Annotated in this window: 50 protein-coding genes and 1 pseudogene; 29 read left to right on the plus strand and 22 right to left on the minus strand. The window is 63.1% G+C overall.

Annotation, left to right across the window (positions count from 1 at the left end; all coding sequences use genetic code 11):
• Positions 1-246: 246 nt before the first annotated feature.
• A complete protein-coding gene (locus NKH91_RS20900) occupies positions 247-2,526 on the minus strand; it encodes an NADP-dependent malic enzyme (RefSeq protein ID WP_023717919.1) in 2,280 nt (759 codons plus the stop codon).
• 203 nt (positions 2,527-2,729) lie between these two features.
• On the opposite strand from NKH91_RS20900, the gene mutS reads away from it, so the two are divergent.
• Positions 2,730-5,378: a DNA mismatch repair protein MutS gene (mutS, locus tag NKH91_RS20905; protein ID WP_352950998.1), complete on the plus strand. Its 2,649-nt coding sequence runs from the start codon at positions 2,730-2,732 to the stop codon at positions 5,376-5,378.
• A gap of 222 nt (positions 5,379-5,600) precedes the next feature.
• Here the strand turns inward: mutS and NKH91_RS20910 are convergent, their stop codons facing one another.
• From NKH91_RS20910 to NKH91_RS20920, 3 genes are all read right to left on the minus strand, one after another.
• Positions 5,601-6,446 carry an aldo/keto reductase gene (locus tag NKH91_RS20910; protein WP_352483314.1) on the minus strand — a complete coding sequence of 282 codons (846 nt, stop codon included), beginning with the start codon at positions 6,444-6,446 and terminating at the stop codon, positions 5,601-5,603.
• A gap of 109 nt (positions 6,447-6,555) precedes the next feature.
• The gene (copM, locus tag NKH91_RS20915) at positions 6,556-6,942 is read right to left on the minus strand and encodes a CopM family metallochaperone (protein ID WP_023676379.1); all 387 of its coding nucleotides are present in this window, start codon (positions 6,940-6,942) and stop codon (positions 6,556-6,558) included.
• 43 nt (positions 6,943-6,985) lie between these two features.
• Positions 6,986-9,490 (minus strand): heavy metal translocating P-type ATPase, encoded by a 2,505-nt coding sequence (locus NKH91_RS20920; RefSeq protein WP_352847111.1) that lies wholly within the window; start codon positions 9,488-9,490, stop codon positions 6,986-6,988.
• A gap of 228 nt (positions 9,491-9,718) precedes the next feature.
• Between NKH91_RS20920 and NKH91_RS20925 the strand changes: the two genes are divergently transcribed.
• The 5 genes from NKH91_RS20925 (at position 9,719) to NKH91_RS20945 (ending at position 17,135) form a co-directional block, all read left to right on the plus strand.
• Positions 9,719-12,517 carry a [protein-PII] uridylyltransferase gene (locus NKH91_RS20925; protein ID WP_352847109.1) on the plus strand — a complete coding sequence of 933 codons (2,799 nt, stop codon included), beginning with the start codon at positions 9,719-9,721 and terminating at the stop codon, positions 12,515-12,517.
• A gap of 46 nt (positions 12,518-12,563) precedes the next feature.
• On the plus strand, positions 12,564-14,162 hold the full coding sequence (gene murJ, locus NKH91_RS20930) for a murein biosynthesis integral membrane protein MurJ (protein WP_352847107.1): 1,599 nt from the start codon (positions 12,564-12,566) through the stop codon (positions 14,160-14,162).
• A 293-nt stretch (positions 14,163-14,455) separates the two neighbouring features.
• A complete protein-coding gene (gene trpS, locus NKH91_RS20935) occupies positions 14,456-15,538 on the plus strand; it encodes a tryptophan--tRNA ligase (RefSeq protein WP_352847105.1) in 1,083 nt (360 codons plus the stop codon).
• Positions 15,539-15,730: 192 nt separating this feature from the next.
• Entirely contained in the window at positions 15,731-16,222 is a 492-nt protein-coding gene (locus tag NKH91_RS20940; protein WP_023717912.1) for a universal stress protein, read from the plus strand.
• Between the two features lie 343 nt (positions 16,223-16,565).
• Positions 16,566-17,135: a NifU family protein gene (locus NKH91_RS20945; protein WP_023676386.1), complete on the plus strand. Its 570-nt coding sequence runs from the start codon at positions 16,566-16,568 to the stop codon at positions 17,133-17,135.
• Positions 17,136-17,303: 168 nt separating this feature from the next.
• On the opposite strand, the gene NKH91_RS20950 is transcribed toward NKH91_RS20945, so the two are convergent.
• Complete coding sequence (locus tag NKH91_RS20950) at positions 17,304-17,921, minus strand: L,D-transpeptidase (RefSeq protein ID WP_023717909.1); 618 nt, start codon at positions 17,919-17,921, stop codon at positions 17,304-17,306.
• 222 nt (positions 17,922-18,143) lie between these two features.
• Here NKH91_RS20950 and NKH91_RS20955 point away from each other — a divergent pair.
• Positions 18,144-18,227 (plus strand): annotated as a pseudogene (locus NKH91_RS20955) (MerR family DNA-binding transcriptional regulator); the annotation flags it as partial.
• Positions 18,228-18,282: 55 nt separating this feature from the next.
• Here NKH91_RS20955 and NKH91_RS20960 read toward each other — a convergent pair.
• The 3 genes from NKH91_RS20960 to NKH91_RS20970 all read right to left on the minus strand — a co-directional run bounded on the left by NKH91_RS20960 (position 18,283) and on the right by NKH91_RS20970 (position 19,026).
• On the minus strand, positions 18,283-18,408 hold the full coding sequence (locus NKH91_RS20960; RefSeq protein ID WP_352467528.1) for a hypothetical protein: 126 nt from the start codon (positions 18,406-18,408) through the stop codon (positions 18,283-18,285).
• Positions 18,409-18,537 carry a hypothetical protein gene (locus NKH91_RS20965; RefSeq protein WP_352483307.1) on the minus strand — a complete coding sequence of 43 codons (129 nt, stop codon included), beginning with the start codon at positions 18,535-18,537 and terminating at the stop codon, positions 18,409-18,411. It abuts the gene before it with no gap.
• 162 nt (positions 18,538-18,699) lie between these two features.
• Positions 18,700-19,026, minus strand: coding sequence for a GYD domain-containing protein (locus NKH91_RS20970; RefSeq protein WP_352483306.1), 327 nt, complete (start codon positions 19,024-19,026; stop codon positions 18,700-18,702).
• Between the two features lie 152 nt (positions 19,027-19,178).
• On the opposite strand from NKH91_RS20970, the gene NKH91_RS20975 reads away from it, so the two are divergent.
• The 8 genes from NKH91_RS20975 to NKH91_RS21010 all read left to right on the plus strand — a co-directional run bounded on the left by NKH91_RS20975 (position 19,179) and on the right by NKH91_RS21010 (position 23,529).
• Positions 19,179-19,478 carry a DUF1330 domain-containing protein gene (locus NKH91_RS20975; RefSeq protein ID WP_023717905.1) on the plus strand — a complete coding sequence of 100 codons (300 nt, stop codon included), beginning with the start codon at positions 19,179-19,181 and terminating at the stop codon, positions 19,476-19,478.
• Between the two features lie 106 nt (positions 19,479-19,584).
• Positions 19,585-20,523 carry an IS1595 family transposase gene (locus tag NKH91_RS20980; protein ID WP_352847102.1) on the plus strand — a complete coding sequence of 313 codons (939 nt, stop codon included), beginning with the start codon at positions 19,585-19,587 and terminating at the stop codon, positions 20,521-20,523.
• Positions 20,524-20,610: 87 nt separating this feature from the next.
• Positions 20,611-21,117: a Panacea domain-containing protein gene (locus NKH91_RS20985; protein ID WP_352847099.1), complete on the plus strand. Its 507-nt coding sequence runs from the start codon at positions 20,611-20,613 to the stop codon at positions 21,115-21,117.
• Between the two features lie 240 nt (positions 21,118-21,357).
• Positions 21,358-21,564 (plus strand): hypothetical protein, encoded by a 207-nt coding sequence (locus NKH91_RS20990; protein ID WP_352847096.1) that lies wholly within the window; start codon positions 21,358-21,360, stop codon positions 21,562-21,564.
• An 85-nt stretch (positions 21,565-21,649) separates the two neighbouring features.
• Entirely contained in the window at positions 21,650-22,090 is a 441-nt protein-coding gene (locus NKH91_RS20995; RefSeq protein ID WP_352847093.1) for a hypothetical protein, read from the plus strand.
• Positions 22,083-22,583 (plus strand): ImmA/IrrE family metallo-endopeptidase, encoded by a 501-nt coding sequence (locus NKH91_RS21000; protein ID WP_352847091.1) that lies wholly within the window; start codon positions 22,083-22,085, stop codon positions 22,581-22,583. Before NKH91_RS20995 ends, NKH91_RS21000 begins: the two co-directional genes overlap by 8 nt.
• 112 nt (positions 22,584-22,695) lie before the next feature.
• A complete protein-coding gene (locus NKH91_RS21005; RefSeq protein WP_352847089.1) occupies positions 22,696-23,196 on the plus strand; it encodes an MmcB family DNA repair protein in 501 nt (166 codons plus the stop codon).
• A gap of 72 nt (positions 23,197-23,268) precedes the next feature.
• Positions 23,269-23,529, plus strand: coding sequence for a hypothetical protein (locus NKH91_RS21010; protein WP_198030469.1), 261 nt, complete (start codon positions 23,269-23,271; stop codon positions 23,527-23,529).
• Between the two features lie 26 nt (positions 23,530-23,555).
• Here NKH91_RS21010 and NKH91_RS21015 read toward each other — a convergent pair whose 3' ends face one another.
• From NKH91_RS21015 to NKH91_RS21040, 6 genes are all read right to left on the minus strand, one after another.
• The gene (locus NKH91_RS21015) at positions 23,556-23,864 is read right to left on the minus strand and encodes a formate dehydrogenase subunit delta (RefSeq protein WP_352483304.1); all 309 of its coding nucleotides are present in this window, start codon (positions 23,862-23,864) and stop codon (positions 23,556-23,558) included.
• Positions 23,854-24,681: a formate dehydrogenase accessory sulfurtransferase FdhD gene (gene fdhD, locus NKH91_RS21020; RefSeq protein WP_023717901.1), complete on the minus strand. Its 828-nt coding sequence runs from the start codon at positions 24,679-24,681 to the stop codon at positions 23,854-23,856. Before fdhD ends, NKH91_RS21015 begins: the two co-directional genes overlap by 11 nt.
• 183 nt (positions 24,682-24,864) lie before the next feature.
• Positions 24,865-27,777: a formate dehydrogenase subunit alpha gene (gene fdhF, locus NKH91_RS21025; RefSeq protein ID WP_352847086.1), complete on the minus strand. Its 2,913-nt coding sequence runs from the start codon at positions 27,775-27,777 to the stop codon at positions 24,865-24,867.
• Between the two features lie 12 nt (positions 27,778-27,789).
• Positions 27,790-29,346, minus strand: coding sequence for a formate dehydrogenase beta subunit (locus tag NKH91_RS21030; protein ID WP_352847083.1), 1,557 nt, complete (start codon positions 29,344-29,346; stop codon positions 27,790-27,792).
• Entirely contained in the window at positions 29,343-29,822 is a 480-nt protein-coding gene (locus NKH91_RS21035; protein ID WP_352640522.1) for a formate dehydrogenase subunit gamma, read from the minus strand. Before NKH91_RS21035 ends, NKH91_RS21030 begins: the two co-directional genes overlap by 4 nt.
• A gap of 133 nt (positions 29,823-29,955) precedes the next feature.
• Positions 29,956-30,855, minus strand: coding sequence for a LysR family transcriptional regulator (locus tag NKH91_RS21040; protein ID WP_023717897.1), 900 nt, complete (start codon positions 30,853-30,855; stop codon positions 29,956-29,958).
• Between the two features lie 194 nt (positions 30,856-31,049).
• On the opposite strand from NKH91_RS21040, the gene NKH91_RS21045 reads away from it, so the two are divergent.
• Both NKH91_RS21045 and NKH91_RS21050 read left to right on the plus strand, forming a co-directional pair.
• Complete coding sequence (locus tag NKH91_RS21045) at positions 31,050-31,691, plus strand: DUF47 domain-containing protein (protein ID WP_023717896.1); 642 nt, start codon at positions 31,050-31,052, stop codon at positions 31,689-31,691.
• Complete coding sequence (locus NKH91_RS21050) at positions 31,691-32,695, plus strand: inorganic phosphate transporter (RefSeq protein WP_352847080.1); 1,005 nt, start codon at positions 31,691-31,693, stop codon at positions 32,693-32,695. The genes NKH91_RS21045 and NKH91_RS21050 overlap by 1 nt, the downstream gene beginning before the upstream one ends.
• 40 nt (positions 32,696-32,735) lie before the next feature.
• Here the strand turns inward: NKH91_RS21050 and NKH91_RS21055 are convergent, their stop codons facing one another.
• A complete protein-coding gene (locus NKH91_RS21055; RefSeq protein ID WP_352847077.1) occupies positions 32,736-33,113 on the minus strand; it encodes a VOC family protein in 378 nt (125 codons plus the stop codon).
• Positions 33,114-33,308: 195 nt separating this feature from the next.
• Between NKH91_RS21055 and NKH91_RS21060 the strand changes: the two genes are divergently transcribed.
• The 4 genes from NKH91_RS21060 to chrA all read left to right on the plus strand — a co-directional run bounded on the left by NKH91_RS21060 (position 33,309) and on the right by chrA (position 39,003).
• On the plus strand, positions 33,309-34,481 hold the full coding sequence (locus NKH91_RS21060) for an Mrp/NBP35 family ATP-binding protein (protein ID WP_352483316.1): 1,173 nt from the start codon (positions 33,309-33,311) through the stop codon (positions 34,479-34,481).
• 227 nt (positions 34,482-34,708) lie between these two features.
• Positions 34,709-36,514: an IlvD/Edd family dehydratase gene (locus NKH91_RS21065; RefSeq protein WP_352483298.1), complete on the plus strand. Its 1,806-nt coding sequence runs from the start codon at positions 34,709-34,711 to the stop codon at positions 36,512-36,514.
• A 264-nt stretch (positions 36,515-36,778) separates the two neighbouring features.
• Entirely contained in the window at positions 36,779-37,618 is an 840-nt protein-coding gene (locus tag NKH91_RS21070; protein WP_352847074.1) for a chromate resistance protein ChrB domain-containing protein, read from the plus strand.
• Positions 37,615-39,003: a chromate efflux transporter gene (chrA, locus tag NKH91_RS21075; protein WP_352847071.1), complete on the plus strand. Its 1,389-nt coding sequence runs from the start codon at positions 37,615-37,617 to the stop codon at positions 39,001-39,003. The genes NKH91_RS21070 and chrA overlap by 4 nt, the downstream gene beginning before the upstream one ends.
• Before the next feature lie 3 nt (positions 39,004-39,006).
• On the opposite strand, the gene NKH91_RS21080 is transcribed toward chrA, so the two are convergent.
• Positions 39,007-40,596 carry a trimethylamine methyltransferase family protein gene (locus NKH91_RS21080; protein ID WP_352847068.1) on the minus strand — a complete coding sequence of 530 codons (1,590 nt, stop codon included), beginning with the start codon at positions 40,594-40,596 and terminating at the stop codon, positions 39,007-39,009.
• 193 nt (positions 40,597-40,789) lie between these two features.
• Positions 40,790-42,283 (minus strand): MocR-like pyridoxine biosynthesis transcription factor PdxR, encoded by a 1,494-nt coding sequence (pdxR, locus tag NKH91_RS21085; protein ID WP_352847065.1) that lies wholly within the window; start codon positions 42,281-42,283, stop codon positions 40,790-40,792.
• A 254-nt stretch (positions 42,284-42,537) separates the two neighbouring features.
• Between pdxR and pgi the strand changes: the two genes are divergently transcribed.
• Positions 42,538-44,181 carry a glucose-6-phosphate isomerase gene (pgi, locus tag NKH91_RS21090; protein WP_352847062.1) on the plus strand — a complete coding sequence of 548 codons (1,644 nt, stop codon included), beginning with the start codon at positions 42,538-42,540 and terminating at the stop codon, positions 44,179-44,181.
• Between the two features lie 5 nt (positions 44,182-44,186).
• Positions 44,187-44,909, plus strand: a complete 723-nt coding sequence (locus NKH91_RS21095) for an HAD family hydrolase (RefSeq protein WP_023717885.1) — start codon at positions 44,187-44,189, stop codon at positions 44,907-44,909.
• Here NKH91_RS21095 and NKH91_RS21100 read toward each other — a convergent pair.
• On the minus strand, positions 44,893-45,549 hold the full coding sequence (locus tag NKH91_RS21100; RefSeq protein WP_084642516.1) for a class I SAM-dependent methyltransferase: 657 nt from the start codon (positions 45,547-45,549) through the stop codon (positions 44,893-44,895). The two genes, NKH91_RS21095 and NKH91_RS21100, sit on opposite strands and share 17 nt — an antisense overlap.
• An 85-nt stretch (positions 45,550-45,634) precedes the next feature.
• Entirely contained in the window at positions 45,635-47,596 is a 1,962-nt protein-coding gene (locus NKH91_RS21105; RefSeq protein ID WP_023717883.1) for a long-chain fatty acid--CoA ligase, read from the minus strand.
• Positions 47,597-48,074: 478 nt separating this feature from the next.
• Between NKH91_RS21105 and NKH91_RS21110 the strand changes: the two genes are divergently transcribed.
• Genes NKH91_RS21110 through NKH91_RS21130 form a run of 5 tightly spaced genes read left to right on the plus strand, consistent with a single transcriptional unit; the run spans position 48,075 to position 53,359 of the window.
• Complete coding sequence (locus tag NKH91_RS21110; RefSeq protein WP_023717882.1) at positions 48,075-49,667, plus strand: ABC transporter substrate-binding protein; 1,593 nt, start codon at positions 48,075-48,077, stop codon at positions 49,665-49,667.
• Positions 49,668-49,725: 58 nt separating this feature from the next.
• Positions 49,726-50,733 (plus strand): ABC transporter permease subunit, encoded by a 1,008-nt coding sequence (locus NKH91_RS21115; RefSeq protein ID WP_023676822.1) that lies wholly within the window; start codon positions 49,726-49,728, stop codon positions 50,731-50,733.
• 1 nt (position 50,734) lies between these two features.
• Positions 50,735-51,652 (plus strand): ABC transporter permease subunit, encoded by a 918-nt coding sequence (locus NKH91_RS21120; protein ID WP_023717881.1) that lies wholly within the window; start codon positions 50,735-50,737, stop codon positions 51,650-51,652.
• Positions 51,653-51,656: 4 nt separating this feature from the next.
• A complete protein-coding gene (locus NKH91_RS21125; protein ID WP_352493740.1) occupies positions 51,657-52,532 on the plus strand; it encodes an ABC transporter ATP-binding protein in 876 nt (291 codons plus the stop codon).
• Positions 52,529-53,359 (plus strand): dipeptide ABC transporter ATP-binding protein, encoded by an 831-nt coding sequence (locus NKH91_RS21130; RefSeq protein WP_352483289.1) that lies wholly within the window; start codon positions 52,529-52,531, stop codon positions 53,357-53,359. Before NKH91_RS21125 ends, NKH91_RS21130 begins: the two co-directional genes overlap by 4 nt.
• Before the next feature lie 22 nt (positions 53,360-53,381).
• Here NKH91_RS21130 and NKH91_RS21135 read toward each other — a convergent pair whose 3' ends face one another.
• Positions 53,382-54,302 (minus strand): LysR family transcriptional regulator, encoded by a 921-nt coding sequence (locus NKH91_RS21135; RefSeq protein WP_023717878.1) that lies wholly within the window; start codon positions 54,300-54,302, stop codon positions 53,382-53,384.
• A gap of 93 nt (positions 54,303-54,395) precedes the next feature.
• Between NKH91_RS21135 and NKH91_RS21140 the strand changes: the two genes are divergently transcribed.
• Entirely contained in the window at positions 54,396-55,268 is an 873-nt protein-coding gene (locus tag NKH91_RS21140) for an NAD(P)H-dependent oxidoreductase (protein WP_352847059.1), read from the plus strand.
• Here the strand turns inward: NKH91_RS21140 and NKH91_RS21145 are convergent.
• The gene (locus NKH91_RS21145) at positions 55,199-56,491 is read right to left on the minus strand and encodes a cysteine desulfurase-like protein (RefSeq protein ID WP_352847056.1); all 1,293 of its coding nucleotides are present in this window, start codon (positions 56,489-56,491) and stop codon (positions 55,199-55,201) included. The genes NKH91_RS21140 and NKH91_RS21145 overlap by 70 nt on opposite strands.
• 30 nt (positions 56,492-56,521) lie before the next feature.
• Positions 56,522-57,196 carry an amino acid ABC transporter permease gene (locus tag NKH91_RS21150; RefSeq protein WP_352847053.1) on the minus strand — a complete coding sequence of 225 codons (675 nt, stop codon included), beginning with the start codon at positions 57,194-57,196 and terminating at the stop codon, positions 56,522-56,524.
• Positions 57,197-57,303 lie beyond the last annotated feature (107 nt).

A 57,303-nucleotide genomic window follows, 5' to 3' on the forward strand; every position in this document is an offset into this window, starting at 1 on the left:
GAACGGCCAAGCAGCGCTCTCCGACGCTCAAAAAAGCATATATGCCTCAAATCGCATATCTATGCGCCTTCTCTGCAAAGGCCTCCTTGCGGGAGAAGGTGGATCGGCGCGCAGTGCCGAGACGGTTGAGGGTGTTGGACGGAGTGCTGCCGGCGCCAAGCTGGAACACCCCTCATCCGACCTCGCTTCGCTCGGCCACCTGCTCCCACAAGGGGCGAAGGGAGAGGCGCTGCTGCTGCCCGCTCCTCAAGCCCCCGCGCTATACGCCGCGATCGCCGCCATATTCACGATATCTGAGTCCTTGGCGTTGAGCGAAACAATCTGGACCGGCTTGTTCAGGCCGACCAGCAGCGGGCCGATGACGGTCGAGCCGCCGAGCTCCTGCAGCATCTTGGTCGAGATCGAGGCCGAGTGGAAAGCCGGCATGATCAGCACATTGGCGGGGCCGGTCAGCCTGATGAACGGATACTGCGCCATGGCGCGGGCGTTGAGCGCCACGTCGGCGGCCATTTCGCCGTCATACTCGAAATCGACGCGGCGCTTGTCGAGGATGCGCACCGCTTCCTGGACGCGCTCGGAGCGCTCGCCCTGCGGATGGCCGAAGGTCGAATAGGCGAGCATAGCGAGCCTCGGCTCGTAGCCCATGCGGCGGGCGAAGCCGGCGGCCTCCTCGGCGATGTCGGCGATCTGTTCAGCGTTCGGCATGTCGTGCACGGCGGTGTCGGCGACAAGCACGGTGCGACCCCGCGCCAGCACGATCGACACGCCGATGACGCAATGGCCGGGCCTTGCGTCGATGACGCGGCGGATGTCGTCGAGCGCCGTCGAATAGTTGCGGGTAACGCCGGTGACGATGCCGTCGGCATCGCCCAGCGCCACCATGCAGGCGGCGAAATGGTTGCGGTCGTTGTTGATCAGCCGCTGGCAGTCGCGGAACAGGAAGCCTTTGCGCTGCATGCGCTCGTAGAGATAATCGGTGTAGACGGAGTTGCGCCGCGACAGCCGCGCATTGATGATCTCGATGCCTTGCTTGCCGAGGTCGATGCCGGCATTCCGGGCGTTTTCCTTGATGATGTCGTCGCGGCCGAGCAGGATGGCGGTGCCGAGCCGCTGGTTCACATAAGAGACGGCGGCGCGCATCACCTGCTCCTCCTCGCCCTCGGCAAAGACGATGCGCTTGGGCTGGCGGCGCACGCGGTCGTAGATGCGCTGCAGCGTCGAGGCGATCGGGTCGCGGCGGGCGGAAAGCTCCTGCGCGTAGCGGTCGAGATCGAGGATCGGCTTGCGCGCGACGCCGGAGTCCATCGCCGCCTTGGCGACCGCGATCGGGATCGCCGAGATCAGCCGCGGGTCGAACGGCACCGGGATGATGTAGTTGGGGCCGAATTTCGGCCGGTTGCCCTGATAGGCGGCGGCGACGTCGTCGGGCACGTCCTGGCGCGCCAGCTCCGCCAGCGCCCGGGCGGCGGCGATCTTCATGTCGTCATTGATGGTGGTCGCCCGCACATCCAGTGCGCCGCGAAAGATGTAGGGGAAGCCAAGCACGTTGTTGACCTGGTTGGGATAGTCGGACCGCCCCGTCGCCATGATGGCGTCGGTGCGGATCTCGGCGACCTCCTCCGGTGTGATCTCGGGGTCGGGATTGGCCATGGCGAAGATGATCGGGTTCTTGGCCATCGACTGCACCATCCTGGTGGTCAGCGTGCCCTTGGCCGAGAGGCCGAGGAACACGTCGGCGCCGTCCAGCGCCTCGGCCAGCGAGCGCGCGCCGGTTTTGACGGCATGCGCCGATTTCCACTGGTTCATGCCTTCGGTGCGGCCCTGGAAGACGACGCCTTTGGTGTCGCAAAGGATGATATTCTCAGGCGCAAAGCCCATCGCCTTCATCAATTCGATGCAGGCGATGCCGGCAGCACCGGCGCCATTGCAGACCATTTTCGTGGTCTTCATGTCGCGGCCGGTGATTTCCAGCGCGTTAATCAGCCCGGCGGCCGAGATGATGGCGGTGCCGTGCTGGTCGTCATGGAACACCGGTATGTCCATCAATTCGCGCAGCCGCTGCTCGATGATGAAGCATTCCGGTGCCTTGATGTCCTCGAGGTTGATGCCGCCGAAGGAGGGGCCGAGAAAGCGCACGCAGTTGATGAATTCGTCGGCATCCTCGGTGTCGACCTCGAGGTCGATGGAATCGACATCGGCGAAGCGCTTGAACAGCACCGCCTTGCCTTCCATCACCGGCTTCGAGGCCAGCGCGCCGAGATTGCCGAGGCCGAGGATAGCGGTGCCGTTGGAGATGACGGCGACCATGTTGCCGCGAACCGTGTAGTCGAAGGCGCGGCTCGGGTCCTCGGCGATGGCGAGAACCGGCACCGCGACGCCCGGCGAATAGGCGAGGCTGAGATCGCGCTGCGTCGCCATCGGTTTTGTGGCGACGATCTCCAGCTTGCCCGGACGGCCCATGGCGTGGAATTCCAGCGCCTCCTGGGCGCTGACTGAGGGCCCGTTGCTTTCGGTTTTCTTGGCCATGGTACTTTTGGTTTCCTCGCCCGTACGGCACCGCTTGAGATGGGTGCGCATGCTTTCTTTTGTGGACGGTTCGGGATTAAGGCTACACTTCGCCGCTGTAAACCGCCAAGCATGGCTTGGAAAATTTTGGAAGCAGCTTTTTGAACGACGAGACGCCCATTCGAAGCGACAACGCCACGCCGGCCTTCGCGCCGGCGACGCCGATGATGGAGCAGTACATCGAGATCAAGGCGGCGAACCCGGATTCGCTGCTGTTCTACCGCATGGGCGATTTCTACGAGCTGTTCTTCGACGATGCCGAGAAGGCAAGCCGGGCGCTCGGCATCGTGCTGACCAAGCGCGGCAAGCACCAGGGGCTCGACATCCCGATGTGCGGCGGGCCGGTTCACGCCGCCGACGATTATTTGCAGAAGCTGATCGGCCAGGGGTTCCGCGTCGCCGTCTGCGAGCAGATCGAGGATCCAGCCGAGGCCAGGAAGCGCGGCGGCAAATCGGTGGTGCGCCGCGATGTTGTGCGGCTGGTGACGCCAGGCACCATCACCGAGGACAAACTGCTGGCGCCGTCGGAATCGAGTTTTCTGATGGCGCTGGGACGGGTCAAGGGCGGCGCCGAGCATTCCTTCGCGTTGGCCTGGATCGAGATCTCGACCGGTGTCTTCCGCGTCGCTGAAACCACCGCCGACCGGCTGCTCGCCGACGTCTTCCGTGTCGATCCGCGCGAGCTGATCGTCGCCGAACCGGTGTTTTACGACCCGGAGCTGAAACCGGTGTTCGACGTGCTCGGCCGCGTCGCCAGCCCGCAGCCGCCGTCGCTGTTCGATTCGGCTTCGGCCGCCGGCCGCATCGCCCGCTTCTTCGAGGTGGCGACGCCTGACAGTTTCGGCTCGTTTTCGCGCGCCGAGCTGTCGGCGATCTCAGGCGTCATCGCGTATGTCGAGAAGACGCAGAAAGCGGAGCGGCCGCCGCTGTCGCGGCCAGAGCGCGAGGAGCAGGGATCGACACTGTTCATCGACCCGGCGACGCGCGCCAATCTGGAGCTGCTGCGCACGCTGTCCGGCAGCCGCGAGGGGTCGCTGTTCAAGGCGATCGACCGCACGGTGACCGGTGGCGGCGCAAGGCTGCTCGCTGACCGGCTGATGGCGCCGCTGACCGACCCGGCGGCAATCGCTGCAAGGCTGGATTCGGTGTCGTTCTTCCGCTCCGAGACGCGCCTCTGCCAGGCGGTGCGGGCCAGCCTGAAGAGCGTCGCCGACATGCCGCGCGCGCTGTCCAGGCTGGCGCTCAACCGCGGGGGTCCGCGCGATCTCGGCGCGCTGCGCGCCGGTTTCGAAGCGGCCGGCGCCATCGCCGGACTGTTCGGGCAAACCGCCTTGCCCGCCGAACTGGCGGCGGCGCTAGCGGCCATCAAGGCACTGCCCGGCGCGCTGGCGACGCATCTGGCACAGGCGCTCAGCGACGAGCTGCCGCTGCTCAAGCGCGACGGCGGCTTCGTCCGTTCCGGTTACCACGCCGAACTCGATGAGATGCGGGCACTGCGCGACGAGTCGCGAAAAGTGATCGCCGGGCTGGAGCGCTCGCTGATCGACGAGACCGGCATCCGCTCGCTGAAGATCAGGCACAACAATGTGCTGGGATACTACATCGAAGTCACCGCCAACCACCATGCGCTGATGACCGGCAGCGACGGCGCCAAGGCGCGCTTCATCCACCGCCAGACCATGGCCAACGCCATGCGCTTCACCACCACGGAACTCGCCGAGCTGGAATCGAAGATCGCCAATGCCGCCGACCGGGCGCTGGCGATCGAGCTTGCCGCTTTCGAGGCGCTGACGGCGGAAGTCGTCGGCCAGGCCGACAGGATCCGCGCCGGCGCCGAAGCGCTCGCCGCGCTCGACGTTTCGGCAGCCCTTGCCTTGCTTTCCGAAAGCGAGGCCTGGTGCCGGCCGCTGGTCGATGCGAGCCTTGCCTTCGAGATTTCGGGCGGACGCCATCCGGTGGTCGAACAGGCACTGCGGCGTTCCGGCGAAGGCCCGTTCGTCGCCAATGATTGCGATCTGTCGCCGCAAGGCGATGCCAAGGCCGGCGCGATCTGGCTGCTGACCGGCCCCAATATGGGCGGCAAGTCGACCTTTCTCAGGCAAAACGCGCTGATCGCCATCCTTGCCCAGACCGGCTCCTTCGTGCCGGCGGCATCAGCCCATATCGGCGTCGTCGACCGGCTGTTTTCGCGGGTCGGCGCCTCCGACGATCTGGCGCGCGGCCGCTCGACCTTCATGGTCGAGATGGTCGAGACAGCGGCGATCCTCAACCAGGCCGGCGAACGCGCACTGGTCATCCTCGACGAGATCGGCCGCGGCACCGCCACTTTCGACGGCCTCTCGATCGCCTGGGCGGCGGTCGAATATTTGCACGAGAAGAACCGCTGCCGGGCGATCTTCGCCACGCATTTCCACGAGATGACGGCGCTCGCCGGAAAACTGCCGCGGCTCTCCAACGTCACCATGCGGGTCAAGGAATGGGAGGGCGACGTGGTCTTCCTGCACGAGGTCGGCAAGGGTGCCGCCGACCGTTCCTACGGCGTCCAGGTAGCGCGGCTTGCCGGCTTGCCGGAAGCCGTCGTCGGCCGGGCCAAAGAAGTGCTGCACCAGCTTGAAGCCGGCGAGGTCTCGGGCAAGGCCAACCGTCTGGTCGACGACCTGCCGCTGTTTTCCGTGGCGGCGAAGCGGGAAGCGTCGAAGCCGGCCAGGAGTGATGGGCTGGGTGAAGCGCTAGCGGAGATCAATCCCGACGAGATGACGCCACGCGAGGCGCTGGAAGCGCTGTACCGGCTGAAGGGGCTTGTGGGGAAGTAGTGCTCGTCCGATAGCGCTCTACGGCGCCCCCCTCTGTCCTGCCGGACATCTCCCCCTCAAGGGGGGAGATTGGCAGTTTCGCTGACAGCGCTTTTTCCTTCGACGTTCGAAGTTGGCGAAAGCCGATGCGAGATCCAATCTCCCCCTCAGTGGGGGAGATGTCCGGCAGGACAGAGGGGGGTGTGACGGAACGCTGCTTTGGCTTGCCTTCCGCCCCACCCCTCAAATCATCGCCAGGCCCGACTTCCGCCTCGGCGGTGGGAAGGCGCGGTCAATTTCGGCGAAATCTTCGCTCGTGAGCTCGATGTCCAACGCCGCGACATTCTGCCGGACATGCTCCGGGCGGCTAGCTTTGGGAATGGCGATCACCCCGTCCTGCGCCATCACCCAGGCAAGCGCGATCTGCGCCGGCGTCGCACCGTGGCGAGCGGCGATGGCATCTAACCTGGCATTGCGCGCCAATACCCCCTGATCGACCGGCGAATAGGCCATCAGCGGCATACCGCGTTGCCGGCTCCACGGGGCGAGGTCGAACTCGACGCCGCGCTGCGACAGATTGTAGAGCACCTGATTGGTCTGGACGTTGCCGCCGGCCGGCAATCGGACCAGCTCTTCCATCTCGCCGGTATCGAAATTGCTGACGCCCCAATGGCGGATCTTGCCGGCTGCCTTCAACGCTTCGAATGCCTCGACCGTTTCCGTCAAGGGCACGCTGCCCGGCCAATGCAGCAGATAAAGATCGATGCGGTCGGTGGCGAGATGCCTCAGGCTGTTCTCGCAGGCCCGTTTCACGCCGGCGCGCGAGGCATTGGACGGCAGCACCTTGGAGACCAGGAAAACCTCGTCGCGGCGACCAGCGATGGCCTCCGCCACCACCTCCTCGGCACCGCCGCTGGCATACATTTCGGCGGTGTCGATCAGCGTCATGCCGAGATCCAGCCCGAGCTTCAGGGCATTGGCCTCGTCGGTACGGCGGCGGCCGTCTTCGCCCATCTTCCAGGTGCCCTGGCCGAGCACCGGCACGGCTTCGCCGCAGGGCAGGGTGGTCGTTCGTATCGTCGATGGCATGGCATGCTCCAGTCCGAGGCCCGGATAGCACCATAGCCGCCAAGGGAAATCCAGGTGAAGCAGAAATCCAGGTGAAGCCTCTCGCCTGGATTCCCCGACAGCGTGACGCCTACTTCACCGGATGGGCGGCGAGCCAGTCCTGCATCTGCTTGATCTCGGCTTGCTGCGCGGCGATCACCGCTTCGGCCAGCTTGCGGATTTCCGGATCCTTGCCATTGGCGAGCTCGACCTTGGCCATGTCGATGGCAGCCTGGTGATGCGGGATCATGCCGCGGGCGAAATCGACATCGGCATTGCCGGAATATTCGATCGCCATCATGTCGGTATGCATCTTGTCCATCGCCGCCTTGTAGCCCTCGGTCGAGGGGCTCTGCGCGCCCATGGCGCCCATGTCGTGCTTCATCTCCTCGGCTTGTGCAGGAACGCTTTCGAGGAAAACAGCAAGCAGCATTCCCGCCGCCATCATCAGCAGCACGATCTTCTTGGCCAAGGTCATTCATCGTCTCCTTTTTTGAACAGGGTGTATCTGGAAGTTTTACTCAGAGTTTCAATGTCCTGAGCCGCAATGCGTTGGCGATGACCGAAACCGAAGACAGGCTCATCGCCGCCGCCGCAATCATCGGCGACAACAGCGTGCCGGTGAGCGGATAAAGCACGCCGGCAGCCACCGGCACGCCAAGCACATTGTAGAGAAAAGCGAAAAACAGGTTCTGGCGGATGTTGCGGATCGTCGCGCGGGCCAGCGTCCTGGCCCTGACGATACCGTTGAGATCGCCCTTGACCAGCGTAATCCCCGCACTTTCGACCGCAACATCGGCGCCGGTGCCCATGGCGATGCCGACATCGGCGGCGGCAAGTGCCGGCGCATCGTTGACGCCATCGCCGGCCATGGCGACGCCGGCACCGCCGGCGCGCAACTCCTCGACCAGCGCGTTCTTCTGTTCGGGCAAAAGCCCGGCATGCACCGCGTCGATGCCGAGCTTGGCGGCGATGGCCTTGGCGGTGCGCTCATTGTCGCCGGTCGCCATGACGATCTTCAGCCCGCTGTCATGCAGCGCCTTGATCGCCTCGGCGGTGGTCGCCTTGATCGGGTCGGCGACGGCGACGAGGCCGGCGAGCTTGCTTGTGACAGCGACGAACATCGCGGTCTTGCCGTCGGACTGCAGCGCCTCGGCACTGGCCAGGACCGAAGCCGTATCGATGCCGAGATCGGCCATCATCGCGGCATTGCCAAGCGCCACCTTCTGTCCCGAAACCGTGCCGGAAACACCCTTGCCGGTGACAGCCTCGAAACCGCTCGCGTCGGGGACCTTCACCCCGCGTCCGCGGGCGCCGTCAACGATCGCCTCGGCCAGCGGATGCTCCGAGCCTTTTTCCAGCCCGGCGGCGAGTGCCAGCAACTCGTCTTGCGCCATGCCTTCGACGGCAACGACGTCGGTCAGTCGCGGCCGGCCTTCGGTCAGCGTTCCCGTCTTGTCGACGATCAGCGTATCGACCGAGGCAAAGCGCTCGAGCGCCGCCGCTTCCTTGATCAGCACGCCGGCATGCGCGCCGCGCCCGGTGGCGGTCATGATCGACATTGGCGTCGCAAGGCCGAGTGCACACGGACAGGCGATGATCAGAACCGAGACCGCCGAGACGATGGCAAACACCAGGCTGGGTTCCGGTCCGACGATCGCCCAGGCTACAAACGCAATGATCGCAACGAGAACAACGGCCGGGACGAAGTAGAACGAGACGCGGTCGGCCAACCCCTGGATCGGCGCGCGCGACCGCTGCGCCTTGGCGACCAGTTCGACGATGCGCGCCAGTGTCGTCTCGGCGCCGATCTTTTCGGCGCGCATGATCAGTGAGCCATTCTTGTTGAGCGTGCCGCCGGTAAGGTTGTCGCCTTCGGTCTTTTCGACCGGCAGCGGCTCGCCCGTGATCATCGATTCGTCGACGGAAGAGCGCCCTTCAAGCACAATGCCGTCGACCGGTACAGCGTCACCTGGGCGGATGCGCAGGCGGTCGCCGGCCTTGACAATATCGAGCGGCACGTCGTTTTCGGAACCGTCCGCGCCGATCAGCCGCGCCGTCTTCGGCGCCAGGTCGAGCAGCGCACGGATCGCCGAGCCGGTTTTCTCGCGGGCACGCAATTCCAGCACCTGGCCGAGGAACACCAGCGCGACGATTACCGCCGCCGCCTCGAAATAGACCGGCACGGTGCCGTCATGGCCGCGGAACTGGTGCGGAAAGAGGCCTGGAAACAGTGTGGCGACGACGCTGTAGAGATAGGCGGCACCGACGCCGAGCGAAATCAGCGTCCACATATTGGGGCTGCGGTTGAGCATCGAATCCCAGCCGCGGTGGAAGAACGGGAATGCCGCCCACAGCACCACGGGGCTGGCCAGCGCCAGTTCCAGCCAGACCTTCGCGCGGTCGTCGATGAAGGCCTGAAACGTCAGGCCGAGCATCGGCGCCATGGCGATGACCAGCAACGGCACGGACAGCACCGCGCTCACCCAGAAGCGCCTGGTGAAATCGACCAGTTCGGGGTTAGGCCCCTCGTCGCCGGTCGGCACGCCCATCGGCTCCAGCGCCATGCCGCAGATCGGGCAGGAGCCGGGCTTGTCGCGGATGATTTCGGGATGCATCGGGCAGGTGTATTGCGTGCCCTTGGGCATCGCCTGCGGCGCCGGCTTGTCGCCGAGATATTTTGCCGGCTCGGCCTCGAACTTCGCCTTGCAGCCGGCGGAGCAGAAATAGAAGCCTTGGCCCTCGTGGCGCAAAAAGTGCTTGGCCGTGGCGCGATCGACGCTCATGCCGCAGACGGGATCGGTTGCGGTCAGATATTTTTCAGGTTCGGCGACGAATTTCGAACGGCAGCTTTCGCTGCAGAAATGATAGCGATGGCCGTCATGCCCGGCGGTCGGCTTGCCGGCGGCCGGATCGACGGTCATGCCGCAGACCGGATCCCGGACGACGGCGTCCGCGGCAGGCGAGGCGCTCTTTGCCGAGCAGCAGCTGCCCTGGCTGTGATGATCGTGGTCGGAATGCGTCATGCCGAAAGCCCCTGTATTTCGATGTTGCAGCGGAGGTAGTGCTTCCAGTAACTGGAAGGTCAAGGGCCGATTTTCGATTTTTTGCGGCCAAGCCCAAACCGAACCGGCTGCGGGCGCGAGACGATCGTCCCGTTCCACCGCTGGGGAGAACGCGTCCGTCCGCCCCATACCCAGCGCCGCGAAAACGCGCTATAGACGCCGCCGAAACGGCGAGGCCGAACGGCATTTATGGCAAGAATATCCCTGAAGCTCGAGGAACTGATCGACGGCGAAGCCTTGCGCCGCGAGATGACCGAACTGACCGCGGCCACGGCAGGCGACGGTTCGGGCAAGGCCGCGCGCGGCGGCGTCCTCAAGCTGCTCAAAAGCCGGCTCGCCGACGGGCGCACTGTCGCCGAACGCATGCTGATGGACGACGGCAGCGGCACCGCCTGCGCCGCCCGGCTGTCGCATCTGATGGATGAGATCATCCGTGCGCTCTACGATTTCGCTGCCACCCATGTCTACCGCGTGAAAAACCCATCGTCGGCCGAGCGCATGGCGGTCGTCGCCGTCGGCGGCTATGGCCGCGGCACGCTGGCGCCGGGGTCCGACATCGATCTCCTGTTCCTGCTCCCCTACAAGCAGACGCCGTGGGGCGAGCAGATCGTCGAATATATGCTCTACATGCTGTGGGACCTCGGGCTGAAGGTCGGCCACGCGACGCGCAACATCGACGAGTGCCTCAGGCTGTCGCGCACCGACATCACCATCCGCACCTCGATCCTGGAGGCGCGCTTCCTGTGGGGCGAGCAAAAGCTCTATGACGAGCTTCTGCAGCGCTTCGACCACGAGGTGGTGCGCACCACCGGCCCCGAATATGTCCAGGCCAAGCTCGCCGAACGCGACGAGCGCCACGCCAAGGCCGGCGAGAGCCGCTACCTGGTCGAACCTAACGTCAAGGACGGCAAGGGCGGCCTGCGCGACCTGCAGACGCTGTTCTGGATCGCCAAATATTTCTACCGGGTGCGCACCGGCGAGGAACTGGTCGACAAGGGCGTCTTTACCGACGCCGAATACAGGGAATTCCAGAAGGCCGAGGACTTCCTGTGGGCGGTGCGCTGCCACATGCATTTCCTCACCGGCAAGGCGGAGGAGCGGCTGCATTTCGACATCCAGCGCGACATCGCTGAGCGGCTCGGCTACACCACCCATCCCGGCCTGTCGGCGGTCGAGCGCTTCATGAAGCACTACTTCCTCGTCGCCAAGGATGTCGGCGACCTGACCCGCATTTTCTGCGCCGCGCTCGAGGAGGAGCAGGCCAAGCATGTGCCGGGCTTCAACCGCATCTTCCTCACCTTCTCGCGGCGCAAGCGCAAGCTCGCCGGCACGGCCGATTTCATCGTTGACAACCACCGCATCAACATCGCCGACGACGAGGTGTTCGAGCGCGATCCGGTCAATCTGCTCAGGCTGTTCTGGTTTGCCGACAAGCACGGCCTGGAATTCCACCCGGATGCGCTGAAGCTTTTGACCCGCTCTCTCGGCCTCGTCGGCAAGGCGCTCAGGCGCGACGAGGAGGCCAACCGGCTGTTCCTCGACATCTTGACCTCGGACCGCAATGCCGAGCTCAATCTGCGGCGCATGAACGAGGCCGGACTGCTTGCCAAGCTGATCCCGGACTTCGGCAAGATCGTCGCCATGATGCAGTTCTCGATGTATCACCACTACACGGTGGACGAGCACCTGATCCGCTGCATCGGCGTGCTGGCCGAGATCGAACGCGGCGACGGCGAAAAGGTGCATCCGCTTTCCCACGCGCTGATGCCGGGGCTGAAGAAGAGCCGCGAGGCGCTCTATGTCGCCGTGCTGCTGCACGACATCGCCAAGGGCAGGCCGGAGGACCATTCGCAAGCCGGCGCCAGGATCGCCCGGCGCATCTGCCCTCATATGGGACTCTCGCCGGCCGACACCGAAACGGTCGCCTGGCTGGTCGAGAACCACCTCGTCATGTCGATGACCGCGCAGACCCGCGATCTCAACGACCGCAAGACGATCGAGGATTTTGCCGCCATCGTGCAGTCGGTCGAACGGCTGAAAATGCTTTTAGTGCTTACCGTCTGCGATATCAGAGGCGTCGGGCCTGGTGTCTGGAACGGCTGGAAAGGCCAGTTGCTGCGCACGCTCTACTACGAGACCGAGCTTTTGTTGACCGGCGGGTTTTCGGAGGTGTCGCGCGCCAAGCGGACGGCGGCGGCGCGCGAGCAACTGGCCGAGGCGCTTGCCGACTGGCCGGAAAAGGCCCGCAAGCGTTATGTCGGCCAGCACTACGAGAACTATCTGCTGGCGGTCGATCTTCCCGACCAGCTGCGTCATGCCGAATTCATCCGCGAGGCCGATCACGCCGGCAAGAAGCTCGCCACCATGGTCAAGACTCACCAGTTCGAGGCGGTGACCGAGATCACGGTGCTGGCGCAGGACCATCCGCGCCTGCTTTCGGTGATTGCCGGCGCCTGCGCGGCGGCCGGCGGCAACATCGTCGACGCGCAGATCTTCACCACTTCGGATGGCCGCGCGCTCGACACCATCCTGATCTCGAGGGAGTTCGACCGCGACGAGGACGAGCGTCGCCGTGCCGAGCGCGTCGGCCGGCTGATCGAAGACGTGCTGTCGGGCAAGAGCTGGCTGCCCGAAATGATCGAGAAGCGCACCAAGCCACGGCGCGGCGCCAAGGTCTTCCGCATCCCGCCACACGCCGAGATCCGCAACACCCTGTCGAACCGGTTCTCGGTGATCGAGGTCGAAGGACTGGACAGGCCGGGCCTTCTGTCGGAGATCACCGGCATGTTGTCGGACCTGTCGCTCGACATCGCCTCGGCCCACATCACCACCTTCGGCGAAAAGGTCATCGACACGTTCTACGTCACCGATCTCACCGGCCAGAAGATCGACAGCCCGTCGCGTACGGCGACCATCCGCAACAGGCTGATCGCGGTGCTCGAGGGCACGGCGTCCGAGCGCGGCAAGACCAAAACGGCCGCCGAGTGACTGTTACCTTCCATTTGCCCCAATCCCACAGGCAGTCTTCAAGCGCATGAGCCTTGTCAAGAAATTCGCCACGGTCGCTTCCGGCACGCTGATGAGCCGCGCCCTCGGCTTTGGCCGCGAGATGCTGATGGCTGCCGCACTCGGCACCGGGCCGATCGCCGACGCCTTCAACGCCGCCTTCCAGTTTCCCAACACCTTTCGCCGGCTGTTCGCCGAAGGCGCCTTCAACGCCGCCTTCGTGCCGCTGTTCGCCAAAGAGATCGAGACGCACGGCACCGACGGCGCCAAGCGTTTTTCCGAAGAGGTGTTCGGCGTCTTGTTCACCGCGCTTCTGGCGCTGACCATCGCCATGGAACTGGCGATGCCGCTGATCGTGCGCTACCTGGTGGCGCCGGGCTTTGCCGACACGCCCGGAAAATTCGAGATGACGGTGGCACTGGCGACCGTCATGTTCCCTTACCTGATCTGCATGTCGCTCGGCGCCATGATGGCCGGCATGCTGAATTCGCTGCGCCGCTATTTCGCCGCCGCGGTGGCGCCGGTGTTCCTCAACATCATCCTCATCGCCGTGCTTGCCTATGCCTGGTACAAGGGTTCGGACGCCCGCACCGTCGGTTTCGGGCTGGCCTGGGGCGTACTGGCGGCCGGCTTGGTGCAGCTGGCGATCGTCTGGGCGGCGGTGCGCCATGCCGGCATTTCGATCGGCTTCCGCCGGCCGAAGATGACGCCCAGCGTCAAGCGGCTGCTGATCCTGGCACTGCCGGCGGCGATCACCGGCGGCATCACCCAGATCAACCAGCTGATTGGCACGGCGATCGCGTCGGCGCAGGACAGCGCGGTGTCGTCGCTGGCCTATGCCGACCGCGTTTACCAGCTGCCGCTGGGCGTTGTCGGCGTCGCCGTCGCCATCGTGCTTTTGCCGGAACTGTCGCGGGCGCTGAAGTCAGGCAATCTGGTCGAGGCGGCCAATCTGCAGAACCGCTCGGTCGAGTTCACCCTGTTCATGACCTTGCCGGCGGCGGCCGCCCTGCTGGTCATGTCCGAGCCGATCGTGCGGCTGGTCTATGAGCGCGGCGCCTTCGCCGCCAACAATTCGACGCCGACGGTCGCGGCAATCCTGGCGATCTTCGGCCTCGGTCTGCCGGCCTTCGTGCTGATCAAGGCCTTCACCCCAGGCTATTTCGCCCGCGAGGACACGCGCACGCCGATGATTTTCGCCGCCATCTCGGTGGCGGTTAACATTACGACGGCACTGACGCTGTTTCCGACGATGGGCGCGCCCGGCATTGCCGTTGCCTCCGCCGTCGCCGGCTGGGTCAATGCGGCGATGCTGCTGGCCGTGCTGATCCGGCGCGGCCACTGGGGCCGCGACGTGCCGCTCATGAAACGCATCCCGCGGCTGGTGCTGTCGGCGGCGGTGATGGCGGCGGCGCTCTATTTTGCCGAGCACTGGTTCGCCGCAAGTCTCGGCTCGGGCTCGCCGCTGGTGATCAAGGCGGTAACGCTGCTTGCGCTCGTCGCCGGCGGGGCGCTGCTTTACTTCGTCACTGCGTTTGCCACCGGGGGTGCGGATTTCGGCATGATCCGCCGCAATATCGGGCGTAAAGGCTCCCAGCCGGTCAAGGAGCAATCTCCGGATTCGTGAGGCGGAAAATTCGTCAGGTCCAATTTTGTTCTTGCTTTGTGCCTGCAGCTATGCTACTAATTTGCGTATGGTGCTGATTCGCACCGGCGACCCCGCCGCAAGGCGGGTTTTTGATTCTGGTCGGCGCCATCCCCTTCAAACAGCCTTCTGTGGCGTCTTGCTCGGCCACGGTCAAAGCCCTGCGCGGCCTAGCCAACACCCCTCTTGATCGTCTCCTCGCTCTCGTCCATAAGCGCGCCGTCGCAAGACTTTCGCCGCGCGCGAAACGGCCCTCCACAAGCCAGGGATACACCATGACCGACCTCAACCAGCCCGCCTTCAAGCCACTCGTCTTTTCCGGCGTCCAGCCAACCGGCAATCTGCATCTCGGCAATTATCTCGGCGCCATCAAGAAATTCGTCGCCCTGCAGGACACCTCCGACTGCATCTACTGCGTCGTCGACCTGCATTCGCTGACCGCGCAGCTCGTCTATGAGGATCTTCAGGACCAGACGCGTTCGATCACCGCGGCGTTTCTCGCCTCCGGCATCGATCCGACCAAGCACATCGTCTTCAACCAGTCGCGGGTGATGCAGCACGCCGAGCTTGCCTGGATCTTCAACTGCGTGGCGCGCATCGGCTGGATGAACCGCATGACGCAGTTCAAGGACAAGGCCGGCAAGGACCGCGAGAACGCCTCGCTCGGCCTGCTCGCCTACCCCTCCCTGATGGCCGCCGATATCCTCGTCTACCGCGCCACCCATGTGCCGGTCGGCGACGACCAGAAGCAGCATCTGGAGCTGACCCGCGACATTGCGCAGAAATTCAACAACGATTTTTCGGACCGTATCGCGGCGCTTGGTGTCGGCGTCGAGATGCAGGTGGGCGAAGAGACGGTGAACGGCTATTTCCCGCTGACCGAGCCGGTCATCGGCGGCCCGGCGGCGCGCATCATGTCGCTGCGCGACGGTTCGAAAAAGATGTCGAAGTCCGACCCGTCGGACCTGTCGCGCATCAACCTGACCGACGATGCCGACGCCATCTCGAAGAAGATCCGCAAGGCCAAGACGGACCCGGAGGCTTTGCCCGGCGAACTGGACGGGCTTGCCGGCCGGCCGGAAGCGGAAAACCTCGTCGGCATCTATGCCGGCCTCGCCGAAATATCGAAAGAGACGGTGCTGAAGGAATTCGGCGGCCAGCAGTTTTCGGTGTTCAAGCCGGCGCTGGCCGATCTCGCGGTGGAAAAGCTGGCGCCGATCGCCGGCGAGATGCGCCGCATCTCCGGCGACCGCGCCTATGTCGACGCGGTGCTGCGGGATGGCGGCGAGCGTGCCGGCACATTGGCCGAAGCGACGATGAAGACCGTGCGCGACATTATCGGCCTGCTGCAAGGCTAATTTATGTCGCGCAAAAGTGTGCAGCGGTTTTGCGATAACGACATGCATAAAACAAGAACCTGAAGCGCGTCGCATGAGGCTGGTCGAACGCGACGCGCTTTAAGCTGCACCAACATCGCCACAGCCGCCGGTCGCTTGCGGGCGGGCTGTGGCGGTGGCAGATTGCGGCCGAAACCATCGAGCAGGGTGAATATGGTCTCCAAACGCCTCAGCCGCGAAGCCGGTCATCGCCGCAAGTTCCTGGCGATCATCGACGACACGCCGGAATGCGAGCGCGCCGTCGCCTACGCCTCGAAGCGGGCGCAAAGCACGGGCGGCGTGCTGGTGCTGCTCTATGTCATCGAGCCGGATGATTTCCAGCACTGGCTGGGCGTCGAGAAGATCATGCGCGAGGAGGCGACCGCCACGGCGCGCGCCGCGCTCGACAGCTACGCCAACAAGGTGCGCCAGAAGCTCGGCATCGAGCCGGAACTGGTGGTGCGCGAAGGCAAGCCGACCGAAGAGATCCACAAGCTGATCGAGGAAGACCAGGACATCGCCATCCTGGTGCTGGCGGCAGGCGCCGGCAAGGAAGGGCCTGGGCCGCTGGTCGGCGCGGTTGCCGGCAAGGGCGCCGCCTTTCCGATTCCAGTGACTGTGGTGCCGCAGAACCTGTCGGACGAGGAGATCGACAGCCTCGCCTGAGATGTGCCGATATTCAGGTGAGGCCGGCCTACAAATGGCGGCTTCCTGCGCTTCCGGTGCTCACGTACCAAAAGTACGCTCCGCTCCGGCCTTCGCCGACCGAAGCCCTCGTAGGCGCCTCCGTCCTATGAAGGCTACGGCCGGCGTAGGCCGGTTCTCGGAAACCATCATTTTCGGCTCGGCCTGACCTGAATCTCAACACATCTCCAATTGTTTCAGCGAGCTAGCAAAACATTCCACCAGCCAGCCGTTCCCCGCGATGCCTTTCGCTTGAATGTCGGGCGGATAAAGCCTAATTAGAATTATTCCAAACTAGCTGCCCGAAACGGGCACGGAGATGGCCATGTTCATCCAGACCGAGTCGACGCCAAACCCGGCGACGCTGAAATTCCTGCCCGGCAAGGAAGTGCTGCAAGAAGGCACCGCCGATTTCCGTGATGCCGACAGCGCCGCGACGGCTTCGCCGCTGGCCGGCCGTCTGTTCGAGATCCCCGGCGTCACCGGCGTCTTCTTCGGCTATGATTTCATCACCGTGACCAAGGACGGCCCCGACTGGCAGCATCTGAAGCCGGCTATCCTCGGCGCCATCATGGAGCACTTCATGTCCGGTGCCCCGGTGATGGCCAAGGCCGGCCCGGCCGCCGAGACCAGCCAGACCGGCGAATTCTACGACAAGGCCGACGAGGAGCTGGTCGTCACCATCAAGGAGCTGCTCGACACGCGGGTGCGCCCGGCAGTGGCCCAGGACGGCGGCGACATCACCTTCCGCGGCTTCGAGAATGGCACCGTGTTCCTGCACATGAAAGGTGCCTGCGCCGGCTGCCCGTCCTCGACGGCGACGCTGAAGCACGGCATCCAGAACCTGCTCCGGCATTTTGTGCCGGAAGTGCAGCACGTCGAACAGGTCTCCTGACGCGTCGTTCCATCGTCAACGTCGATAGACAACAAAAAACCGGGCCAAAGTGCCCGGTTTTCTGTTTGCGACGTCTGTGTTGTTGCCTAGACGGTCCGCGTATAAAGCTCTTCGTGTTTGACCATGATCTTGTCCGAAAACCGGGTCCCACCTTTCGGGATCATGGTCTTACAGAACAATGACCTTGGCGCCGACCGAGGTGCGGTCGTAGAGGTCGATAATGTCCTGGTTCATCAGCCGGATGCAGCCCGACGACATCGCCTTGCCGATCGAATTCCATTCCGGGCTGCCATGCAGGCGATAGCCCATGTCGCCGCCCTTGTTGAACAGGTACATGGCGCGCGCGCCGAGCGGGTTCTTCAATCCCGGCTCCATGCCGCCGGCAAACTTGGCCAACTCCGGCTGCCGCCTGATCATCTGCGACGGCGGCGTCCAGGTCGGCCATTCGCGCTTTAGTGCGATACGGGCGGTGCCGTGCCATTCGAAACCTTCACGGCCGACGCCGATGCCGTAGCGCATCGCCTCGCCGTCGCCCATGACGAAATAGAGGAACTTGTTCTGCGTATCGACGATGATGGTGCCCGGCTTTTCCCTGGTGTCGTAGTCGACGATCTGGCGGCGGTATTTGAACGGCACCTTTTCGATCGGGATGCGCGGCAGATGATAGCCGGCATCGGTCACCGCGCCGTAGTTGTTGGTGAAGATCTGCGAGCCGATGGTGCTGCAACCGGCGACAGCCGTCGACAGCGCCAGGGCCGCGACGATTGCAAGTGACTTCATGCGCATGAAAAGGTCCGATGCCTGCCCAAACAACAGCGGCTCGAGTCGGCCGCTTTTTTCATCTTCATTCATGCTGGCATTTGCTTTGCTTGCCAAGCGGGCGATGCCTATATCCTTGGGCTTGCGTGCTGGTAAACCGCGACTATGGCATTTCGGCAACAGCTCCCGCAGGATTATGCTGCAAAATCAATGGGCCAAGAACAAGAACCCCGAGACGGGGAAATCACCATGAATGTCGGTGACGCTGCCCGGCGCTCTGGCCTGCCGGCCAAGACCATCCGTTACTACGAAGAGATCGGCCTGATCCGGCCTGAGACGCGGCCGCTGCAGGAGATAATCCTGACAAGCCTGGTTCAATAGGCCGGGTTCAATAAAGAACGCCGCGAAGCACGGTCCAGGCCAGAAGCCCGAACGTGCCGATCACCACCAATGCACCAAGGACCGTGCCGATCTTTTCAGGCAGTCCATCGGGGCGACCAGGATCGTCGGCCATTCAACTATCGATCATGACGTAGGCGGCACCAAACACGGCAACGATGATTGCCCCAAGCACCGCCCATCCTCTAACGGCCGAGCGGATTTCCTCCGGTGTCGCCGATTTACGTCCGTCATCGTCCGTCATCTAATGCTCCTCGTAAAATACCGTGGCCGACATTGAAAGCGCAAGCTGCCGGCGCTGCCAAGAGGGTGCAGCGGACATTTTTTTGCGCAAAAGTTTAGGAGCGTGCGCCGTTCGAGAGCAAGCGTTACCAGCCTTCGACATTCCGCAAAGCGCGGGCGGCCGTCACGATCCCGGTGGGCGATACCGGATCGACTTCGCCCTCCCAAGGGCTTCCATTGTCTCTTCGACACTTAGCAGCACGGTGGTCTCGTACGAGCTGAGCGCGCCTCCCGCACCAATGGCAAGCATGACGGAGGCCATGGACACATTGTCCGGCGCCTCCCACAGATTCCAGCCATCATGCTCTCCAAAGGCGTACCAGAACCCGTGCAGCTTTCCGCCGACCGACTCGATGTAGGAACGGGCAGCCTCGCGTCTATCCTCAGGGTTGTCCATCAAGCGCGCCCAGGTTTCGGGCCTATAGCTGAATCGCGTGAGATACATCGGCATGGTTCGTCTCCTCCCAGAGCTGCCCCCACAGAGACAGTTAAGCGCCGCAATCCGGGAGAAGGCGAGTCGGTTTCGAGGCGTAGTACCGCTGGCTTAGTTGCGGGACCGCTAATGGACCTGCTTCAATGCCTTTCCTAAGGGGAGCAAGGTCAATGGCAGCCTATCTTATTGCCGATGTCGACATAACCGACGCCGCCGTTTTCGAGGAATACCGCCGGGACGTGCCGGCAACCGAAGCGCGCTACGGAGGAAGATATATCGCTCGTGGCGGAGCCACCAAAGTGTTGGAAGGCGACTGGGAGCCTCATCGCCTCGTCATCGTCGAATTCCCCGACATGGCCTCGCTCCTCGCATGGTACGACTCTCCGGAATACGGCCGCCTCAAAGCCATCCGCGAACGCTGTGCAAAGACGAGGATCATTGCTCTGGAGGGCATGATGCCGGTTAGTTAGAGGGGGTTGTCAACCAGATAATAGCCGCCCCAAAAAAGGCGATTATCCGGTTGACAAACCCAAACCGGAGAGGTAGAAAGATTCCAACAACTTAGGAACTTTCGCCATGTCCATCCTGTCCCGCCCCGAATTCCACGACGAAGCCAAGGCTTTCGAACATGTCGAGGCGATCTTGTGGCCGAATGGTCCGGTTTGCCCAAAGTGCGGTTCAGTGGACAAGCACTACAAATTGAAGGGCGTCCGCACCAAGCCTTCTAAGAAGAACCCGAACGGCGTTGAGCGGCACGGTCTCTATAAGTGCGGCGCTTGCCGCAGCCAGTTCACCGTCCGCATGGGTTCGATCTTCGAAGAAAGCCATTTGCCGCTGACCAAGTGGCTTCAGGCTATCCACCTTATGTGCGCCTCAAAGAAAGGCATCAGCGCTCATCAAATGCACCGCATACTCGAATGCAAGTATGAGACCGCTTGGTTCCTGTGCCATCGCATCCGCCTTGCAATGGCGTCTGGCGACCTCTCCCCGCTCGGCGGCAACGGCAAGACCGTCGAGGTTGACGAAACCTACATTGGCCGTCTGACCAATACCCCGGTAACTCGTGGCACGGGTCACAAGAACACGGTGGTTACGCTTGTCGAACGCGGCGGTAGGGCTCGTTCCTTCCACGTCGATACCGCCCGCATCGGAACGATCATGCCAATCGTGCGCGCCAACATCGCCAAGGAAAGCGCATTGATGACCGACGAAGCCGGCGTCTATCGCCGCGTTGGACAGGAATTTGCCTCGCACGATTTCGTCACGCATTCCAAGGACGAGTACGTGCGCGGCAACGTCCACACCAACACCGTTGAAGGCTTCTATTCGATCTTCAAGCGCGGCATGAAAGGCGTTTACCAGCATTGCGGCGAACAGCATTTGCACCGCTATCTGGCCGAATTTGACTTCCGCTATTCGAACCGGACCGCAACGGGCGTCGATGACGGCACCCGCGCTTTTATTGCCCTCGTGGGTGCAAAAGGTAAGCGTTTAATGTATCGTCAGGAGGCATGAGATAACCTATCTAATAGTAGGTTCGCCTCATGGTTAGTGCGAAGGCGCACAAGAGCTATGGTTGATAGGCCTTACGACAGAGAGCGCTTGAAACACCTATTTCACTACGTGATATGGGCGGCCGGCTCTCGTGCTGGATTTGGCGCTACCAAGCTGTACAAGGTCGCTTGGTTTTCCGATGCGCGCCGCTTTGTCCTGACTGGTCAATCAATCACTGGCGCGCCCTATCTGCGCGAAAAGCACGGCCCAATCCCGCGCGACGGAATCATCGTCAGGAATGAACTCGCCAAAGAGCGCGCGATAGAGCAGTGGCGCGGCACTGGCGAGGAATGGGTGTTTAAGGCGCTCATTCCCCCTGCACGAAACGTCTTCCACCCTGACGAAATCAAAGAAATCGACAGGTGGATAAAAGAAATCGACGGCAAGCACACCGCTACGAGTGTGAGCGAATATTCCCATGACTACGGTTGGGAAATTGCAGCAATGAAAGAGCCGCTACCGTTCCATTCAATTCTAGCTGGACGAGGCCGCGAACCCACTGACGTAGAGGCGGCTAGGTTGCGCAACCGCGCGAAGGAACTTGGCTTGCTATAATGAAGGGTTTTCGCGAGGAAGATCGTGTGCGCCTCGCGAGAGATTTGGCCGAAACCAAATGGACTAGGGCAGACGATGCATGGGAATCGATAACCTGGACCATCATGCACGATGAAACTTGCGGCTTCCCCATGAACGAAATTGGGACCGTAAGGGGCTATGTCTGGGATGGCGCTCGATCAATAGATCTGCCGTCCATCGAAGTGATTTATGAAATCCAACTCGATCTGATTATCATTCATGAGGCAGATTTTCGCGATGCGCCGTACAGACAAGCCGGAAGAGCCTAAGCCCCAAATCGACAAGTTCCGAGACGCCGCTCGGGAATTGAAAGCCGATCAATCCGATGCCGCCTTTGATGCTGCCGTTGACAAGATCGCCCACGCGCCGAAGCTCACCAACGAGCAGATAAAGGAATTAGTCAGGCGCAAGCGTGATGAGCCATAGCGGTGTTTCCTATCCGCCTCGGATTCCCTAAGACCCGAATATGTGGATAATGCGCGTTAGTTGCACCATATGAGTCGGGGGGACGATGATGCGCGATGGCTGGGGGCCTTTTTTCTTGGCACTTCACGTCGCAACTATCGTCTTTCTAATCGCCGTTCTTAAGCAATACCACTTCGTTGATCCGGCGCTTTATGAAGCGGTCAAAGACGCCAAGTCGGCCGACATTCTTGAATTAGCTAGCCAGCTTGGCCGTTTCGACTTGGTGTCGATGTTACTCGGAATGTTTGGAATTCTGCTCGGTCTAGGAGCTATCGTAGGGTTTTCGGAACTGCGGTTCCGCGCTCGCGAGGTGGCGGGGGAGACTGCGCAGATCGAGGCACGAACTGCGCTGGCTGAGTTTTTGAATAATAGTGCCCCGTCCATAATTAGGGCACATGTCGATCTTATCGTATCGCCTTCCTCATCATCAAATGGCGACGAGGTTGCCGACGCTTACAAAGAAGAGGCCAAAGATAAAAATGGCTGACGTACTCGACACAATTAAGAGATATACCCACACCGCGCCCGTGGACGTTGAGGCTATCGCGTCCGACTTGGGTATTAACGTCGTGCGCGACCGTCTTGGCCCGAAAATATCTGGTAAAATCCAGAAGGACAGTAGCGGACGGTATACAATCGTCGTCAATGCCGACGAGTCCCCTGTTCGCCAGCGTTTTACGATCGCGCATGAAATTGCCCATTACCTATATCATCGTGATTTGATCGGGGATGGGGTGGCAGACAGCCCCGCCTATCGGGCGCCAGATATGGCTGTCTATGGTGGCACCCAGCTCCTGCCTAGGCATGAGACCCAAGCTAATCAATTTGCGGCAAACATATTGATGCCAAAAGATTTGGTCCGGGTTATCGAGACAAAATATCCCGGAATACCGCTCGAACAATTAGCCGAAAAGCTGGATGTATCGGTTCCTGCTTTGCGCGTTCGCAAGGGGCAGAACGCTTATTTCGACCCCGCATAGAAAATACCGGCCTGTCAGGCATATAATCCTATTTCATTTTGGGTTTGTCAACCGGGTAATCGTCCCAAAAAACCGGGTTCAAACCGTGAACAAAATCTGACATGGTGCGGCCATGCCTATCATCTCACCTCTACCCCTCAACCCCCTTCTCGACGGTCGCCAGTCGGAGCGTGCCATGCTGGTCAGGCGTGGCGTGCAGCGGCTGCTCAAGCAGATGGGCGCGCATGTCTTGCCCGAACTGTCGCTGGCCACCGGGCGCCGCGCCGATCTCGTAGCGCTGACCCGCCAGGGCGATATCTGGATCATCGAGATCAAATCCTCGATCGAGGATTTCAGGGTCGACCGCAAATGGCCGGACTACCGGCTGCATTCCGACCGCTTCTTCTTCGCCACCTATCCCGGCGTGCCCCAGGAGATCTTTCCGGAAGAGTGCGGCTTCATTCTCTCCGACGGCTATGGTGCCGAGGTCCTGCGCGATGCGCCCGAGCACCGGATGGCGGCGGCGACGCGCAAGGCGCTGATGCTGAGGATCGCGCGCGCCGGTGCCGCGCGGTTGCTGGCGGCGGAGCTTGCCGGGGTGTCGGTGCCGGCGCTGGAGGGTGAGAGTGAGTAGGGGGTTTCCCTCTCCGTGGTCATGGAGGCTTGCGCTGCCCCGGCTGCCGCCACCTTGCATAAGAGACGATGTATGACTGCGGTGTTCCGCAAGGAACGCCAACAGCCGGCTGTAGCCTTCGTCTTCCCAGTGCAGGTCGAGATTGGAAATGAAACCCGGCACGAAGACGAGATCGAGCGATCCCTGGCCGACCACCTGATAGGCGATCCGCACGTCGCCGCTGAGCGCGTAGCGAGTTTCGATCGGCCTCACGAGGTTTGTCCGCCCGACCCGACGATTTCTTATCGCCGGATCATAGCAGAGCCGCGAGACTTGCGGCAGATGAAACCTTAGAGGGTGTGAATGTAGGCCCGCGGCGCCTACTTCTGTGACGCAGCCGTAGTCTCGGTGCTCGCTCCGCCGACGCTAAAACCTGCGCCCTCCGGCGCGCCCGGCCGCTTGATGTGTGGGGCGGCCGCGACGACAAGCTCGTTGAAGCCTTCGCCGCCGCTGTCGAGCATCTCGAACAATTGCCGGCGCATCCTCGGCTCCCAGAACTTGTTGATGTGCTCGGCGACGCCGGCAATGCCTTGCTCGCGCGGCTTGGAGTGGAAAAAGGCAGCGATCTGGTTGGCCATGCGAACCAGCTTTTCGCTGGTGCTCATGAGGTGGCCTTCGTCATGCGACATGCTTGGCAACTCCGGAAACCACGCGGTCAGGATGGGTGAAAATATCGAAATCATCGCCGCGCACCAGCGCCACCAGCGTCATGCCGGCGTCGTCTGCGGTGCGGATGGCAAGTGCCGTCGGCGCCGAGACGGCGATGATGAAGGCAGCACCGATCGCCGCGGTCTTCTGCACCATCTCGACCGAAACGCGCGACGTCACGACGACGGCCCCCGACCTGCCGTCGATACCGGCTTTGGCCAGCGCGCCGGCCAGCTTGTCCAGCGCATTGTGACGGCCGACATCCTCGCGCGCCATGACGATGCCCTTGCCGGGGAGGTAAAAACCGGCGGCGTGGACCGCGCCGGTCTCGGCGTGCAGCGGCTGCACCTTCGACAAAAGCTTGACCGAGCGGACGATGTCATCGGCCTGAAGTGTAAGTTTCGACGCACCGACCGGATCGACCGAGCGCATCGCTTCCTCGATCGATTCGATGCCGCACAGCCCGCAGCCGACCGGGCCGGCGAGCCGTCTGCGACGCGCCTCGAAACGGGTGTTGGCCTGGTCCTTCAGCCGGATCTGGATATCGATGCCGGCGCCGTGATCCTCGACCTCGATGGCTTCGATTTCGTCTGGCGAGGCAATGATGCCTTCGGTCAGCGAGAAGCCGAGCGCGAAATCCTCGAAATCGGCCGGGCTTGCCATCATCACCGCATGCGTGGTGCCGGCAAAGGAGAATGCTACCGGCGTCTCTTCCGGCACCATGCGGTTGGCGGCCGCGGTGCCGCCGGCGCGGCGCGCGAGGCGGCTGATCTGGGTGACAGCACGACGTTTGGGCATCACGCGGCACCCCCCTCTGGCCTACCGGCCATCTCCCCCTCAAGGGGGGAGATTGGCAGTTCAGACGTAAGGCACCCTTCGACGCTGGTGATTGGCGACAGCCGAGATGACATCCAATCTCCCCCCTTGAGGGGGAGATGGCCGGTAGGCCAGAGGGGGGTGCTCCGGCACGACGCCACAACGCTACTCCGCTGCTTGCAGCGAGGCGATGCGGCGGCTTTGCTTCGCCTGCTCGTCATAGTCGCGCTGCCATTCCGACGGGCCGTTGGATGCACCCACCTGCACCGCGGTCACCTTGTATTCCGGGCAGTTGGTCGCCCAGTCGGAGAAGTCGGTGGTGATGACGTTGGCCTGGGTGTCGGGATGGTGGAAGGTCGTATAGACGACGCCCGGCGACACCCGGTCGGTGATCAGCGCGCGCAGCGTCGTCTCGCCCGAGCGGCTGGTCAGCCGCACCCAGTCGCCATCGCGCAGGCCGCGATTTTCGGCATCATGCGGATGGATCTCCAGCCGATCCTCGCTGTGCCACACGACGTTGTCGGTGCGCCTGGTCTGCGCGCCGACATTATACTGCGACAGGATGCGGCCGGTGGTCAGCAGCAGCGGGAAGCGCGGCCCGGTCCTCTCGTCGGTCGCGACATATTCGGTGCGGATGAACTTGCCCTTGCCGCGCACGAAGCCTCCAATATGCATGATCGGCGTGCCTTCCGGCGACTTCTCGTTGCAGGGCCACTGCACCGAGCCCACCCGGTCGAGAAGGTCGAAGGAAACGCCGGAGAAGCTCGGCGTCGTCTTGGCGATCTCGTCCATGATCTCGGAGGGATGCGTGTAGTTCCAGCCGAGGCCGAGCGCCTTGGCGAGCTCCTGCGTCGTCTCCCAGTCGGCATAGCCGCATTTCGGCTCCATCACCTTGCGCACCATGTTGATGCGGCGCTCGGCATTGGTGAAGGTGCCGTCCTTCTCGAGGAAGGTCGAGCCGGGCAGGAACACATGCGCGTAGTTGGCCGTCTCGTTGAGGAAGAGGTCGTGCACGACGACACATTCCATCGCGGCGAGACCCGCGGCGACATGCTTGGTGTCGGGGTCCGACTGCAGGATGTCCTCGCCCTGTACATAGAGCCCCTTGAACGAGCCGTCGACGGCCGCGTCCAGCATATTGGGGATGCGCAGGCCGGGCTCGTCGTCGAGCTTGACGCCCCACAGGCTCTCATAGATGGCGCGCACCGCGTCGCCCGAAATGTGGCGGTAGCCGGGAAGTTCGTGCGGGAACGAACCCATGTCGCAGGAGCCCTGCACATTGTTCTGGCCGCGCAGCGGATTCACGCCGACGCCCGGCCGGCCGATATTGCCGGTCGCCATGGCGAGGTTGGCAATGGCGATGACGGTGGTCGAGCCCTGGCTGTGCTCGGTCACGCCGAGGCCGTAATAGATCGCGCCGTTGCCGCCGCGCGCATAGAGCCGCGCCGCGCCGCGTATGTCGTCGGGATCGACATTGGCGAGCTGACCGACGACCTCCGGGCTGTTTTCCGGCAGTGCCACGAACGATGCCCAGTCCTGGAACTCGTCCCAGTCGCAGCGCTCGCGGATGAACGCCTCGTCGAACAGGCCTTCGGTGACGATGACATGGGCAAGTGCGGTCAGCATGGCGACGTTGGTGCCCGGCTTCAGCGGCAGATGGAACTGCGCTTCGACATGGGCCGAGCGCACGATATCGGTGCGGCGCGGATCGAGCACGATCAGCTTGGCGCCCTGGCGCATGCGCTTTTTCATGCGCGAGGCGAACACCGGATGCGCATCGGTCGGATTGGCGCCGATCAGCAGGATGACGTCCGTCTGCTCGATCGAATCGAAATCCTGCGTGCCGGCGGAGGTACCGAAGGTCTGGCCCAGGCCATAGCCGGTCGGCGAATGGCAGACGCGGGCGCAGGTATCGACATTGTTGTTGCGGAAGCCCTGCCGGACCAGCTTCTGGACGAGGTAGGTCTCCTCGTTGGTGCAGCGCGACGAGGTGATGCCGCCGATCGACGTGCGGCCGTACTGGTGCTGGATGCGGCGGAATTCATTCGCCGTATGGGTGAGCGCCTCTTCCCACGACACTTCGCGCCACGGATCGCTGACCCGCTCGCGGATCATCGGCTTCAGGATACGGTCCTTGTGTGTTGCATAGCCATAGGCGAAGCGGCCCTTGACGCAGGAGTGGCCGTGGTTGGCCTTGCCTGCCTTGTAGGGCATCATGCGAATGACCTCGTCGCCCTTGACCTCGGCCTTGAATGAGCAGCCGACGCCGCAATAGGCGCAGGTGGTGACGGTCGAGCGCTCGGGCAGGCCTTTCGCCAGCACGGTTTTCTCCCTCAGCGCATCGGTCGGGCAGGCCTGCACGCAGGCCCCGCACGACACGCATTCGGAATCGACGAACGCCTCGTGCATGCCGGCCGAGACCCTGGATTCGAAGCCGCGGCCCTCGATGGTCAGCGCGAACGTGCCTTGCACCTCTTCGCAGGCGCGCACGCAGCGCGAGCAGACGATGCATTGCGCCGGATCATAGGTGAAATAGGGGTTCGATTCATCGCGGGCGATGTAGTCGATGGTCAGCGAGCCATGGCCGGGCGCCACGCCGTTTTCTTGCTCGACGTGGTTGCGGCCGTCCACGCCATAGCGGTTCTCGGTCAGGCCGACCGTCCTGACGACCTTGTCGAACTCGCTGGCGCCGGTGCCGGCCGTCTCGCCCCACGCAGCCGGATGGTCAGAGACATAGAGCTCCATCACGCCGCGACGAATGGCGTTCAGCCGGTCGCTCTGGGTATGCACGACCATGCCTTCGCCAACCGGCGTCGTGCACGAGGCCGGCGTGCCGCCGCGCCCGTCGATCTCGACGAGGCAGACCCGGCAGGAGCCGAACGAGTCCAGCATGTCGGTGGCGCAGAGTTTCGGGATTTCAACGCCCGCTTCCATCGAAGCGCGCATGATCGAGGTACCCGCCGGCACCGTCACCGGCTTGCCATCGACGGTCAGCGTCACCTGCTGTTCCGCTTCGGAGGCGGGTGTGCCGTAGTCGATTTCCTGGACCAGCGATTTGATGTCGAATGCCGCGTTCATGCCTGTCCGCTCCTATTCCGCTGCTTCGGCGACCGGCGTCGGCCGAAAGTCGTCCGGGAAATGGTTGAGTGCACTCATCACCGGATATGGGGTGAAGCCGCCGAGAGCGCAAAGCGAGCCGAACTTCATCGTGTTGCAAAGGTCGGTGACCAGCGCGATCTGCTTTTCCGGTTCGATGTTCTCAGCGAGCCGGTCCAGCACCTCGACGCCGCGCGTCGAGCCGATGCGACAGGGCGTGCACTTACCGCAGCTCTCGATGGCGCAGAATTCCATGGCGAAGCGTGCCTGCTTCAGCATGTCGGCACTGTCGTCGAAAACGACGATGCCGGCATGGCCGATCAGCCCGTCCTTGGCGGCAAATGCTTCGTAGTCGAACGGCGTGTCGAACAGGGCGCGCGGGAAATAGGCGCCGAGCGGGCCACCCACCTGCACCGCCTTGACCGGACGCCCGGTCGCCGCGCCGCCGCCGAAATCGTCGACGATCTCACCCAGCGTCATGCCGAACGCCGCCTCGTAGAGACCAGGATATTTGACGTTGCCGGCAATCTGGATCGGGATGGTGCCGCGCGAACGGCCCATGCCGAAATCCTTGTAGAAGGCGGCGCCCTTGTCCATGATCACCGGCACCGAGGCCAGCGAGATGACATTGTTGATTACCGTCGGCTTGCCGAACAGGCCCTTATGCGCCGGCAGCGGCGGTTTGGCCCGCACCTGCCCGCGCTTGCCTTCGAGGCTGTCGAGCAGGGCGGTCTCTTCGCCGCAGACATAGGCGCCGGCGCCGACGCGGACTTCCATGTCGAACGAATTGGGCGAGCCGAGCACATTGACGCCGAGCACGCCGGCCCTGCGGGCGATCTCGACGGCCTTCTGCATCACCGCCACCGCATGCGGATATTCGGAGCGAATATAGATGAAGCCCTTGGTCGCGCCGGTGGCGATGCCGGCGATCGTCATGCCTTCGATCAGCACGAACGGGTCGCCTTCCATGATCATGCGGTCGGCGAACGTGCCGGAATCGCCTTCATCGGCATTGCAGACGATGTATTTGCGGTCGGCCGACGTATCGAGGACCGTCTTCCATTTGATGCCGGTCGGGAAACCGGCGCCGCCACGACCACGCAGCCCGGACTCGGTCACCTGCTTGACGATGTCGGACGGCGTCATCGCCACCGCGTTCTGCAGCCCGTTCAGCCCGCCATGCGCCTTGTAGTGATCGAGCGACAGCGGATCGGTGACGCCGCAGCGCGCAAAGGTCAGCCGCGTCTGCCTGGCCAGGAACGGGATCTTGTCCGGCGCGCCCAGCCAGCGCTTGTGGTGGCCGCCGGTGAGGAAGCCGCAGTCGAACAGGCTTTTGACGTCGGACGGCTTGACCGGCCCATAGGCGACGCGGCCATTGGCCGTCGCCACTTCGACCATCGGCTCGAGGAAATAGGCGCCGCGCGAGCCGTTGCGCACGATCTTGGCCTCGATGCCGCGCTCGGCCAACTCCGCCCGAACCGCCTTGGCGACCCTTTCCGCACCCAGCGCCAGCGCGCCGGAATCGCCGGGAATGTAGATACGCGGGATCATGAGCGCACCTCGGCAACGATCTCACTGAGCTTTTCGTCGTCGAGCCGCCCGATCACCTCGCCGTCCAGCATCGCCGATGGCGAGCAAGCGCAAAGGCCAAGGCAATAGACCGGCTCCAGCGTCACCGAACCGTCGCGGGTTGTCTCGTGGAAACCGATGCCCAGCATTGATTTGAGCTTGGCGGCAATCGCATCCGAGCCCATCGACTGGCAGGCTTCCGCCTGGCAAAGCTTCAGCACATGGCGGCCGGCGGGCTGGCTGCGGTAATCGTGATAGAAGGTGACGACGCCATGCACCTCGGCCCTGGAGATGTTCAGCGCCTCGGCAATGACCGGCAGCGCGTCCCGCGGCACATAGCCGAACTCTTCCTGTATGCCGTGCAGGATCGGCAACAGCGGGCCTTCGAGGCCTTTCAGCTCGTGGATGATCGCCGCCGTGCGCGATGCGATCTCGGTACTTGCAGGCTGCATCGTCATGCAGCGCCCTCCCTGGTCGTGGCGGTCTTCCGCTAAGTGCTTAGGAAATCAGAGGAAACCCGCTAAATCAATAAAGCCGATCCGTTGCTCGATAGAAATTTTCTATCGATCTCGATCACCAGCATTATCTAGCCTAGCGGCGGGCGCGGAAATCGTCCGCCAGCGCCATTGCCTCGTCCAACAGCGCCGAGACCAGCGGCGTGTGCGGTTCGCGCGGCGCCGCCACCAGCCCGACGGTGTGGCTGGCATCCGGCTCGACGATCGGGATAGCCCGGATCGGCTCGGAAAAGCCGAACGTTTCCGCAAGGTTAAGCGGCATGATGGACGACCATTTGCCGGTGCGGATATGCGAGAACAGCACGATCATCGAGTTGGATTCCAGTGTCGGCCGCACCTGCACGCCGGCTTCGGCCAGATGCTGGTCGATGATGCGGCGGTTCTGCATGTCCGGCGTCAGCAGGCAGAGCGGCAGCTGGGAGAGTTCCGCCCATGTCACTTTGTCGCGGTCGAAATAGGGGTTCCCGACAGCGGTGATCAACTGGTAGCGCTCGTCGTAGAGCGGCACGCTGGTGACGCGTCCGAGCGGCTCGTTGTCGAGGTAGGTGATGCCGGCGTCGATGTCGAAATTGCCGAGCAGCGACAGCACCTCGATCGATGTCCGCGACAGCACCGAGAAGGTGACGCCGGGATGCTTTGCCCGAAACGGCGTAGTCAATCGCGCCACCATGGCGAGGGCCGTCGGGATCGCGGCGATGCGGATGCGTCCTGACAGGCCGTGGCGTGCCGCCCGCATCTCCTCGCGCATGGTCCTGCTATCGCCGACGATGCGGCGCGCCCACACCAGCACCTGCTTGCCTTCCGGCGTCAGCCCCTGGAAGCGCGAGCCGCGCAGCACCAGCATCACGCCGAGCTGGCCCTCCAGCTGCTTGATGCCGGCCGAAAGCGTCGGTTGGGTGACGCCGCACACCTCCGCCGCGCGGCCGAAATGTTCTTCCCTGGCGAGTGCTATGAAGAATTCCAGCTTGTCGATCATGCCGTCGGGAGCCTGTCAGGGACGCTATGTCCGATCTTAGCGCGCAAGGTCGGGGAAATCGCCTTCGGCCGCAAGCCGCCTGTGCAAATCGCCCGCATCCACATCTTTCAGCCGGCTTACTGTTTCCCGCGATGGAACGCGGCGCTATGTGGATGGGACGGGGTCGTGGACTGGACACGACGGGAGATCGAAACATGCTGGGCTGGTTCCGCAAGCTTTTGCCGCGCGAAGATCGCTTCTTCGACCTGTTCGAGCGGCATTCCCGCACTGTGGTCGGCGGCGCTGAGGCACTGCAGCAGCTTTTGCAGGGCAACGACATCGACCGCTGGTGTCAGACGATCATCGATCTCGAGGACGAAGCCGATCAGATCACCGCGGAAGTTCTGCTGGCCGTGCGCCGCTCCTTCATCACGCCCTTCGATCGCGGCGACATCAAGGACCTGATCCAGTCGATGGATGATGCCATCGACATGATGCACAAGACCGTCAAGACGGTAAGGTTGTTCGAAAAGAAGGAATTCGACCCGCTGATGCAGGAAATGGGGGCCGTCATCGTCGAGGCCGCCAAGTTGGTGGCCGAGGCGATCCCACTGCTCGGCAAGGTCGGGGCGCATACGGTGCGCCTCAACGCCATCGCCGAGGAGGTCATGCGCGCCGAAGGCCGGGCCGACGACCTGCACGAACAGGGCCTGAAGGACCTGTTCAAGCGGCACGGCCGCAGCGATCCGATGGCCTATCTGATCGGCAGCGAGATCTACGGCCAGCTGGAAAAGGTGGTCGACCGCTTCGAGGACGTCGCCAACGAAATCAGCGGCATCGTCATCGAGAACGTATAGTGGAAGCCGCGATAGCCTTTCCGGTGCTGGTCGGCCTTGTCGTCGTCGCGCTGTTCTTCGATTTCCTCAACGGCCTGCACGATGCCGCCAACTCCATCGCGACAATCGTCTCCACCCGCGTGCTGAGGCCGCATTATGCGGTGTTCTGGGCGGCTTTCTTCAATTTCATCGCCTTCATGTTCTTCGGTCTTCACGTGGCGGAGACGCTGGGAACCGGCATCATCGACGCCAGCATCGTCACGCCGGCAGTGATCTTCGCAGCACTTGTCGGCGCCATCGTCTGGAATATCGTCACCTGGCTCGTCGGTATCCCGTCCAGCAGCTCGCACGCGCTGATCGGCGGTTTGGTCGGCGCCGGCGTTGCCAAGGCCGGCACCGGCGCCATCGTCTGGGCCGGATTGGGCAAGACGACGGCGGCCATCGTGCTGTCGCCGGCGGCAGGCTTTCTGCTGGCGCTCGTCTTGATCCTCGCGGTCTCCTGGCTGTTCCTGCGGCAGACGCCGTTCGCCGTCGACAGCACCTTCCGCGTCATGCAGTTCTTTTCCGCCTCGCTCTATTCGCTCGGCCATGGCGGCAACGACGCGCAGAAGACCATGGGCATCATCGCCGTGCTGCTTTATTCGCAAGGCATGCTCGGCGCGAATTTTTACGTGCCGCTGTGGGTCGTCATCACCTGTCAGTCGGCGCTGGCGCTGGGCACGTTGCTCGGCGGCTGGCGCATCGTCCACACAATGGGATCGAAGATCACCCGGCTGAACCCGATGCAGGGTTTCTGCGCCGAGACCGGCGGTGCGATCACCCTGTTCGCCGCCACCTGGCTCGGTATTCCGGTATCGACCACGCACACGATCACCGGCGCCATCATTGGCGTCGGCGCCGCCCGCCGCGTCTCAGCCGTTCGCTGGGGCATTGCCGGCAACATCGTGGTTGCCTGGATTATCACCCTGCCGGCAACCGCGGTGATTGCGGCTCTCACCTACCTCGCGGTCGGCCTGGCAAGGTGACAGCACCGCAGCACTGCGCGGCGGTGCGTGAACGCCGTATCTACCTGTCCACAAGGTTCAGGATGTTGCCGTCCGGATCCTTGAACCATGCGACCTTCATGCCCTGACCGACATGAACGTCACCCTCCAGCGTCAGGCCGGGCATGTCGTAATGCTCGAAGGCCACGCCCTTCGATTTCAACGCCTCAACGATTTTGCCGAGCTCGTCGCCGACCGTCCAGGTCACTGCCGTCGCCTTGTTGGTCCCAGCGAAATTCGAACGGTACACGTTGATGCTGGTATCGCCGCTTTTATAGGCGATCAGTTCGCCACCTTCATTGTGCACCTCTTTCAGGCCGAGCGTCCCTTCGTAGAAAGCCCTGGCCTTGGCCAGGTCCTTCACTGCGAGATTGGCCGTTGCGTTGCTGTTTGCGAGCATGATCGTCTCCTTCCCTTGATGTCGTGCTCATGCTGCTCCTTCAGATAGGTCGTAGCGGATGGTTGGCGACCGTCGATCAGGCAAATCTGACAGCGTCGGTCCGTTTTCCGGGGCACACCAGGCCGGCTGTTGCTCTACGACTTGGTTCTCTCCGGAAACTGCACTATCTCAGGCGCGAGCTTGCATAAGGAAGATCTGATGTCCGTCACCAAGGAAATCGTCATCGAACGCCTGAAGACGGTCAACGGGCCGGATTTCACCGGCAATATCGTCGACCTCGGCATGGTTTCCGAGATTTTCATTGCCGATGCCAAGGTGTTCTTCTCGATCACCGTTCCCGCCGCCCGTGCCCAGGAGATGGAGCCGCTGCGTGCGGCCGCCGAGCGTGTCGTCAAGGCGATCCCCGGTGTCGCCGGCGCCGTGGTCGCGCTGACGGCGGAAAAGAAGGGCGGCGGCATGGAGGCGCCGGTTCCGCAAAGACCGGCTCAGAGGCCCGCTCCGCCGGCCGCACCTGCTCGTCCCGCGCCGCAGGCGCCCGCCTCGCACAGCCATGGCAAGCGCGGCGTACCAGGCATCGACGCCATCATCGCTGTTGCTTCCGGCAAGGGCGGCGTCGGCAAGTCGACCACCGCCGTCAATATCGCCCTTGGCCTGGCCGCCAACGGGTTGCGGGTCGGCGTGCTCGATGCCGATATTTATGGCCCGTCCATGCCACGCCTGCTCAACATTCATGGCCGGCCGCAGACCGTCGACGGCAAGATCCTGAAGCCGATGCAGAACTATGGCCTCAAGGTCATGTCGATGGGCTTCCTCGTCGATGAGGAGACGCCGATGATCTGGCGCGGGCCGATGGTGATGTCGGCATTGACGCAAATGCTGCGCGAGGTCGAATGGGGACCGCTCGACGTGCTCGTCGTCGACATGCCGCCCGGCACCGGCGACGCCCAGCTGACCATGGCCCAACAGGTGCCGCTGGCCGGCGCCGTCATCGTCTCGACGCCACAGGACCTGGCCCTGATCGATGCGCGCAAAGGCCTCAACATGTTCAGAAAGGTCGACGTGCCGCTTTTGGGCATCGTCGAAAACATGAGCTATTTTCTCGCCCCCGATACGGGGAAACGCTACGACATCTTCGGCCATGGCGGCGCGCGCCGTGAGGCAGAGCGCCTCGGCGTCACCTTCCTTGGCGAAGTGCCGCTCGAGATGGGCATCCGCGAAAGCTCCGATGCCGGCACGCCGGTGGTGGTCTCCAAGCCCGATAGCGCCGAGGCGAAAATCTATCGCGACATCGCCGCCAAGGTCTGGCACCGCGTCAATGAAGAGCGCGGCGCGGCCGAGGCTGCAGTGCCGAGCATCGTGTTCGAGTGATGCGGATATCCCTCCCCTTTGAGCGGAGGGTGGCCCGAAGGACCGGGCGGGGTCCGCGGCGACACGCTCCAACTTTTCCGGGATAGCGGACTGACAAACCACGATCCCGTCTAGCGCGGAGGCAGATGTGTGTCTATCGCACCAAAGTGCGGATTCGGATGGCGCGTGCCCCTTGCCTGCTCCCGCGCGTTGTCATATCGATTTGTCATACAAATACGGAGACCACGATGGCAGGCGCCCCCACCAGCAAGAAAAAATTTCGCTCGCAAGAGTGGTTCGACAATCCCGACAATCCGGGCATGACAGCACTTTATCTTGAGCGCTACCTGAATTACGGGCTGACGCGGGCCGAACTGATGTCCGGCAAGCCGCTGATCGGCATCGCCCAGACCGGCTCGGACCTGTCGCCCTGCAACCGCCATCACATCGAACTGGCCAAGCGCGTGCGCGAGGGCATCGTCTCGATGGGCGGCATTCCTTTCGAGTTTCCTTGCCACCCGATCCAGGAAACCGGCAAGCGGCCGACAGCTGCGCTCGACCGCAACCTTGCCTATCTCAGCCTGGTCGAGGTGCTCTACGGCTATCCGCTCGACGGCGTGGTGCTCACCATCGGCTGCGACAAGACGACGCCGGCCATGCTGATGGCCGCGGCTACCGTCAACATTCCGGCTATCGCGCTTTCGGTCGGCCCGATGCTCAACGGCTGGCACAAGGGCAAGCGCACCGGCTCCGGCACCATCGTCTGGGAATCGCGCCAGCGCCTGTCGGCCGGCGAGATCGGTTATGACGAGTTCATGGACATCGTCGCCTCCTCGGCGCCGTCGACCGGCTATTGCAACACGATGGGCACCGCTACCACGATGAATTCGCTGGCCGAGGCGCTCGGCATGCAATTGCCGGGCTCGGCCGCAATCCCCGCCCCCTATCGCGAACGCGGCCAGATCGCCTATGAGACTGGAAAGCGCATCGTCGACATGGTGCATGAGGATCTGAAGCCCTCCGACATCATGACCCGCAAGGCCTTCGAGAACGCCATCGTCGTCAATTCGGCGATCGGCGGGTCGACCAATGCGCCGATCCACCTCAACGCCATCGCCCGCCACCTCGGCGTGCCGCTCGACAACAACGATTGGCAGAAGGTTGGCCTCAACATTCCGCTCATCGTCAATCTGCAGCCGACCGGCGAATATCTCGGCGAGGACTATCACCATGCCGGCGGCGTGCCGGCTGTGATCGCCGAACTGATGAAGGGCGGCATGCTGCCCTATCCGGAAGCCATGACCGCTAACGGCAAGACCATCGGCGACAATTGCAGCGGCGCCGTCAACGAGAACCTCGACGTCATCCGCACGGTTGCCGAGCCGCTGAAAGCCAATGCCGGCTTCATCAACCTCAAGGGCAATCTGTTCGATTCGGCGATCATGAAGACCAGTGGCATCTCGCCCGAATTCCGCGAACGCTATCTGTCGAACCCGAAGGACCCGGAAGCGTTCGAGGGCAACGCCATGGTCTTCGACGGCCCCGAGGATTATCACGCCCGCATCGACGACCCGGCACAGGGCATCGACGAGCACACCATCCTGTTCATGCGCGGCGCCGGCCCGATCGGCTATCCCGGCGGCGCCGAAGTCGTCAACATGCAGCCGCCTGCCTATCTGATCAAAAAGGGCATCCACGCGCTGGCCTGTATCGGCGACGGTCGTCAGTCAGGCACGTCGGGCTCGCCGTCGATCCTCAACGCCTCGCCGGAAGCCGCCATCGGCGGCGGCCTGGCGCTGCTGAAGACCGGCGATCGCGTCCGCATCGACCTGCGCAAGGGTACCGCCGACATCCTCGTCAGCGACGACGAGATCACGCGGCGCCGCGCCGAGCTGCAGAACAATGGCGGCTATCACTATCCGAAGCACCAGACGCCGTGGCAGGAAATCCAGCGCGGCATGGTCGACCAGTTTTCCGAAGGCATGGTGCTGAAGCCGGCGGTGAAGTACCAGGATGTGGCTCATACAAGCGGCGTGCCGAGGGACAATCACTGACCAGGGTCCGTCGCACGAGCCGTCAGGTCGCCAGCGTAACGGTCACCTCATTTCTCCCCGTTAACAGCCCGCTAACGGGGAGAAATGCCCGCCACAGAGTTGGACGCGGTCATTTGTCAAAAGCGATTGCTCCCGCGAGAACGGGAATGCTTGACAAGCGGGCGTGACAAATCCACGATCATCGTAAGGGGTGCATCGCGACGACCCCGTGAGGCGTCAGCCCAACGTTCGCGTCCAAGCTTCTCTTTCAAGGAGGTGGACGCCATGCCGTCAACAACCGCTATCACTGTATCGCAACTGTCTCGTCTGATTGGGCTGCCGGGTGCGCCCGCAATCATCGATGTCCGCACCGATGATGACTACAACGCCGATCCGCGCCTGTTGCCGGGCTCAACCCGGCGTGACTTCAAGGCTGTCGCCACCTGGGCTGGCGAATTCATTGGCCAGCAAGTGACGGTCGTCTGCCAACAGGGAAAAAAGCTCTCGCAAGGCGTGGCCGCATGGCTGCGGCACGAGGGCATTGCCGCCGAATCGCTCGAAGGCGGGTTTGAGGCATGGCGCGATGCCAAGGGGCTTTTGGTTCACACCGGCAAGATACCGCCCGCCGATGCCAAGGGCCGCACCGTTTGGGTGACGCGTACGCGCCCGAAGGTCGATCGCATCGCGTGCCCCTGGCTGATCCGACGCTTCATCAATCCTCACGCGGTCTTTCTCTTCGTCGAGCCGGCCGAAGTGGCGGCCGTCGCCGATCGCTTTCAGGCCGTGCCTTTCGACATCGAGAACGTGTTCTGGAGCCACCGCGGCGAACGCTGCACCTTCGATACCATGATCGAGGAGTTCGGACTAAAATCCGAAGCGCTCGATCGCCTCGCCACGATCATACGCGCTGCCGATACTGCGAGCCTCGATCTTGTCCCACAGGCGGCCGGATTCCTGGCCGCCTCGCTTGGCCTGTCACGGATGTTTCGCGACGATCTGGAGCAGCTCGAGGCCGGCATGCTGCTTTACGATGCGTTCTTCCGCTGGTGCCGCGATGCCACCGAGGAGACGCATAACTGGCCGGCCGCCGGCACGGGCAATCTCGGCGCGGGCAAGCCTTCGTGAGCGCCGTCCTTTCGAAAAAGCCGCCGGAGATCCAAGAGCCGGTTGTGCCGAGCTTCCGGCAGGCCGTGAAAGTCTGGGCGAAAATCGGCGTGCTCAGCTTTGGCGGCCCGGCCGGGCAGATCGCACTCATGCACAAGGAATTGGTCGAGGAACGGCGCTGGATCGGCGAACAGCGTTTCCTGCATGCGTTGAACTACTGCATGCTGCTGCCTGGCCCCGAGGCCCAGCAACTTGCCATCTATATCGGCTGGTTGCTGCACAAAACGGTCGGCGGCCTTGTTGCCGGCATTCTCTTCGTCGTGCCGGGCGCGCTTGTCATGCTCGTCCTGAGCAGCCTCTATGCGCTCTATGGCGATGTACCACTCGTCGCGGCGCTGTTTTTCGGGGTCAAGGCGACCGTGCTCGCCATTGTCATCGAGGCGGTGATCCGGATCGGCAGACGCGCGCTGAAAAACCCCGTCATGGTGTCGATCGCACTCGCCGCCTTCATCGCCATCTACGCGTTGAACGTGCCGTTTCCGCTGATCGTCCTGCTTGCCGGCCTGGCAGGCTGGATCGGCAACCGTAGTGCGCCGGCATTTTTTTCCGGCGCTTCGCATGGCAAGGGCGATGTTCCCGACATCAAGGGCGCGGTCGATCTGATGTTCGAGCGCGGTGAACTGACCCACGTCAGGCCGACGCGATGGCACGCGCCGCGCATCTTGGCGATCTGGCTGCCGATCTGGCTCGGGCCTGTTCTGCTGGTCTGGGCTGTCACCGGCTCGGCCAGCGTCTGGACGCAAATCGGTGGCTTCTTCAGTGTCATGGCGGTCGTTACCTTCGGCGGCGCCTACGCGGCCCTTGCCTATGTGGCGCAGGCAGCGGTCGAGTACTTCGGCTGGCTGGCACCCGGTGAAATGGTCGACGGCCTCGGACTTGCCGAAACCACGCCGGGCCCGCTCATCCTGGTCTTGCAGTTCGTCGGCTTCGTCGCCGCCTTCCGCCAGTCGGGCTCGCTGGCGCCGCTGCTTGCCGGGTTATTTGGCGGGCTGTTCACGCTGTGGGCGACGTTTACCCCATGTTTCCTGTGGATATTCCTTGGCGCGCCTTACATCGAAGCGCTGCGCGGCAACAAGGCGCTGTCGGCGGCGCTCGGCGCAATCACCGCCGCCGTCGTCGGCGTCATCATGAATCTCGCTCTATGGTTCGGCTTGCACGTCATCTTCGGCGAAGTGCGCAATGTCGGGCTTGGAATGGACGTGCCGGTGCTTTCATCGATAGACTGGCGCGCGGCGCTGCTTTCCTGTGCCTCGATGATCGCCATTCTGAAGCTGAAAATCGGCATGCTGCCGACGCTTGCCGGATCGGCGCTGGCCGGCGTCTTGTTGCTGGCGGCGAGCGGCTAACGCTCAGCCGCCCATTCTGCCGCGCGGCAGCTTGATCATATCGCCGAAACGGGCGCGCAATTTGTCGTCGACGGGCTTCGGCACATGGCGCGGGAAGCGTTCGGCAAGCACGCGTTTCTTCTCGATGATCGCCCGCTGCAAGATGTCGGGCCTGCCTTTCTCATTCCATTCCTTCGGCGAAAAGCGGTCGCCGACGGCCGGGTAGAAATATTCGGTCTGCATCAGCCGCAGCGTCTGCTCGTTGCCGAGATAATGGCCCGGGCCCTTCAGGCAGACATCGGTGATGGTGTCGATCGACAGCGACTCGTCCGTCACCTCGATGCCACGCACGCAGCGCAGGCAGTGGCCGAGCATGTCGTTGTCGATGATCAGGCTCTCAAGGCAAAAGCCGAGCAGCGAGGCGTGCATGCCGGCCGATTCGTAAACCAGGTTGAGGCCGGCAAGACCGGCCATCACGTCGGTTATGCCCTTTTCGTAGCCGGACTGAATGTCAGGCAGTTTCGAATCCGTCATGCCGGCGGCCGAACCGCCCGGCAGGTCGTAAAATTGCGCCATCTGCGCGCAGGCCGCGGTCAGCACCGCCTGCTCGGCCGAACCGCCCGACATGGCGCCGGTCCGGAGGTCCGAGACGAACGGCCAGGTGCCGAAGATTGCCGGGTGGCCTGGCTTGATGGCGTTGACATAGATTAGGCCGACCAGCACTTCGGCGACCGCCTGCACCACGGCACCGGCAATCGCCGCCGGTGCCGTCGCACCTGCCTGGCCTGCCGACAGCAGCAGGATCGGAATGCCGCCCTCGACACAGGCTTCGAGCACGCCGCAGGCGTCCTCGGCAAACTTCATCGGCGGCACGACGAAACAGTTCGAATTGGAGACGAAAGGCCGCGCGCGAAAATTCTCTTCGCCGCCGGCGATGGCATAGAGCATGTCGAGCGCCGGCTTGACGTTCTCACGCACGGTAAACGAGGTGCCGACATGCTTCGACGTGCCCATGACGCAGGCGTAGAGCGTGTTGAAATCCATGTCGAGCGGGTCGGGGATGTCGCGTGGCACCATCGGCCGCTGGAAGAAATGGATGTTGTCGAGCCCCTCGACCAGGCGCGCCGCATCGTAGATGTCCTGCAGCAGCGACTCGCGATACTCACGCTTTTCGACATCGACAAGATGCACCGCAGCACCAGCCGTGCCGTAATGCACACGCTTGCCCTGGATCACCATGTCGTGCTTCGGATCCTGGCCGTGCAGGGTGAAATGCCGCGCCGCTTTCTTGATCGTGTCGAGCACCAGAGCGCGAGGAAAGCGCAGGCGGCCGTCCTCGCCAAGCGTTGCGCCGGCCTTGGTCAGTGCCTCAATGCAGGAGGGTATGGCGTTGGCGAAACCGACTGTCTCCAGAAGGGTAAGCACGGCCTCGTGGATACGTTCGCAATCATTGCCGCTGAGCGGGCTGTAGCTTCCGCCTTCGAGGCCGGCACGCACCGGCTTGACGTCGTCGGCAAGCGGTGCTGCTCGCATGGCGCGGCGCGCCTCGCGCCCGCCGGATCGTCGCGAACGCTGGTCTGCGGACACGTCCTGCTTCTCATGGGCCACCGGCATGAAGGCACTCCAACTTTAGCTGCGAAGCGGGCGCGGCGGTTGGTCCACCATCTGCCTGCTTCGTCCCCTATCTACTCCGACTATGCCGCCGGCATTGGCACAGCCTATGTGCCAGCCGATCCCGTCGCATATGCCAAGGTGCTAAAGAACCGGAGCCGCACCACATGCGGCAGCTCCGATCGGAGGAGGGTAATCAAGCCGCTGCCGGCCTGCGTCCAGCTGCCGTCGCCAGTTCGCGGATGCCGGGTTCGATGTGCTGCAACGCGATCGAGGAAATGCCCAAGCGCATGAAACGCGATGGCTTTTCGGTGCGGTCGAAGAAGCGGTCGCCAGGCTCGATGATGACGCTGCGCGAGGCCGCGGCCTCCGCCAGTCCACGCGAATCGGTGCCGCGCGGTCCCTCGAGCCAGAGCGACGTGCCGCCGGCCGAATCGGTCGAGCGCCACTCCGGCAGGAAGGCGGAAATCGCATGGACCAGACGCTTGCGCCTCTCGTCGAAGGCGCTCGACAGCCGCCGCACCAGCGCCTCGTGATGGCCGAGCGACAGGAACAATGCGACGGCGCGCTGGTTGTTTGCCGGCGGGTGGCGCAGCATGAAGCGGCGCAGCGCCCGAAGCTCGGAGATCAGCCCGGCCGAGGCGACGATGTAGCCGAGCCTGAGGCCGGGAGCCAGCGTCTTCGACATCGAGCCGACGTAGACGACGCGGCCGGACCGATCGAGGCTCTTCAGCGCCTGCTGCGGCGCCTCGTCCAGGAGCTGGCTGTCATATCCGTCCTCGATGATGATCTGGTTGTAGCGGTTGGCGCGCGCCAAAAGATCCTGCCGCCGCTCCGCCGACAGCGGCACCATGGTCGGGCAATGGTGGCTGGGCGTGACGAAGACGAAGCCGGAATCATTGGGAATGGCCGAGGTTACGATACCGGAGTGGTCGACCGGAACCGGCAGGATGTCGGCGCCGGCCAGCCGAAAGATCGAGCGTGCATCGGGATAGCCCGGGTCCTCCATCGCCACCTTCGAGCCCTTGGTCATCAACAGCGTCGCCAGCATGTAAAGCGCGTTCTGCGCGCCCAGCGTCACGATGATCTCGTCCGGATTGGCGAAGATGCCGCGTCGCGGCAGCAGCCGTGCCTGGATCTGCTCGATCAGGAGCGGATCGTCGCGGTCGACCATGTCGGACGCCCAGTTGCGGATTTCGAGCACCGCCAGCGCCATGCGGTTGCACTCGCGCCATTCGGCGGTCGGGAACAGCGCCGGGTCGAACTGGCCATAGACGAAGGGGTAGGACGATTTGATCCAGTTGTCGTGCTTGGCCGGCGGTGGCATGTCGCTCGCCGCGATCTGCCGGCGCGCCTTCCAGTCGATCTCGTTGGCTTGGTCGGGCGCCTTCTGGTGCGGTTTGGCCGGCGTCGCCAGCACTTCGGGATTGACGAAGTGGCCGCGGCGCTCGCGCGCCACCAGGAAGCCCTGGTCGACCAGCTGCTGGAAGGCCAGCACCACGGTACCGCGCGCTACGCCGAGTTTTTCGGCGAGAATCCGGCAGGACGGAAGCGGCATGGAAGCCGCGATCTGCCGGTCGAGGATGGCGGCGACGATCGCCTGGCGGATCTGCGCCTGCAGGGTCTGACCGGATTCCGCCGAAATCCGGAACAGGCCGGACCATATGGCCGTGTCGTTTCGCTGTGGCATGGGAGATGTTCCTCGATGGCCAGCTTTTTTCACTTGGCTGGACCAGTCGAATGTACCGGTGGCACAAGGTGTTGCGCCAATCAATTTTTCTGATCGCTGGGATTTATGCCAGTGATCCTTTGCGCCGGCCCACGCTGCGCTGCGGCATCGCTGCGCATTGAAACGGATGGAATTCGACCCGATAGTTTGCCGCGACGACACGCGCCGGAAACATCCGGCCTGATAAGATACATTCAAGAGACCGGAGCGAAGCAGTGGATCAATCGTCCTTTCAAAAGCAGCTCGATGCGTTGCGCGATCATCGTGCGGCCAAATCGGGCTCGATGCGCGAGGCTTTCGCTGCCGATCCGCAGCGCTTCGAGAAATTCTCCGCCAGCGACGGCGACCTGCTGCTCGACTGGTCGAAATGCGCGGTCGATGCGCGGACGATGGAGTTGCTGGAGAACCTAGCTGAGGCCGCCGACCTCGAAGGCCGGCGCGACGCGATGTTTGCTGGCAAGAAGATCAACGTCACCGAAGGCCGCGCCGTGCTGCATATCGCGCTGCGTAACCTTACCGGCAAAGGCATCGTGCTCGACGGCCAGGACGTGAAGGCGGAAGTCCTCGGCGTACTCGACGCGATGGGCGCCTTCGCCGACGCGGTGCGTTCCGGTAAGGCGGCCGGCGCGACCGGCAAGAAGATCACCGACATCGTCAACATCGGCATCGGCGGCTCCGATCTCGGCCCGGCCATGGCGACCTTGGCGCTGGCGCCCTATCATGACGGGCCGCGCGCGCATTACGTGTCCAATATCGACGGTGCCCATATCCACGACACGTTGAAGGGTCTTTCCGCCGAAACCACCCTGTTCATCATCGCCTCCAAGACCTTCACCACGGTTGAGACGATGACCAATGCCGAGACGGCACGCAGATGGGTCGAGAAGGCGCTCGGCAAGGAAGCGGTCGGCAAGCATTTCGCCGCCGTCTCGACGGCGCTCGACCTGGTCGCCAAATTCGGCATCGCAGCCGACCGCGTCTTCGGCTTCTGGGACTGGGTCGGCGGTCGCTATTCCGTCTGGGGTGCGATCGGCCTGCCGGTGATGATCGCCATAGGCCCTAAGGATTTTCGCGCCTTTCTCGACGGCGCCCATGAGATGGACGAGCATTTCCGCACCGCGCCGCTAGCGAAGAACCTGCCGGCGCTGATTGGGCTGATCGGCTGGTGGCATCGCGTGATCTGCAAATATCCGGCTCGCGCCGTCATCCCCTACGATCAGCGTCTGTCCAGGCTGCCGGCCTATTTGCAGCAGCTCGACATGGAATCGAACGGCAAGAGCGTCACCCTGGATGGCGGCGCTGTGACGACGCCGACCGGCCCGCTGGTCTGGGGCGAGCCCGGCACCAACGGCCAGCACGCCTTCTTCCAGCTTCTGCATCAGGGCACCGATTTCATTCCGGTCGAATTCCTCGCCGCTGCCGTCGGCCACGAGCCGGAACTGAAGCATCATCACGACCTTCTGCTCGCCAATTGCCTGGCGCAGTCGGAAGCCTTCATGAAGGGCCGCACGCTTGAGGAAGCCCGCGCGCAGATGCTGGCGAAAGGCATGAAGCCCGCCGATGTCGACAGGGTTGCTCCGCACCGCGTCTTCTCCGGCGACCGCCCCTCAGTGACGATCCTCTACAGGAAACTCGACCCCCACACGTTCGGACGGCTGATTGCGCTTTACGAACATCGCGTCTTCGTCGAAGGCACGCTGTTCAACATCAACTCCTTCGACCAGTGGGGCGTCGAGCTCGGCAAGGAACTGGCGACCGGGCTGCTGCCCGTCGTTGAAGGCAAGGAGAATGCCGCAAAGCGGGATGCCTCGACTGCCGGACTGGTGGAATACATTCACCGCTTGCGCGGCCCGGAGTGAAAAGCTTGGCGGACATCAAGGGAATATTGTTCGACAAGGACGGCACGCTCGTGGATTTCAACGCGACATGGCTGGGCATCGCCGACTTCATGGCGATGGATGCGGCCGAAGGCGATCGCTGGAAGGCAGACAGGCTGCTTGCGGCGGCTGGCTTCGACTTCGCCACCAGGCGCTTCAAGCCGGATTCTATCTTTGCCTCCGGGACCAACATGGACGTCGTCGAACTGTGGTTTCCGCGGCTGTCCGACGAGGACCAGATGCTTGCCGTCGCCCGCTTCAATGCCATCACCTCGGCGCAAGGATCGGCGATGGCCGTGGCGCTGCCGGGTGTGGTCGAGACGCTTGGGCTGCTTCACAGAAAATCCTACCGGCTTGGCGTCGCCACCAACGACTCGACCAGCGGCGCGGAAAAGACCTTGGTCACGCTGGGCGTCGCGCAGCTTTTCGAAGCCGCCTATGGTTACGACGCGGTGGCCAATCCAAAACCGGCGCCGGATACGATCCTTGCCTTTTCGGATCTGACAGGGCTCAGGCCGGCGACGATCGCAATGGTCGGCGACAATCGTCACGATCTGGAGATGGCGCGCGCCGGCGGCTGCGGCCTGGCGATCGGCGTGCTGTCCGGCACCGGCACACGTGAATCGCTGTCACAGATCGCCGACGTCATCCTGGATTCGGTGGCTGATCTGCCCGATTTTCTTGCGGCCCGGGTCAGCGAGACGGTCTAGACTCGTAGTTATCTGGTCCGAACGAGAACACGCCGCTCGGTTTCATCGCCGCATTCCTGCCCTCGCCGACATCCGGCACCTCGTATTCGGCCAGCAGGCGAAGCCGCGAGCGCGGCAGATAGGCGCGGCCCGGATCGCCGATCAGCACGGCGATGCCGGCAGCAAGGCAGCGGTCGAGGAAGGGAACGACCCGGCCGGCAAGATCGCGGGCGTAAAACAGGTCGCCGACCACCACGATGTCCACCGGTGGCGGCGGACCGCCGGTGATGTCGTCGCCAACGATCATGATAGCGACGCCGTTCGCAGTCGCATTGAGGCTGAGCGCAACCACACCATTACGATCGATCTCGGCCGCGACGACCGCGCTGGCTCCGGCTTTCGCCGCAGCGATGCCGACGAGGCCCGAGCCGGCGCCGAGGTCGAGCACGCGACGCCCGGCCACGGTCTCCGGCCGGTCGATTATGTAGCGGGCAAGCACCGCGCCGCCGGCCCAGACATAGGCCCAGTACGGTGGCTCCGGTTCAGGTTCGTCTTCTTCGGTCCCATGTTGGTTCCATTCGAGAAGCCGCCTGAGGCCGCTTCCCGGATGGGCGGTGTAAAGCCGGATTTCGGGAAGCGCGGGCACGGGGGCGATCCGCATGTGCGCCCGGATGAACTCTGCCGGGTCTGGCCGCGAACCTATATCCACGGCGTTAGCGCCGACGATGCAATCGCTCAAGCTGCGCCTAGCCCCGCAACGCTCGTCGCAGGATCTTGCCGACCGGTGTCTTCGGCAGTTCGGTGCGGAACTCGATATATCTGGGGCGCTTGTAGCCGGTCAGGTTCTCGCGGCAATAAGCCGTCAGCATCTCGGCGGTCAGTGCCGGGTCCTTTTTGACGACGAACAGCTTTGGCACTTCACCCGAATGCTCGTCCGGCACGCCGATCGCCGCCACCTCGAGTACGCCCGGATGCTGCGCCACCACCTCCTCGAGTTCGTTCGGGTAGACGTTGAAGCCGGAAACCAGGATCATGTCCTTCTTGCGGTCGACGATCTTGGTGTAGCCGCGCTCGTCCATGAAGCCCATGTCGCCCGATTTGAAGAAGCCGTCCTCGGTCATCACCTTGGCGGTCTCGTCCGGCCGGTTCCAGTAGCCGGCCATCACCTGCGGTCCGCGGATGCAGATTTCGCCGACCTCGCCGAGCGGCAAATTGTTGCCATCGTCGTCGCGGATGGCGATCTCGGTCGAGGGCAGCGGCAGCCCGATCGTGCCGGTGTAGACTCCGTCGCTGAATTTGTTGGCGGTCGCCCCCGGCGAGGTTTCGGAGAGTCCGTAGGCCTCGCTGATCGGGCAGCCGGTCAGCGCCTTCCAGCGCTCTGCGATGCCCTTCTGCACTGCCATGCCGCCACCCAGCGTCAGGATCAGCGGCTTGAAGTCGAGCCTGCGAAAATCCTCATTATTGAGCAGCGCATTGAACAGCGTGTTGAGGCCAGGAAAGATGTGGATCGGGTATTTCTGCAGCTCCTTGACGAAGCCGGGAATGTCGCGCGGATTGGGGATGAGCACGTTCTGCGCGCCCTGCTGCATTCCCATCATCGCGTTCACTGTGAGCGCAAAGATATGATAGAGGGGCAGCGCGCAGAGGAAGTTCATATGCGCCGGTTTCGGCTTGACCGTGTAGGCGTCTTCGACCCAGAGCGCGTTCTGCGCGACGTTCGCCAAGACATTGCTGTGCAAAAGCATCGCGCCCTTGGAGATGCCGGTCGTACCGCCCGTATATTGCAGGAAGGCGATGTCGCCGGCCACGACCTCGGCGGATTTGAAGGTCACGCCGGCGCCGGCCTTCAATGCGGCGTTGAATTTGACATGGCCGGGCAGCGACCATGCCGGCACCATCTTCTTGACGCGGCGCACGACGAAGTTGACGATCGTTCCCTTGAGCCCGCCGAGCATGTCGCCCATCGTGGCGACCACGACATGCTTGACCGCGGTCCTGGCGATCACCGCCTGCAAGGTGCAGGCGAAATTTTCGAGGATGACAATGGCTTGAGCGCCGGAATCCTTGAGCTGGTGCTCAAGCTCGCGCGGCGTGTAGAGCGGATTGATGTTCACCACGACATAGCCGGCGCGAAGCACCGCCATCATCGCCACCGGATATTGCAGCACGTTCGGCATCATCAGCGCGACACGTGCACCCTTCTGCAACCCCTTTGATTGCAGATAGGCGCCAAACGCAGCCGACTGTCGCTCGAGATCGGCATAGGTGATCGATTTGCCCATGCAGACGAAGGCCGGCCGGTTCGCAAACTGCTTGCAGGCGGCGACGAGAAAGTCACCGATCGAGCTGGAGGGCAGGGCGCCGATCTCGGCCGGCACGATCTTTGGGTAACTCTGGAGCCACGGTTTTTCAGGCAGGCCGGCGGTCAGCGAGGTGATCGCCTTCGGCAATCTTCTGGCTGAAGCTGCCGCCTGTTTGGGCGCTGGCACTGCCTTCGCCGCCGGCTTGACGGTGGGGTACTTTGCGGCAGGCGCCGCCTTGCCGGCTGCCGGCTTGGCAGTCTTTCCAGCCGTGATCTTCGTCGCCGGCTTCGCACTTGCCTTCGCGGTAGTCTTCGGCTTGGCGGCGGCCGCTTTTGGCTTGACCGCTTTCGATATTGCCTCGGCCTTTGCTTTCGCCGCGGTTGTTGTCTTTGCCGGTTTCGCCACCTGTCGCTCCCTCAATCATTCTTATTGTTCGGCACGCTTGAGTGCCACCGCCGCCCCTGACAAACAAAGGTATCCCACGCTTGCCGCAATGTCCGGAGCCTGGGGAATCCACCGCGCTGTCCATCTATCTATGTATTGCCACTAGCAGCGGCCCTGCAAGCCTCGCCCACCTGGCAGTGCGGCAAGACTTGCCATCAAAGCTCTCGGCCGCGACCGGTTTTTGGACGCGCATCTCTTGAACCGAACGGCTCGATTCCCCGAATTGGCGGCATCGCCGATCAACAAAAAATTGAAGTCGCTAATAATGTCGTGATCTGCGGATTTGGCTCGTTTTTTCCACAATTCGCCGCATGCCGGATTTTTTTTCTGCTTCCCGTGGGTTAGGCAAACAAGCAGTTCCAAAGCCAGAAAAACGGTGCTTATATGCGGCCTTCGCGAGCCTGATAGAGGGGCTTGGAAGAACATCAGGGAGTGCTCAATGAAAAAGAAACTGACTTTTGCAGCCGCGTTGCTGGCTGCAAGCGTCCTCGGCGGCATGGCCAATGCAAAACAACTGGTCTATTGCTCGGAGGCATCGCCGGCCGGCTTCGACCCGTCGCCATGGAGCGGCGGCAACGACTTCGACGCTTCGTCGCGCACCATCTATTCGCGCCTGGTCGAGTTCGAGCATGGCAAGACCACCATCTCGCCCGGCCTGGCGGAGAGCTGGACGGTTTCCGACGACGGTCTCGAATACACCTTCAAGCTTCGCCCGGGTGTGAAATTCCAGACGACGGATTATTTCACGCCCACGCGCGACCTCAACGCCGACGACGTGATCTTTTCCTTCGAACGCCAGTGGAAGAAAGAAAGCCCCTGGTACAGCTACCTGGAAGGCACCGGCTGGGAGTATTTCACCGGCATGGGCTTCCCCGATCTCCTGAAGGAAATCGTCAAGGTCGACGATCTGACGGTGAAGTTCGTGCTGAACAAGCCTGAAGTCGCCTTCCTGCCGGACCTCGGCATGGATTTCGCTTCGATCGTTTCCAAGGAATATGCCGACCAGCTCGACAAGGCCGGCACCAGGCAGCAGTTCACCCAGAAGCCGGTCGGCACTGGTCCGTTCCAATTTGTCGACTATCAGGTCGATGCGGTCGTACGCTATGCGGCATGGGACGGCTACTTTGGCGGCCGCCAGAAGATCGACGATCTGATCTTCGCCATCACGCCCGATCCGGCCGTGCGCGCGCAGAAGCTGAAGGCAGGCGAGTGCGATATCATGTCATACCCGGCGCCGGCCGACATTGCCGGGCTGCAGGGTGACGCGAACCTGAAAGTCGACGAGCAGGAAGGCCTGAACATCGGCTATCTCGCCTACAACACGACGCTGCCGCCCTTCGACAAAGTCGAGGTCCGCAAGGCCCTCAACATGGCGGTAAACAAGAAGGCGATCATCGACGCGGTCTATCAGGGCGCCGGCGCGCCGGCCATCAACCCGATCCCGCCGACCATGTGGTCCTATAACAAGGACATCAAGGACGATCCCTACGATCCGGAGGCGGCCAAGAAGATGCTGGCCGATGCAGGCGTCAAGGATCTGTCGATGAAGATCTGGGCTATGCCGGTCAGCCGCCCCTACAACCCGAACGCCCAGCGCGTCGCCGAGTTGATCCAGGCCGACTATGCCGCCGTCGGCGTCAAGGCGGAGATCGTCAGCTACGAATGGACGGAGTATCGCCAGCGCGGCAAAGCTAAGGATCGCGACGGCGCCTTCCAACTGGGCTGGACCGGTGACAATGGCGATCCGGACAACTTCTTTTTCCTGCTCGGTTGCGATGCCATCGGCCAGTCCAATTATGCGATCTGGTGCAACCAGGAATTCGAAGCCCTGCTGAAAAAAGGCAAGGCGACGACGGACGTCGCCGAGCGCACCAAGATCTACGAGGAAGCTCAGGTGGTGTTCAAGCGTGAGGCTCCGTGGCTGACCATCGCCCACTCCAAGGTCTTCATGCCGATGAACAAGAAGGTGTCGGGCTTCGTTATGGACCCGCTCGGCATTCATCGGTTTGACGGCGTCGACGTCACCGAATAAGTCCTGAGAAATTGAACGGCGGCGCTGGACTTCCTGCGCCGCCGTTCTATGAAGCAAGATGCTCCGTTATCTCCTCCACAAGCTCGCTTTGATCATCCCGACCGTGTTCGGCATATCGCTGGCGGCGTTCGCTTTCGTCCGGCTTCTGCCCGGCGATCCCATTCTGGCCCTGGCCGGCGAGCGCGGCGTCAGCCCCGAACGCTACGCCCAGCTCATCGAGCAGTTTGGCTACAACCGGCCTTATGTCATCCAGTACCTGGAATATATCGGCAGGGTCCTGACCGGCGATTTCGGCATATCGATTGCCACCAAGCGGCCAGTGCTCGGCGAATTCCAGGCGCTGTTTCCAGCCACGCTGGAACTGGCGACGGTGGCGTTGATCATCGCCGTCCTGCTCGGCATTCCTGCCGGTATCTTCGCGGCGGTCAAGCGCGGCTCGTGGTTCGACCAGGCGACGATGGGTGTCGCGCTGACCGGCTATTCGATGCCGATCTTCTGGTGGGGGTTGCTGCTCATCATCTTCTTCTCCGGTTATCTCGGCTGGACGCCGGTTTCCGGCCGCATCGGCCTGCAGTATTTCTTCAGGCCGACGACCGGGTTCATGCTCATCGACAGCCTGATCTCCGGCAGGAGCGGCGCTTTCAAATCCGCCGTCAGCCATTTGATCCTGCCGTCCATCGTGCTGGCGACGATCCCGCTTGCCGTCATAGCGCGCCAGACTCGCTCGGCGATGCTCGAGGTGCTGGGCGAGGACTATGTCCGCACCGCGCGCGCCAAGGGCCTGGCGCCGCGCCGTGTCATCGGGCTGCACGCTTTTCGCAACGCGCTGATTCCGGTGGTCACCACCATCGGACTGCAGGTCGGCACGTTGATGGCGGGCGCCATTCTTACCGAAACCATTTTTTCCTGGCCCGGCATCGGCAAATGGATGATCGACGCCATCGGCAAGCGCGACTATGTCGTCGTTCAGAGCGGATTGCTGATCATCGCGCTGATCGTCATGGCGGTGAACCTGATCGTCGACGTGCTCTACGCCGTCATCAATCCGCGCATCCGGGTGCAGTGAGATGACCGACGAATCCGCCGCCGAAGCCACCGCTGCCTCCATCCCGACAGGCGGCAGGCAACGCGCCTTCGCCGAGTTCTGGCACTACTTCTCGATGAACACCGGCGCGGTCATCGGCCTTGTCGTGTTTTCGGCGTTGGTGCTGGTGGCGGTCTTTGCGCCGTTCGTCGCGCCGCATTCGCCCGACGAGCAGTTTCGCGATGCGCTGCTGGCGCCCCCTGCCTGGCAGCAAGGCGGCAAATCGATGTTCCTGCTCGGCACCGATGCGGTCGGCCGCGACATGCTTTCGCGGTTGATTTTCGGGGCGCGTTTCTCGCTGTTCATCGGCCTGGTGGTGGTCGTCTTCTCGCTCACCAGCGGCATCGTGCTTGGCGTGCTCGCCGGCTATTTCCGCGGCTGGGTCGACACGCTGATCATGCGCATCATGGATATTATCCTGGCCTTCCCGTCGCTGCTTCTGGCGCTGGTGCTGGTGGCGATCCTCGGCCCCGGGCTGTTCAACGCCATGCTGGCGATCGCGCTGGTGCTGCAGCCGCATTTTGCGCGTCTCACCCGCGCCGCCGTGATGGCCGAAAAGAACCGCGAATATGTCATCTCCGCCAAGGTGGCTGGTGCCGGTCATCTTCGCTTGATGGTGAGGACGATCTTGCCGAACTGCCTGGCACCGCTGATCGTGCAGGCCACCCTGTCCTTCTCCAACGCCATTCTCGAGGCTGCGGCGCTCGGCTTCCTCGGTGTCGGTGCGCAGCCGCCGACGCCGGAATGGGGCACGATGCTCGCCTCGGCGCGCGAGTTCATCCTGCGCGCGCCTTGGGTAGTGACCTTCCCCGGCCTTGCCATTCTGATCACTGTGCTTGCCATCAATCTGATCGGCGATGGTCTGCGCGATGCCTTCGATCCCAAGCTGAAGAGGTCATAGTCCAATGCCTCTTCTCGAGATCAAGAACCTGACCGTTTCCTTCGACACCGCCGCTGGACCATTCATGGCGGTACAAGGCATCGACCTGTCGGTCGAACCGCGCGAGGTGTTGGCGATCGTCGGCGAATCCGGTTCCGGAAAATCAGTGGCAATGCTGGCAGTGATGGGGCTCTTGCCCAACACGGCGACGGTGAGGGCGGACCGCATGGCCTTCGACGGCATCGACCTGCTTAAGCTCGGCCCGTCCGAGCGGCGCAAGATTGTCGGCAAGGACATCTCGATGATCTTCCAGGAGCCGGTCGCCAGCCTCAACCCGTGCTTTACCGTCGGCTTCCAGATTGAGGAGGTGCTGCGCTTTCACATGGGCATGGACCGCGCCCAGCGCCGGGCACGCGCCATCGAACTGATGAAGTTGGTCGGCATCGCCGACCCTGAGGAACGGCTGGGCTCCTTCCCGCACCAGATGTCGGGCGGCCAGTGCCAGCGCGTCATGATCGCCATCGCCATCGCCTGCAATCCCAAGCTTTTGATCGCCGACGAGCCAACCACGGCCCTCGACGTCACCATCCAGAAGCAGATCCTCGATCTGCTGGTCGGCCTGCAGGCCAAATACGGCATGGGCCTGATCATGATCACCCACAATATGGGGGTGGTTGCCGAGACCGCCGACCGTGTCATCGTCCAATACAAGGGCCGCAAGATGGAAGAGGCCGACGTGCTGTCGCTGTTCGAATCCCCCAAGAGCAATTACACGCGCGCGCTTCTGTCGGCGCTGCCGGAAAACGCCGTCGGCGACCGGTTGCCTACTGTTTCCGACATGCTGTTCGAGCCGGCCCCATCTGTAGTCGCAGCCCGATCCGCGGGAGGAACCGCCACATGAGCGTGACGGTAGTCGAAGGCAAGAACATCGTGCGCGACTATCATGTCGGCGGCGGGCTTTTCCGCCCCTCCCGTACGGTTCACGCGGTCAAGGGTGTTTCGTTCAGCGTCGACAAGGGCAAGACGCTGGCCATCGTCGGCGAGAGCGGCTGCGGCAAGTCAACGCTCGCCCGCATCATCACCCTGATCGACCCGGCGACCTCCGGCGAGCTTTTCATCGACGGCAAGAAGGTAGACATCGCGAGGGACGGCCTGTCGAAGGAAATGCGCCGCAAGGTGCAGATTGTCTTCCAGAACCCCTATGGTTCGCTCAATCCACGCCAGAAGATCGGCGACGTGCTTGGCGAACCGCTGCTCATCAACACCGACAGCACGGCCGGCGAGCGGCGCGATCTCGCCATGAAGATGCTGAAAAAGGTCGGTCTCGGCCCCGAGCACTACAATCGCTACCCGCATATGTTTTCGGGCGGCCAGCGCCAGCGCATCGCCATTGCCCGCGCGCTGATGCTCAACCCCAGCCTCCTGGTGCTGGACGAGCCGGTCTCGGCACTTGATCTTTCGGTGCAGGCGCAGGTTCTGAACCTGCTCGCCGACCTGCAGGATGAGTTTCAACTGACCTATGTTTTCATCAGCCACGACCTGTCGGTGGTGCGCTATATCGCCGACGATGTGATGGTGATGTATTTCGGCGAAGCGGTCGAATACGGCTCGCGCGACGAGGTCTTCGCCGACCCCAAGCACAGCTATACCAGGACGCTGTTCGCGGCGACGCCGCGTGCCGACGTCGCCAGCATCAAGGCAAGATTGGCGAAAAAGAAGGCCGCCTGATCCGGCGAGGTTTGCCGGCCGGCTACCGCTTCTCGATCCCCGGAATGCCGGAGATCTGCTCGGCGAGAAAGTCGACCAGCAGCCGCACCCGGGCAATGCCCGCACGCTCCGGAACGATCAGCATGCTCAGCGGGACGGGAGGCGGAAAATAGCCCGGCAGGATAATTTCCAGCCGGCCGGCCGCCAGAAGATCGTCGACAAGCCAGTGGTGGGCGGGTGCGATACCGCGTCCGGCGACAAGGGCTTTGCGCGCAGCAAGCCCATGGTCGACCCGAAATCGGCCGCCAAAGGGCACCGCAAAGCGCTCGCCGCCCGGCCCCTGCAGGGCGAGCGTGTCGCTTCCCGCGATGTTCGACATCCGAATGCCTTCATGGCCAGGCAGATCCTGCGGGACAGCCGGTCTGCCCCGGGCCGCCAGATAGGCCGGCGCCGCCACCAGCAGACGCCGGGACTGACCGAGCGCCCGCAGCTTCATCGAGCTGTCGGTGAGCGGACCGAGGCGAAGCGCGATGTCGACGCCCTCCCGCACAAGGTCGATGCGCTCGTCGGTTAGGCTGAGATCGATGCCGATGTCGGGATAACGGTCCTGAAAGGCGAAGATCAGCCGGCTGACGTGCAAGACGCCGAGCGCCGCCGTGCAGGATATCCGGATCGTGCCAGCCGATGCGCCGCGCGTGCCTCGCGCCTCATCGCCGGCCTGCTCAACGAGGCGCAGGATCTGGACGCTGTCGGCATAGTAACGGCTGCCTTCATCGGTCATCGTGACACGCCGGGTGGTCCTGCTGAGCAAGGGCACGCCGACGGCCTCCTCGAGCTCCCGCAGATGCCGCGTGACCGTCGACTGACCAACTCCGAGCTCGCGCGCCACCGCCGAGAGGCTGCCGCGCTCGGCGACGCGAACGAAGGTGCGCATGCGCTCGAGGGTGACGTCAGATTTATCCATTATTCGGCATTATCTTATACATTTCCTACATATAGTGGATTAGCCGACGGCTGGCTACCTTTGGTGTCTATCGTCCTTCTTCGGAGTAGACCCATGAAAGTCCTGCTTGTTTTTGCTCATCCTGAACCGAATTCGCTCAACGGCGCACTGCGTGACGTCGCCATCAGGGAGCTCGAGACCCAAGGCCACGAGGTGCGGGTGTCTGACCTCTATGCCGATGGCTGGAAATCCGAGGTGGACCGTGCCGACTTTCCGTCGTGGCCGCCCGAAGCACGCTTCCTGCCGGCCGGCGCCTCCAAAAAAGCTTTTGCGAGCGGCACTCTGACCGATGACGTCAAAGCGGAGATCGACAAGCTGCTATGGGCCGACACCCTGATCCTCCAGTTTCCCCTGTGGTGGTACGCCATGCCGGCGATCCTCAAGGGCTGGGTCGATCGGGTGTATGCCTACGGCTTCGCCTATGGCGTCGGCGAGCACAGCGATAAGAGGTGGGGTGACCGCTTTGGCGAGGGAACGCTCGCCGGCAAGCGCGCGATGCTAATCGTTACCACCGGCGGCTGGGAGGAGCATTATTCCGCCCGCGGCGTCAACGGCCCGATCGACGACCTGCTGTTCCCGATCAACCACGGGATTCTATACTATCCGGGCTACGACGTGCTTCCGCCGTTCGTGGTCTACAGGGTGGACCGTTTCGGGGAGGCCGATTTCGAGCCTGTCGCGGAGCGACTGCGCGAAAGGATGCGGACGCTCGAGACAATCCAGCCCATTCCTTATCGGCAGCAGAATGGCGGCGATTACCTGATCCCAAGCATGCAGTTGCGCCCCGGCTTGGAGAACCCGGGTGCGACCGCCTTCGCCCTTCACGAGGATCGCGCCGGCGCCGTCGGCCAGCCCGATCAGGACAGCCGGGCAATGATGGTGCGAAGCGCCTCGCCGAAGCGCCGGACTTCCTCGATCGTATTGTAATGCACCAGCGAGGCGCGGACGGCGCCGCTGTCCATGCTGAGGTTGAGCCGCTTCATCAGGCGCGGCGCATACATGTGGCCGTCGCGAATGCCGATCTGCATCTCGGCCATCTCCTCGACGATCCTCTGCGGCGACAGCGTGCCGATGTTGAAGCAGAAGGTCGGCACGCGCTCGCGGAGGCGTGCCTCTTCGGCCACGCCGTAGATCATCGCGCCGCAATCTTTGAGCACCGCCAGCATTTCGCGCGCCAGCACCTGCTCGTAATCGCGAATGGCATTCATACCGGCGACGATGTTGTCGCGGCGCGATCGGTTATTGGCTGGAGCGAAATTGCGGCCGATCGATTCGAGATAGCGCACCGCGGCATCCATGCCGGAGACGTTCTCGTAGATGAAGGTGCCGGCCTCGATCTTGTAGGGCGGCTCGTCGGGAATGAAGTCCTCGCGGAAGGTCGGCAGACGCTTCAGCGTTTCGAAGCGGCCCCACAGGAAGCCTATATGCGGCGAGAAATTCTTGTAGCCGGAGCAGACCAGATAGTCGCAGTCCCATGCCTGCACATCGATCAGCCCGTGCGGGCCGTAATGCACGCAGTCGAGGAACACTTCGGCGCCTGCCGCATGCGCGATCCCAGCCACTGAAGCAACGTCGACGATCGAGCCGATCGAATGCGCCGTCACCGTGCAGGCCACGAGGCGGGTGCGCTCGGAGACCAGCGGGCGCAAATCGTCGACATGCAGATTGCCGTCCTCGCGCATCCGCCACCATTTGAACTTGGCGCCGGCGGGTGCCAGCGCCAGCCACGTCGCGATATTGGCATCGTGATCCATGTCGGTGATGACGATCTCGTCACGCTCCCCGTTTGGTCGCTCAGAAAGCATCTGGCCGATGCCGAGGCTGACCAGGCGGATGAACGAAGTGGCGTTCATGCCGAAACAGATCTCCGCCGGGTTGGTGGCGTTGATCAGCAAGGCCACGCTTTCGCGCGCGCCGGCGACGGCTTGATCGACGGTGACGCTGCGGCCGTAGCGGCCGCCGCGCTGCACATTATGCGCGACCAAATGGTTCGTGACCGCGTCGAGCACACTTTGCGGGATCTGCGCGCCGGCGGCATTGTCCATGAAGATGAAGTCGCCGGCCTGCTGCAAGGCGGGAAACATGGCGCGGATCGTCTCGACCGGGAAAGCTGCGGCATCGCCCGTTTTCGAAATCTGATGCTGGTTCAAGGTCGTCTCCTGCGAAGTGCGCTGACAGATTCAGTGGGTCTTTTCGGTTTGAAATCGGCGTTCAAGGAGGCTGACGAGACGGACCATCGGCCAGAGAAAGATGAGATAGACCAGCGCGGCGCCAATCAGCGGTGAGGGGTTGGCATAGAGCGATTGCGCGTTGGTCGCTTCCTTCAGCAGTTCGGGCAGCGCCACGGTGGAGGCGAGCGAGGTGTCCTTGAACATCGAAACGCAGTTGCTGGTCATCGGTGGAATGACGACGCGGATCGCCTGCGGCAGCACTACCTTGCGCAAGGTCAGCAAGAACGGCAGGCCGAGCGCCTGCGCCGCCTCGAACTGGCCGCGCGGAATGCTTTCTATGCCGGAGCGGAACACCTCGGCCGAATAGGCCGCCATGATGATGGCGAACGCCATCACCGCGGAAGTCCAAGACGACAGGCGTATGCCGAGAAACGGCAGCGCATAGTAGATCAGGATCAGCACGACCAGCACCGGCATCGCCCGGAAAATGTCGATGTAGCCGACAGCCAGCAGCCGAAGCGGCTTTGGCGCATAGAGCCGCACCAGGCTGATCGCGAGGCCGACGGGAATACCGATGCCGATGCTCATGATTCCGAGCAGCAGCGTGTTCAGGAAGCCGCGCAGCAGTGCCGGCAGGCTGGAGATCATGACGTCGGCGTTGAAGAAGGTGTCCAGCAGCGACATCGCAGCATTCCCGAAACGTTTGGCGTCCCGCGACGCTCGAGCCCGAGCCCGAAATCCGAAATCGTGCCGGCATCGAAAGCCGGCACGACATTTAAGCGCGAACTGCC

Source organism: Mesorhizobium sp. M0894 (assembly GCF_040319725.1).
Lineage (GTDB): Bacteria > Pseudomonadota > Alphaproteobacteria > Rhizobiales > Rhizobiaceae > Mesorhizobium.

Bases quoted from the DNA above. Each gene is read 5' to 3' on its own strand.
- NKH91_RS21150 (WP_352847053.1), bottom strand. From the start codon at position 57,196: ATGTCGCTGCTGGACACCTTCTTCAACGCCGACGTCATGATCTCCAGC.
- NKH91_RS21000 (WP_352847091.1), top strand. From the start codon at position 22,083: ATGGCTGACGTACTCGACACAATTAAGAGATATACCCACACCGCGCCC.
- NKH91_RS20970 (WP_352483306.1), bottom strand. From the start codon at position 19,026: ATGCCGATGTATCTCACGCGATTCAGCTATAGGCCCGAAACCTGGGCG.
- NKH91_RS21055 (WP_352847077.1), bottom strand. From the start codon at position 33,113: ATGCTCGCAAACAGCAACGCAACGGCCAATCTCGCAGTGAAGGACCTG.
- NKH91_RS21015 (WP_352483304.1), bottom strand. From the start codon at position 23,864: ATGTCGCATGACGAAGGCCACCTCATGAGCACCAGCGAAAAGCTGGTT.
- NKH91_RS20960 (WP_352467528.1), bottom strand. From the start codon at position 18,408: ATGGCCGACGATCCTGGTCGCCCCGATGGACTGCCTGAAAAGATCGGC.
- NKH91_RS21065 (WP_352483298.1), top strand. From the start codon at position 34,709: ATGGCAGGCGCCCCCACCAGCAAGAAAAAATTTCGCTCGCAAGAGTGG.
- NKH91_RS20950 (WP_023717909.1), bottom strand. From the start codon at position 17,921: ATGCGCATGAAGTCACTTGCAATCGTCGCGGCCCTGGCGCTGTCGACG.
- NKH91_RS20900 (WP_023717919.1), bottom strand. From the start codon at position 2,526: ATGGCCAAGAAAACCGAAAGCAACGGGCCCTCAGTCAGCGCCCAGGAG.
- fdhD (WP_023717901.1), bottom strand. From the start codon at position 24,681: ATGCCCAAACGTCGTGCTGTCACCCAGATCAGCCGCCTCGCGCGCCGC.
- NKH91_RS20920 (WP_352847111.1), bottom strand. From the start codon at position 9,490: ATGACGCATTCCGACCACGATCATCACAGCCAGGGCAGCTGCTGCTCG.
- NKH91_RS20910 (WP_352483314.1), bottom strand. From the start codon at position 6,446: ATGCCATCGACGATACGAACGACCACCCTGCCCTGCGGCGAAGCCGTG.
- NKH91_RS21005 (WP_352847089.1), top strand. From the start codon at position 22,696: ATGCCTATCATCTCACCTCTACCCCTCAACCCCCTTCTCGACGGTCGC.
- NKH91_RS21035 (WP_352640522.1), bottom strand. From the start codon at position 29,822: ATGACGATGCAGCCTGCAAGTACCGAGATCGCATCGCGCACGGCGGCG.
- NKH91_RS20965 (WP_352483307.1), bottom strand. From the start codon at position 18,537: ATGACGGACGATGACGGACGTAAATCGGCGACACCGGAGGAAATCCGC.
- NKH91_RS21010 (WP_198030469.1), top strand. From the start codon at position 23,269: ATGACTGCGGTGTTCCGCAAGGAACGCCAACAGCCGGCTGTAGCCTTC.
- murJ (WP_352847107.1), top strand. From the start codon at position 12,564: ATGAGCCTTGTCAAGAAATTCGCCACGGTCGCTTCCGGCACGCTGATG.
- NKH91_RS20995 (WP_352847093.1), top strand. From the start codon at position 21,650: ATGATGCGCGATGGCTGGGGGCCTTTTTTCTTGGCACTTCACGTCGCA.
- NKH91_RS21115 (WP_023676822.1), top strand. From the start codon at position 49,726: ATGCTCCGTTATCTCCTCCACAAGCTCGCTTTGATCATCCCGACCGTG.
- NKH91_RS21130 (WP_352483289.1), top strand. From the start codon at position 52,529: ATGAGCGTGACGGTAGTCGAAGGCAAGAACATCGTGCGCGACTATCAT.
- NKH91_RS21045 (WP_023717896.1), top strand. From the start codon at position 31,050: ATGCTGGGCTGGTTCCGCAAGCTTTTGCCGCGCGAAGATCGCTTCTTC.
- trpS (WP_352847105.1), top strand. From the start codon at position 14,456: ATGACCGACCTCAACCAGCCCGCCTTCAAGCCACTCGTCTTTTCCGGC.
- NKH91_RS21080 (WP_352847068.1), bottom strand. From the start codon at position 40,596: ATGCCGGTGGCCCATGAGAAGCAGGACGTGTCCGCAGACCAGCGTTCG.
- copM (WP_023676379.1), bottom strand. From the start codon at position 6,942: ATGACCTTGGCCAAGAAGATCGTGCTGCTGATGATGGCGGCGGGAATG.
- NKH91_RS20980 (WP_352847102.1), top strand. From the start codon at position 19,585: ATGTCCATCCTGTCCCGCCCCGAATTCCACGACGAAGCCAAGGCTTTC.
- NKH91_RS20990 (WP_352847096.1), top strand. From the start codon at position 21,358: ATGAGGCAGATTTTCGCGATGCGCCGTACAGACAAGCCGGAAGAGCCT.
- NKH91_RS20940 (WP_023717912.1), top strand. From the start codon at position 15,731: ATGGTCTCCAAACGCCTCAGCCGCGAAGCCGGTCATCGCCGCAAGTTC.
- fdhF (WP_352847086.1), bottom strand. From the start codon at position 27,777: ATGAACGCGGCATTCGACATCAAATCGCTGGTCCAGGAAATCGACTAC.
- NKH91_RS20975 (WP_023717905.1), top strand. From the start codon at position 19,179: ATGGCAGCCTATCTTATTGCCGATGTCGACATAACCGACGCCGCCGTT.
- NKH91_RS20925 (WP_352847109.1), top strand. From the start codon at position 9,719: ATGGCAAGAATATCCCTGAAGCTCGAGGAACTGATCGACGGCGAAGCC.
- NKH91_RS21135 (WP_023717878.1), bottom strand. From the start codon at position 54,302: ATGGATAAATCTGACGTCACCCTCGAGCGCATGCGCACCTTCGTTCGC.
- NKH91_RS21125 (WP_352493740.1), top strand. From the start codon at position 51,657: ATGCCTCTTCTCGAGATCAAGAACCTGACCGTTTCCTTCGACACCGCC.
- NKH91_RS21110 (WP_023717882.1), top strand. From the start codon at position 48,075: ATGAAAAAGAAACTGACTTTTGCAGCCGCGTTGCTGGCTGCAAGCGTC.
- mutS (WP_352950998.1), top strand. From the start codon at position 2,730: ATGATGGAGCAGTACATCGAGATCAAGGCGGCGAACCCGGATTCGCTG.
- NKH91_RS21040 (WP_023717897.1), bottom strand. From the start codon at position 30,855: ATGATCGACAAGCTGGAATTCTTCATAGCACTCGCCAGGGAAGAACAT.
- NKH91_RS21120 (WP_023717881.1), top strand. From the start codon at position 50,735: ATGACCGACGAATCCGCCGCCGAAGCCACCGCTGCCTCCATCCCGACA.
- NKH91_RS21140 (WP_352847059.1), top strand. From the start codon at position 54,396: ATGAAAGTCCTGCTTGTTTTTGCTCATCCTGAACCGAATTCGCTCAAC.
- NKH91_RS21100 (WP_084642516.1), bottom strand. From the start codon at position 45,549: ATGCGGATCGCCCCCGTGCCCGCGCTTCCCGAAATCCGGCTTTACACC.
- pdxR (WP_352847065.1), bottom strand. From the start codon at position 42,283: ATGCCACAGCGAAACGACACGGCCATATGGTCCGGCCTGTTCCGGATT.
- NKH91_RS21030 (WP_352847083.1), bottom strand. From the start codon at position 29,346: ATGATCCCGCGTATCTACATTCCCGGCGATTCCGGCGCGCTGGCGCTG.
- NKH91_RS21070 (WP_352847074.1), top strand. From the start codon at position 36,779: ATGCCGTCAACAACCGCTATCACTGTATCGCAACTGTCTCGTCTGATT.
- NKH91_RS20945 (WP_023676386.1), top strand. From the start codon at position 16,566: ATGTTCATCCAGACCGAGTCGACGCCAAACCCGGCGACGCTGAAATTC.